Source organism: Streptomyces sp. NPDC030021, assembly GCF_055574035.1.
The window spans coordinates 1-56758 of sequence record NZ_JBVIAH010000025.1 but is presented as its reverse complement, the minus strand read 5'-3'; the positions used below and the strand labels follow the sequence as shown (position 1 = coordinate 56758).

The 56758-nt window shown below is 73.3% G+C and carries 47 protein-coding genes and 1 pseudogene (1 of these 48 cut by a window edge); 13 read left to right on the top strand and 35 right to left on the bottom strand.

What is annotated here, in order from left to right; genetic code table 11:
• From ACZ4YL_RS35255 to ACZ4YL_RS35240, 4 genes are all read left to right on the top strand, one after another.
• Positions 1-1501: the 3' portion of a type I polyketide synthase gene (locus ACZ4YL_RS35255; protein WP_468121988.1), read on the top strand. Its footprint begins 3263 nt before the window's first position; 1501 of the gene's 4764 nt are visible here — the last part of the coding sequence; its start codon lies off the left edge, out of view; the stop codon is at positions 1499-1501.
• On the top strand, positions 1498-2187 hold the full coding sequence (locus ACZ4YL_RS35250) for a 4'-phosphopantetheinyl transferase family protein (protein ID WP_468121986.1): 690 nt from the start codon (positions 1498-1500) through the stop codon (positions 2185-2187). The genes ACZ4YL_RS35255 and ACZ4YL_RS35250 overlap by 4 nt, the downstream gene beginning before the upstream one ends.
• A gap of 129 nt (positions 2188-2316) precedes the next feature.
• Positions 2317-4755 (top strand): SpoIIE family protein phosphatase, encoded by a 2439-nt coding sequence (locus ACZ4YL_RS35245; RefSeq protein WP_468121985.1) that lies wholly within the window; start codon positions 2317-2319, stop codon positions 4753-4755.
• 188 nt (positions 4756-4943) lie between these two features.
• Positions 4944-5174, top strand: coding sequence for a response regulator transcription factor (locus ACZ4YL_RS35240; RefSeq protein WP_030010891.1), 231 nt, complete (start codon positions 4944-4946; stop codon positions 5172-5174).
• 78 nt (positions 5175-5252) lie between these two features.
• On the opposite strand, the gene ACZ4YL_RS35235 is transcribed toward ACZ4YL_RS35240, so the two are convergent.
• The 7 genes from ACZ4YL_RS35235 to ACZ4YL_RS35205 form a co-directional block, all read right to left on the bottom strand.
• Positions 5253-6272, bottom strand: a complete 1020-nt coding sequence (locus tag ACZ4YL_RS35235; protein WP_468121984.1) for a serine/threonine-protein kinase — start codon at positions 6270-6272, stop codon at positions 5253-5255.
• Positions 6273-6474: 202 nt separating this feature from the next.
• Complete coding sequence (locus ACZ4YL_RS35230) at positions 6475-7038, bottom strand: hypothetical protein (protein ID WP_468121983.1); 564 nt, start codon at positions 7036-7038, stop codon at positions 6475-6477.
• 154 nt (positions 7039-7192) lie between these two features.
• Complete coding sequence (locus ACZ4YL_RS35225) at positions 7193-7675, bottom strand: hypothetical protein (RefSeq protein WP_468121981.1); 483 nt, start codon at positions 7673-7675, stop codon at positions 7193-7195.
• 112 nt (positions 7676-7787) lie between these two features.
• Entirely contained in the window at positions 7788-8390 is a 603-nt protein-coding gene (locus ACZ4YL_RS35220) for a hypothetical protein (RefSeq protein ID WP_468121979.1), read from the bottom strand.
• Between the two features lie 205 nt (positions 8391-8595).
• Complete coding sequence (locus ACZ4YL_RS35215) at positions 8596-8853, bottom strand: hypothetical protein (RefSeq protein ID WP_468121977.1); 258 nt, start codon at positions 8851-8853, stop codon at positions 8596-8598.
• Between the two features lie 364 nt (positions 8854-9217).
• Positions 9218-9892 carry a hypothetical protein gene (locus ACZ4YL_RS35210; RefSeq protein WP_390802466.1) on the bottom strand — a complete coding sequence of 225 codons (675 nt, stop codon included), beginning with the start codon at positions 9890-9892 and terminating at the stop codon, positions 9218-9220.
• A gap of 143 nt (positions 9893-10035) precedes the next feature.
• Complete coding sequence (locus ACZ4YL_RS35205) at positions 10036-12354, bottom strand: WD40 repeat domain-containing protein (RefSeq protein WP_468121976.1); 2319 nt, start codon at positions 12352-12354, stop codon at positions 10036-10038.
• Positions 12355-12608: 254 nt separating this feature from the next.
• Between ACZ4YL_RS35205 and ACZ4YL_RS35200 the strand changes: the two genes are divergently transcribed.
• The 3 genes from ACZ4YL_RS35200 (at position 12609) to ACZ4YL_RS35190 (ending at position 17091) form a co-directional block, all read left to right on the top strand.
• The gene (locus ACZ4YL_RS35200; protein WP_266388495.1) at positions 12609-12734 is read left to right on the top strand and encodes a class III lanthipeptide; all 126 of its coding nucleotides are present in this window, start codon (positions 12609-12611) and stop codon (positions 12732-12734) included.
• 113 nt (positions 12735-12847) lie between these two features.
• Positions 12848-15535, top strand: a complete 2688-nt coding sequence (lanKC, locus tag ACZ4YL_RS35195; RefSeq protein WP_468121975.1) for a class III lanthionine synthetase LanKC — start codon at positions 12848-12850, stop codon at positions 15533-15535.
• The gene (locus ACZ4YL_RS35190) at positions 15532-17091 is read left to right on the top strand and encodes an ATP-binding cassette domain-containing protein (protein ID WP_468121974.1); all 1560 of its coding nucleotides are present in this window, start codon (positions 15532-15534) and stop codon (positions 17089-17091) included. Before lanKC ends, ACZ4YL_RS35190 begins: the two co-directional genes overlap by 4 nt.
• Before the next feature lie 14 nt (positions 17092-17105).
• Here the strand turns inward: ACZ4YL_RS35190 and ACZ4YL_RS35185 are convergent, their stop codons facing one another.
• From ACZ4YL_RS35185 to ACZ4YL_RS35170, 4 genes are all read right to left on the bottom strand, one after another.
• A complete protein-coding gene (locus ACZ4YL_RS35185; RefSeq protein WP_468121972.1) occupies positions 17106-20066 on the bottom strand; it encodes a helix-turn-helix transcriptional regulator in 2961 nt (986 codons plus the stop codon).
• Between the two features lie 107 nt (positions 20067-20173).
• Positions 20174-20848, bottom strand: coding sequence for a response regulator (locus ACZ4YL_RS35180; RefSeq protein WP_468121970.1), 675 nt, complete (start codon positions 20846-20848; stop codon positions 20174-20176).
• Entirely contained in the window at positions 20836-21963 is a 1128-nt protein-coding gene (locus ACZ4YL_RS35175; protein ID WP_468121969.1) for a sensor histidine kinase, read from the bottom strand. Before ACZ4YL_RS35175 ends, ACZ4YL_RS35180 begins: the two co-directional genes overlap by 13 nt.
• Before the next feature lie 263 nt (positions 21964-22226).
• Positions 22227-23795 (bottom strand): molybdopterin-dependent oxidoreductase, encoded by a 1569-nt coding sequence (locus ACZ4YL_RS35170; protein WP_468121967.1) that lies wholly within the window; start codon positions 23793-23795, stop codon positions 22227-22229.
• A 289-nt stretch (positions 23796-24084) separates the two neighbouring features.
• Here ACZ4YL_RS35170 and ACZ4YL_RS35165 point away from each other — a divergent pair, with 289 nt between their 5' ends.
• A complete protein-coding gene (locus ACZ4YL_RS35165; RefSeq protein WP_468121966.1) occupies positions 24085-24852 on the top strand; it encodes a hypothetical protein in 768 nt (255 codons plus the stop codon).
• A 37-nt stretch (positions 24853-24889) separates the two neighbouring features.
• Here the strand turns inward: ACZ4YL_RS35165 and ACZ4YL_RS35160 are convergent, their stop codons facing one another.
• The 6 genes and pseudogenes from ACZ4YL_RS35160 to ACZ4YL_RS35135 form a co-directional block, all read right to left on the bottom strand.
• Positions 24890-25549, bottom strand: a complete 660-nt coding sequence (locus ACZ4YL_RS35160; RefSeq protein WP_468121965.1) for an alpha/beta fold hydrolase — start codon at positions 25547-25549, stop codon at positions 24890-24892.
• Positions 25546-26394 carry a DUF1295 domain-containing protein gene (locus ACZ4YL_RS35155; RefSeq protein WP_468121963.1) on the bottom strand — a complete coding sequence of 283 codons (849 nt, stop codon included), beginning with the start codon at positions 26392-26394 and terminating at the stop codon, positions 25546-25548. Before ACZ4YL_RS35155 ends, ACZ4YL_RS35160 begins: the two co-directional genes overlap by 4 nt.
• Positions 26391-27689, bottom strand: a complete 1299-nt coding sequence (locus tag ACZ4YL_RS35150; RefSeq protein WP_468121962.1) for a class I SAM-dependent methyltransferase — start codon at positions 27687-27689, stop codon at positions 26391-26393. Before ACZ4YL_RS35150 ends, ACZ4YL_RS35155 begins: the two co-directional genes overlap by 4 nt.
• Positions 27686-28450: a DUF1365 domain-containing protein gene (locus ACZ4YL_RS35145; protein WP_468121961.1), complete on the bottom strand. Its 765-nt coding sequence runs from the start codon at positions 28448-28450 to the stop codon at positions 27686-27688. The genes ACZ4YL_RS35150 and ACZ4YL_RS35145 overlap by 4 nt, the downstream gene beginning before the upstream one ends.
• Positions 28447-29703, bottom strand: a complete 1257-nt coding sequence (locus tag ACZ4YL_RS35140) for an NAD(P)/FAD-dependent oxidoreductase (RefSeq protein WP_468121959.1) — start codon at positions 29701-29703, stop codon at positions 28447-28449. Before ACZ4YL_RS35140 ends, ACZ4YL_RS35145 begins: the two co-directional genes overlap by 4 nt.
• Positions 29704-29867: 164 nt before the next feature.
• Positions 29868-30449 (bottom strand): annotated as a pseudogene (locus tag ACZ4YL_RS35135) (sigma-70 family RNA polymerase sigma factor); the annotation flags it as partial.
• 261 nt (positions 30450-30710) lie between these two features.
• Here ACZ4YL_RS35135 and ACZ4YL_RS35130 point away from each other — a divergent pair.
• On the top strand, positions 30711-31745 hold the full coding sequence (locus tag ACZ4YL_RS35130; protein ID WP_468121958.1) for a MerR family transcriptional regulator: 1035 nt from the start codon (positions 30711-30713) through the stop codon (positions 31743-31745).
• Here the strand turns inward: ACZ4YL_RS35130 and ACZ4YL_RS35125 are convergent.
• The 4 genes from ACZ4YL_RS35125 to ACZ4YL_RS35110 all read right to left on the bottom strand — a co-directional run bounded on the left by ACZ4YL_RS35125 (position 31733) and on the right by ACZ4YL_RS35110 (position 36529).
• Complete coding sequence (locus ACZ4YL_RS35125) at positions 31733-32671, bottom strand: alpha/beta fold hydrolase (protein ID WP_468121957.1); 939 nt, start codon at positions 32669-32671, stop codon at positions 31733-31735. The two genes, ACZ4YL_RS35130 and ACZ4YL_RS35125, sit on opposite strands and share 13 nt — an antisense overlap.
• A gap of 93 nt (positions 32672-32764) precedes the next feature.
• Positions 32765-34144, bottom strand: coding sequence for a cryptochrome/photolyase family protein (locus tag ACZ4YL_RS35120; RefSeq protein ID WP_468121956.1), 1380 nt, complete (start codon positions 34142-34144; stop codon positions 32765-32767).
• A 76-nt stretch (positions 34145-34220) separates the two neighbouring features.
• Positions 34221-35783 (bottom strand): SDR family oxidoreductase, encoded by a 1563-nt coding sequence (locus tag ACZ4YL_RS35115; protein ID WP_468121955.1) that lies wholly within the window; start codon positions 35781-35783, stop codon positions 34221-34223.
• A 107-nt stretch (positions 35784-35890) separates the two neighbouring features.
• Positions 35891-36529, bottom strand: a complete 639-nt coding sequence (locus ACZ4YL_RS35110; protein WP_468121954.1) for a fasciclin domain-containing protein — start codon at positions 36527-36529, stop codon at positions 35891-35893.
• Positions 36530-36750: 221 nt separating this feature from the next.
• On the opposite strand from ACZ4YL_RS35110, the gene ACZ4YL_RS35105 reads away from it, so the two are divergent.
• Positions 36751-37335 carry a sigma-70 family RNA polymerase sigma factor gene (locus ACZ4YL_RS35105; RefSeq protein ID WP_468121953.1) on the top strand — a complete coding sequence of 195 codons (585 nt, stop codon included), beginning with the start codon at positions 36751-36753 and terminating at the stop codon, positions 37333-37335.
• A complete protein-coding gene (locus tag ACZ4YL_RS35100) occupies positions 37332-38090 on the top strand; it encodes an anti-sigma factor (protein WP_468121952.1) in 759 nt (252 codons plus the stop codon). The genes ACZ4YL_RS35105 and ACZ4YL_RS35100 overlap by 4 nt, the downstream gene beginning before the upstream one ends.
• Before the next feature lie 12 nt (positions 38091-38102).
• Here the strand turns inward: ACZ4YL_RS35100 and ACZ4YL_RS35095 are convergent, their stop codons facing one another.
• Positions 38103-39098: a GlxA family transcriptional regulator gene (locus ACZ4YL_RS35095; protein ID WP_468121951.1), complete on the bottom strand. Its 996-nt coding sequence runs from the start codon at positions 39096-39098 to the stop codon at positions 38103-38105.
• Positions 39099-39264: 166 nt separating this feature from the next.
• Here ACZ4YL_RS35095 and ACZ4YL_RS35090 point away from each other — a divergent pair, with 166 nt between their 5' ends.
• The gene (locus ACZ4YL_RS35090) at positions 39265-39855 is read left to right on the top strand and encodes an isochorismatase family protein (protein ID WP_468121949.1); all 591 of its coding nucleotides are present in this window, start codon (positions 39265-39267) and stop codon (positions 39853-39855) included.
• Positions 39856-39875: 20 nt separating this feature from the next.
• On the opposite strand, the gene ACZ4YL_RS35085 is transcribed toward ACZ4YL_RS35090, so the two are convergent.
• Together ACZ4YL_RS35085 and ACZ4YL_RS35080 are read right to left on the bottom strand one after the other, a co-directional pair.
• A complete protein-coding gene (locus ACZ4YL_RS35085) occupies positions 39876-40793 on the bottom strand; it encodes an aminoglycoside phosphotransferase family protein (protein ID WP_468121947.1) in 918 nt (305 codons plus the stop codon).
• A gap of 41 nt (positions 40794-40834) precedes the next feature.
• A complete protein-coding gene (locus ACZ4YL_RS35080) occupies positions 40835-46705 on the bottom strand; it encodes a WD40 domain-containing protein (protein WP_468121945.1) in 5871 nt (1956 codons plus the stop codon).
• A 156-nt stretch (positions 46706-46861) separates the two neighbouring features.
• Here ACZ4YL_RS35080 and ACZ4YL_RS35075 point away from each other — a divergent pair, with 156 nt between their 5' ends.
• On the top strand, positions 46862-48052 hold the full coding sequence (locus ACZ4YL_RS35075; protein ID WP_468121943.1) for an SLC13 family permease: 1191 nt from the start codon (positions 46862-46864) through the stop codon (positions 48050-48052).
• A 160-nt stretch (positions 48053-48212) separates the two neighbouring features.
• Here ACZ4YL_RS35075 and ACZ4YL_RS35070 read toward each other — a convergent pair whose 3' ends face one another.
• From ACZ4YL_RS35070 to ACZ4YL_RS35020, 11 genes are all read right to left on the bottom strand, one after another.
• The gene (locus ACZ4YL_RS35070; RefSeq protein ID WP_468121942.1) at positions 48213-48563 is read right to left on the bottom strand and encodes a VOC family protein; all 351 of its coding nucleotides are present in this window, start codon (positions 48561-48563) and stop codon (positions 48213-48215) included.
• Between the two features lie 653 nt (positions 48564-49216).
• Entirely contained in the window at positions 49217-50047 is an 831-nt protein-coding gene (locus ACZ4YL_RS35065; protein WP_351159272.1) for an inositol monophosphatase family protein, read from the bottom strand.
• Positions 50028-50516: a hypothetical protein gene (locus tag ACZ4YL_RS35060; protein ID WP_468121941.1), complete on the bottom strand. Its 489-nt coding sequence runs from the start codon at positions 50514-50516 to the stop codon at positions 50028-50030. Before ACZ4YL_RS35060 ends, ACZ4YL_RS35065 begins: the two co-directional genes overlap by 20 nt.
• Before the next feature lie 154 nt (positions 50517-50670).
• The gene (locus tag ACZ4YL_RS35055) at positions 50671-51615 is read right to left on the bottom strand and encodes a hypothetical protein (RefSeq protein WP_030011489.1); all 945 of its coding nucleotides are present in this window, start codon (positions 51613-51615) and stop codon (positions 50671-50673) included.
• A gap of 69 nt (positions 51616-51684) precedes the next feature.
• Entirely contained in the window at positions 51685-52440 is a 756-nt protein-coding gene (locus ACZ4YL_RS35050; RefSeq protein WP_468121940.1) for a tyrosine-protein phosphatase, read from the bottom strand.
• 111 nt (positions 52441-52551) lie between these two features.
• On the bottom strand, positions 52552-52956 hold the full coding sequence (locus tag ACZ4YL_RS35045; RefSeq protein WP_468121939.1) for a peptidoglycan-binding domain-containing protein: 405 nt from the start codon (positions 52954-52956) through the stop codon (positions 52552-52554).
• Between the two features lie 46 nt (positions 52957-53002).
• On the bottom strand, positions 53003-53410 hold the full coding sequence (locus ACZ4YL_RS35040; protein WP_468121938.1) for a peptidoglycan-binding domain-containing protein: 408 nt from the start codon (positions 53408-53410) through the stop codon (positions 53003-53005).
• A gap of 82 nt (positions 53411-53492) precedes the next feature.
• A complete protein-coding gene (locus ACZ4YL_RS35035; protein WP_468121937.1) occupies positions 53493-53888 on the bottom strand; it encodes a peptidoglycan-binding domain-containing protein in 396 nt (131 codons plus the stop codon).
• A 165-nt stretch (positions 53889-54053) separates the two neighbouring features.
• A complete protein-coding gene (locus ACZ4YL_RS35030) occupies positions 54054-54458 on the bottom strand; it encodes a hypothetical protein (protein WP_468121935.1) in 405 nt (134 codons plus the stop codon).
• 49 nt (positions 54459-54507) lie between these two features.
• On the bottom strand, positions 54508-55893 hold the full coding sequence (locus ACZ4YL_RS35025) for a sensor histidine kinase (RefSeq protein ID WP_468121934.1): 1386 nt from the start codon (positions 55891-55893) through the stop codon (positions 54508-54510).
• The gene (locus ACZ4YL_RS35020) at positions 55890-56627 is read right to left on the bottom strand and encodes a response regulator transcription factor (RefSeq protein WP_468121933.1); all 738 of its coding nucleotides are present in this window, start codon (positions 56625-56627) and stop codon (positions 55890-55892) included. The genes ACZ4YL_RS35025 and ACZ4YL_RS35020 overlap by 4 nt, the downstream gene beginning before the upstream one ends.
• Positions 56628-56758: the final 131 nt, after the last annotated feature.

Genomic DNA, 56758 nt, shown 5'->3' with positions numbered 1-56758 from the left:
GATCGACGACCTCGGGTTCGACTCGCTGATGCTGACCGACCTGTTCACCTCCCTCAAGCGGCAGTGGCCGCAGTGGACCCGCGACGACACGGCCACCGACCGGCCGACCGTCGGAGGGATCGCCGCGATGATCGCGAGCGGCTGCGGCGGCGCACCGGTCCCCGTCCCCGAGCAGCGCTCCGCAGCCGGCGAAGCCCCGGCACCGGCGTCCGCCGACCCGCCCGTCCCCCTGGCCTCCGACCCGCCGACGGCCACGGACCCGGCCGCCGCCCCGCTGCCCGAGCAGCACACACGGATCGAGAGCTTCCCGGAGGTCACCGCCCACTCCGAGCGCATCGCCACGCTCTCCGCGCTGGGGCTGGCCAATCCGTACTTCCTCGTCCACGAGGGCGCGCTGACGGACACCACCGTCGTCGACGGCCGGGAACTCCTCTCCTTCTCCAGCTACAACTACCTGGGCATGGCGACCCACCCGCAGGTGAACGAGGCGGCCCACGAGGCGATAGAGCGCTGCGGCACCTCGGTCTCCGCCAGCCGGCTGCTCTCCGGCAGCCGACCGCTCCACCTGGAGCTCGAGAGCGAGATCGCCGGCCTGCTCGGATGCGAAGCGGCGATCACCCTGGCCAACGGCCATGCCACCAACGTCACCGTGATCGGCCACCTCGTCGGACCGGGGGACCTCATCGTCCACGACTCCCTCGCGCACGACAGCATCCTGCAGGGGTGCAGGCTCTCCGGCGCGACCCGGCGGCCCTTCCCCCACAACGACGCCGCCGCCCTGGACGCCCTGCTGACGCAGGTCCGCGACCAGTACCGGCGGGTGCTCGTCGTCGTCGAAGGCGTCTACAGCATGGACGGGGACATCGCCGACCTGCCCGCCCTCGTCGACGTCAAGCGCCGGCACGGCGCGCTGCTGATGATCGACGAGGCGCACAGCATCGGGACGATCGGCCGGACGGGCCGCGGCATCGGCGAGTACTACGGCATCGACCGCCCGGCCGTCGACCTGTGGTCGGGCACGCTGTCGAAGGCGCTGGCGAGCTGCGGCGGCTACGTCGCGGGGAGCCGCCCGGTCGTGGAGTACCTGCGCTACACCGTGCCGGGCTTCGTCTACAGCGCCGGGATGACCCCGGCCGACACCGCGGCCTCGCTGACCGCCCTGCGCATGCTGCGTGCCGAGCCGCAGCGGGTGGCACGGCTCTCGGAGAACGCGGCGCTCTTCGTCCACCTCGCGCGCGAGGCGGGCATCAATACCGGGGACAGCCATGACACGCCGGTCGTACCGTGCATCGTCGGGGACTCGCTGAAGACCCTGCAGCTCGCGGAGGCCCTGTTCCAGCAGGGCATCAGCGTCAACCCCATCCTCCATCCGGCCGTACCGGAGGAGCTGGCCCGGCTGCGGTTCTTCATCACGTACGACCACACGCCCGGCCAGATCCGCCAGGCCGTGGCCGCGCTGGCGCGCGAGCTGCTGCTCCTCGACTCGGCCCCGGTCTCGTGACCGCCGCCGCCGTGACCGCTGCGGTGACCGCCGCCGTGGACGCCGTCTTCCCGCCGATCGTGCCGGGCCGGGTCCACCGATGGGGCGGAGCCCGCCTGATCGTGGCCCGCGCCCGCGAGCTCCGGCAGGTGCCGCCGCTCTCACCGGCCGAGCGGCGCGTGGTCCGCGGGTTGCGGGCCTGGCGGCAGGCCGAGTGGACGGCCGGCCGGCTGCTCGCCAAGCGGCTGGTGGCTGAGGTGGTCTCCGCGCCGGCGGACGGCGTGGAGATCCTCCCGCGGGACGACGGCAGCCCCCGCGTCGTCGTCGGCGGCAGCCCGATGCCCGCCCTGTACGTCTCCATCAGCCACACCGCCGGGCACGTCGCCGCGGCTCTCGCGCCGGAACCGGTCGGGGTGGACCTGTGCGAGATCGACTCGGCCGACGCCGTACGCCGGGTCGCGGACCATTTCCTGTCGCCCGAGGAGCTCTTTCTCGTCGGCAGGGAGCGACCCGACGCCATGACCGGGGCCTGGGCGCTGAAGGAGGCCGCGGTCAAGGCCGACCGGAGCTCGGTCTTCGGCGCCGCTCCGCGCGGCATCCCGATCCTCGGCCTCCGGCCGCCCCTCCTCGGCGGACGGCGCCGCGCGATGGTCTGGCGGGCGGACGACGCGGCGCTCGCCCTCGTCCTCGCGTACCCGGGTGGCTGAGTGCCCCGCGTGACGGTACTGCGTTGGTGCTCCTTGCCCGGCTGGATCATTCTGGTCAGAGGAGCGCCTGGCCGTGCACGTCCCCGTGGGACGGCGGCAGCGGAACGAGCGAGGGCGAGATGAGTGGCGATGGAGCAAGTTCCCACCTCTCCTGGTGAGCGGCCCGAGGAGACGGGCGCCTCCCTCGAGTCGGCCTACACGGCCTCGGCGACGATCAACGAGCAGGGCATCGTCACCGAGTGGAGCGAGGGTGCGACCCGGCTGCTCGGCTATGTGCCGTCCGAGGTCGTGGGGCTGCCCGCCGCCCACAGGCTCGCCGACGTCCTCAGTGACGCGGCGCGGCGGGTGCCCTCCGAGCAGGAGCGGTGGAGCGGCACGGTGGCGCTGCGCCACCGGGACGGTCATCGCATGGAGGTGGCCCTGCTCGCGCACCGCTGGACGTCCAGCGGCGGGACCGTCAAGTGGTTCGTGGTGTCCGCCGTCGGGGGCGCGCGCCGCTCTCCCTGGGACGAACCGATGAAGGAATGGGCGTTCACCCAGTCCCCCTGCTTTCTGGCGGTCTTCGACGCGGACCTGCGCCTGGTGCGGGCGAACGCCGGCATGGAGCGCACGCTCTCCCTCACGGAGGCCGAGATGCGGGGGCTGCGGCTGCCGGAGATCGCGCCGGATCCCGTGAGCGACGAGACCGAGCGCCGGATGCGCGTGGCGTTCGACTCCGGTGAGCCGCAGTACATGGAGGCCTTCGTCCACCCGACGGGCGCCGGCGCGGAGCACGGTTGGGCCACCTCACTGGCGCCGTTGCGGGACCCGGACGGCCGGGTGCGCGCCGTCTGTCTGGCCGCGCACGACCGGAGCGGGGTGGAGAGCGTCCAGCACCAGATGCTCCTGACCGACGAGGTCGACACCGCGCCGATCGGGACCACGCTGGACAGTGTCCGCACCGCGCACGAGCTGGCCGACGCCGCCGTCCCCCGGTTCGCCGATTTCGCGGTCGTCGACCTGCTGGAACCCCTCCCGCGCGGCGACGAGCCGTCCTCGGTCCCGGCTGACGGGCCGGTCACCGTGTGCCGCGCCGCGGCGCGGTCGGTCCTCGACGGAACCCCCGAGTCCGGCGTCGCCGTCGGAGACACGACCAGCTACCCGCCGCTGTCGCCGCCCGCCGAAGCGCTGGTCGCGGGCCACGGAGCCGTGTACGGAGCCGCGGACCCGGACCTCGCCAGGTGGGCGGCCCAGGACCCCGGGGCCGCCTGGATCGGGGAGTACGGGGCCCACTCGATCATGGTGGTGCCGATGCGGGCCGGCGGGGGCACGCTCGGTGTGGCCGTCTTCTCCCGCCACCGGCGCCGGGAGCCCTTCCAGCCGGAGGACCTGCGGGTGGCCGGGGAACTCACGGCCCGGGCGGCGGCCGGGATCCGCAACGCGTACCGGTCCGGCCGGGAGCACACGACGACCATGACCCTGCAGCGCAGCCTGCTCCCGCACACGCTGCCCGATCAGGCCGCGCTGGAGATCGCCTCCCGCTACCTGCCCGCCGCCGGCGAGGCCGGTGTGGGCGGCGACTGGTTCGACGTGATCCCGCTGTCGGGCGCCCGGGTGGCGCTGGTCGTGGGGGACGTCGTCGGCCACGGCATCCGGGCCACCGCCACCATGGGGCGGCTGCGCACGGCCGTACGCACCCTGGCCGATGTCGACCTGGGGCCCGACGAGCTGCTCACCCACCTCGACGACCTCGTCATCCACCTGTCCGCCGACGAGGGCGACCAGGAGTCAGGCGGGGAGACGGCCGGGGGCATCGGCACCACCTGTCTGTACGTGGTCTACGACCCGGTCATCCGCCGCTGCACGGTCGCCCGGGCCGGCCACCCGCCGCCCGCCGTGGTCTCGCCGGAGGGCTCCGTGTACCTCCTGGACGTCCCGGCCGGTCCCCCGCTGGGCCTGGGCGGTCTGCCCTTCGAGACGCTGGAGGTCGAACTGCCCGAGGGCAGCATCCTCGCCCTGTACACCGACGGGCTGCTGCAGGCCCGCGACCACGACATCGACGAGGCGCTGGACAGCATGTTCGCGGCCCTGGTCCGGCCCGCGGACACGCTGGACGCGGTGTGCGACCGCGTTCTGACGGCCATGCTGACGCACCGCCCGGACGACGACGTGGCCCTGCTCGTCGCCCGGACCCGGGGCCTGCACGCCGACCAGGTCGTCGTCTGGGACCTGCCGTCCGACCCCTCCGTGGTCGCCACGGCCCGGCGCCAGACCACCGACCAGCTGACGGCCTGGGGGCTGGAGGAGGCCGCCTTCGTCACCGAGCTCCTGGTCAGTGAGCTGGTCACCAATGCGATCAGGTACGGCCAGCCGCCCATCCAGCTGCGGCTGATCCACGAGAGGAACAGCACCCTGATCTGCGAGGTCTCCGACGCGAGCAGTACCGCCCCGCACATGCGGCGGGCCCGGACCTACGACGAGGGCGGGCGGGGCCTGCTGCTGGTCGCCCAGCTCGCCGAGCGCTGGGGCACCCGGCACGCCGCCATCGGCAAGACCATCTGGGCCGAGCAGTCCCTCACCGAGTACTGAGGACGCGCACGAGGCCGGGCGGTATGCATGGAAATGTCCCCTGTGACGCGCCTGTGACAGTCGACGGACAGCTCCATGAAGTCCCCCCGACAAGCTCTTTATCAGGGACAAACACCGACATTCCGGGAAACGTCCCCTGCTTCCGAGGACGTGAGCAGTGATGACCAGACCGATTCGTCGGAGGAATCATGAGCCTCACCCTCGTCGCCCCGCAGACCGAAGCCACCGCCCCCACCCTCGCCCCGCGCGAGCAGGAGGCACTGCGACACATCGCCGCAGGCTGCACCTACCTGCAGACGGCCCGCCAGATGGGGCTCTCCAAGCACACGGTCGACGCCTACCTGCGCCGCATCCGCGCCAAGCTGAACATCAGCACCACGGCCGAGATGACCCGCCTGGCCATCTCCATGGGGCTGTGACAGCCGCCGGGACCGCGCAGGAATCGCGTAGGAACGACAGCGCAGCAATGCGAAAACGCCCGTGACGGGCGAGGCGGCCTACGGGCCGCCGCCGGGCAGGCCGTAGAAGACCGGCCGGGCCCAGACCGGGGGCTCCCGCGGGGGCACGGAGTCCCCCGGGGCACCGGGGGGACGGGAATCCTCCCGCGACGGCGGATCGGCCTGACGGCCGGTGCCGCCTCCCGTGGCGACGCGCAGAGCGGCCACGAATTCGAGGCAGGACCCGTAACGGTCCTCGGGGAGCTTCGACAGAGCCTTGGTCAGTACGTCGGCGGCGGCGGGAGCGATTCCCGGCCGCCGTTCCGTCAGTGGGGGCGGGGGGTCGTACTGGTGCGCCCACAGCAGCGCCGCGTCCTCCTCGCGCTGGAAGGGCGGCCCGCCGGCGAGGGTTTCGTAGACGACGCACGCCAGGCTGTAGAGATCGCACCTGCCGTCCACCGGCCTGCCGGAGATCTGTTCCGGCGCCATGTAGTCGAGCGTGCCGACGAACTCGCCGTCCGTGGTGAACCCGGTCAGCGCCAGCGACTTCTTCGTCAGCCCGAAGTCCGTGAGGTAGATGTGCTCGGGGTGCTCGCTGTCGGTGCCCGCGGCGACCAGGATGTTGCCGGGCTTGACGTCCCGGTGCACGAGATCGTGGTCATGGGCCGCGTCGAGCGCCGATGCCACCTGGGCGGCGATGCGCAGGGCGGTCGCCACGGGCAGCGGGCCCTCGCGGTCCAGCAGCGCGCGCAGGTCCAGCCCGGAGACGTAGCGCATGGCGATGTAGAGGACGCCGTCGGTCTCACCGGCTTCGAAGATGGGCACGATGTGCGGGTGGTCGATCGACGCGGCCACCCGCGATTCGTGCGTGAAGCGGCGCCGGAAGGTCTCGTCGCGGGCGCGTTCGGGGGCGATCAGTTTGAGTGCGACCGTACGGTCCAGGCGCAGGTCCTTCGCGCAGTAGACGACGGCCATGCCACCGCGGCCGATCATGCGCTCCACCCGGTAGCCCGCGATCTGCTTGCCGATGAGGCCCGAGGCACGGCCCGCGTACACGCTGAGGTTGGATGCCTCGCTCATCGGACGCCCCCCTCACCCGGCCGGGTGACGCCGCCGGACGCGGCAGGCCGCTCTTCCATACCTGGAAGTCTATCGAGCGGCCCCTCCAAGCGCCGCCCCGTCGAGCGGTACGGGCGAGACGGACACGCACACGCACACGGGAACGCACCGTGACCGGTCCCCGAAGGGAACCGGTCACGGTGCGCGCCGCTGTCCTCGGCGATCAGTCGTCGTCGCTGCCGCCGGCGCCGCCGTTACCACCGAAGCCACCGGTGGTCCCGCAGCCGAAGCCGAAGCAGAGGCCGCCGTCCCCGCCGGTGCCGCCCTTGCCGCCGTCACCGCCGGGCAGCGCGACCCCGCCGGTGCCGCCGGTGCCTCCGTTGGCGCTGCCCTTGCAGGTCCCGGCGCAGATTCCGCCCTTGCCGCCGTTCGTACCGTTGCCGCCCGGCACGCCCGTGGTGCCGTTGCCGCCGTTGGCACTCCCGTTGCACAGCCCGGCGCAGATCCCGCCCTTGCCGCCCTTGGTGCCGTTCACCGATCCTTCGCAGTTGCCCGCGCAGACCCGGTCGCCGACCTTGACGCTGCCCTTGTCCACCTTGACTCCGCCGAGCACCGCGCGGCCGTCGAACCGGCCGCCGCCCGGACGCGCGTCGCCGCTGCCGAACGCGGAAACCGTCTGGGCGGACGGCGCCGGGGCCGCCGTGGCGACCGGTGCCATCGCACCCGCGCCGATCAGAGTCGCCGAAATGATGAGGCCGAGTCGAAACTTCGTGGATCGCGTACGCATGAAACTCTCCCTTTCCTGGAAATGGATTTCCGTGGCGCGGTTACGGTGTTCCGCTTTCCCGCGTTCCCGGCGAATGGGCCGGTTCATGTCCGGCCGTTCGTTCCCCGAGGTTTCGCCGGCGTCCCGGCCCGCTGCGGGCCGGGGCGCCGGGGCCTCACGAGCGGACGTCGTCCGCCATCAGGGCGAACCAGTCGCCGTCGACGTAGTACTTCTTCCAGGTGTCGATCTGCTCGTCCGAGATCTTGTACTTTTCGGAGATCTTCTTCGTGGTCTCGTCCGGGTCGTCGGCCGCCAGCACGATGAGCACGATGCGCACCTTGTCGACCACCGTCAGATCCGCCTTCGGCTTGTCGGGCAGGTCCTTGAACGTGAAGCAGCCGACCCCGCCGGGCTGACCGGGCTCACCCGGCTGACCGGGCTCGCCGCCCCGGCCGCCCTTGCCGCCCTCTCCGCCCTTTCCGCCCTTTCCGCCGGCGCCGAATCCGACGCAGTGTTCGGGCTTGTCGGCCGGGGCCGAGGCGCTGATGTTCGTGGGGGTGTGGGACTGCGACGCCTGCGCGGCGCACGCCGTACCGGTGACGAGGGCCAGAGAGGCCGTGACCAGGATGATCGGACGCTGCCAGGACTTCGTGAACATGGGGGGTTTCTCCGTTTCGGCACATACCGATGAGGGGGTGGAACTGTGTGGGGGGTGGGGGGTGGAGGCCCGAAGGCCTCCACCCCGTTGAGCCGGGTACTGCGGTGTGCGGTCAGAAGAGGCTGCCGCCACCGGCGCCGCCGTTGCCGCCGGCGCCACCGATCAGGCCACCGAGGCCGCCGTCTCCGGCCTTGCCGCCGTTGCCTCCGTTGAAGAAGCTGAAGCCGCCGTTGCCGCCGTTGCCGCCCTTGCCGCCCTTGAGGAAGCCGTCGCCGCCCCCGCCGCCGCCACCGGCGTTGCCGCCCTGGAGGACGCCGAAGCCGCCGTCGCCACCGTTACCACCGGCGCCACCGATGCGGCCTTCACCGCCACCGCCGCCACCGCCGCCGGCGCCGCCGAGCAGGAAGCCGTCTCCACCGGTACCACCGTTACCGCCCTTGCCGCCGGTGCCCAGGACACTGCCGCCACCGGAGCCTCCGGCACCACCGGCGCCACCGACGAGACCGCCGGTACCGCCCTTGCCACCGTCACCTCCGGCGCCCCCACCGTTCGGGAGGGCCGTAGCGACGTGGGAAGCGACCGGAGCGGCCGAGGCCATGGACGCCGGAAGCACAACTCCTCCTGTGACCACAGCGGCCGCGGCGACCAGAGTGGCGACGCGGAAACCGCGACGGCTGGAACGGACAACGTTGCTGGTGTGCATCTTGCGGTTCATGACTTTCTCCTACAGATTCAAGAGGGGTATATGACGTGCCCGGATTTCCGGGACGCTGCGGTGATGTCGACGAAAGAAGAGGTATTCCGTTTCTTTCGTCTGCCTCGTTCTGTTTCCGGTGAGGCCCGCACCACAAGTAAGCCCCGGGGGCCACATCCGGGTCATGTTCCGGAAACTCGGGACTTGACACCCTCATGAATGTCGACTAAAAGCCCCCTCGGCCGGGCGGCGGGGTCAGCGCCCGCAGCCGGTCCTCCAGGGCGCCGGCCTCCACGAGGGAGGACGCGTACATCTGCGGGACCTCTGCCTCGAGCGCGCGCATGAGGCCGACCGCCTCCGCGGCGGCCGCCAGGCCCTCGGCGAGGTCGGTACCGGCCTCGGCCCGCACCCGGGCGTGGAACGCCAGTGCCAGGGCGAGGTCGCCCCGCCGGGCCACGGGGTTGATCGCGGCCTGCTCCCGCATCAGCGCCAGGACCCGGGGGTGACCTCGGGCCGGCGCGCGCCGGCTGCCGGTAGAGGGTCCCCTCGGTGTGCAGCCCCAGGCGGGACAGCACCACGCCGAGCAGGCTGAGCGCGTTGCCGAGCTGCGGGCGGTACGCGGTGTCCGCGCGGGCGAGCCTGCGGTACGGGCCGACGGCTCCCGGGCCATCGCGAGGGCCTCCTGCGGGCGGCCGAGTCCCCCACAGGGCGGTGGCGAGGCCCGTCAGGGTGGCGCCCAGCGGCGCGGCGAAGGCCTCCCGGGCCTCCCGGGCCGGGCCGACCCCGAACCGGGTGCGGCCCATGCCGTACCGGCCCCGCCCCGGGGAGCGGGGCGGGGCCGGAACGATTCAGCGGGACTGTACGAACGTGTGGCCCTGGTGGCCCTCGGCGGTGCAGGAGCGCTTCTCCGCGGCCGTCATCTTGCGGCTCTTGACCACCACCGCGTTGCTCTTGCCGTCCGTGCCGTTCTTGGCCGGGCTGGTGATCGTGTCCTGGAAGAACCAGTAGTAGTGGCTCCACTTGGGGCTGTCGTAGTGGGTCTGCCAGGTACCGGAGACCTTCTGCATCACCTGGGCGCGCGAGATCCATCCGACCTCGCCGGGCTTCACCGTCATGTTGAGCGAGCTGCTCTCCGAATGACTGCTCGACCAACTATGGCTGTAACTCGCGGTTACGCTCAGGTCGACGATGCCCGCTATCTTGCCTCCCGCCGTGACGGAGACGCCCAGCGAGTCGGTGGAGCCCACCGTGTCGTCCCAGGTCATCGACTGGGTGGCGTCCGACGTACTGCAGTTGAACAGCGAGTTCGACACCTGGCGGAACCCACCCAGGTACGCCTCCCCGAGCTGGGGCGAGTTGAAGGTGCACTTGCCTTCGCCCGAGGCGCAGTCCGCCATGAGCTGCTGCCTGGTCGGCTGGTCGGCGGCGGATGCCGGAAGGGTGGTCGCCGCAGCGACGGCGCAGGCCGCGACCGCCATGGTCAACGTGCGTGCCGCGTAACGCCTGACGCGGTGTGTGGTCATCGTGGTGCCTCTCACGGTACTGGGGGGATCGGTGAACCGCCGTACGGAAGCGGCGAATTCGCTCGCCCCCGCCCGCACGGCCGATCACCGCCTCTTGCTCCTGAGATTCTCCCGACCCACCGGAGGGGTACGGTCCGATTGAGTCAACCTGCCGCCGGGCGCAGCACCGTGACCTCCGGGCCGAAGGCGACCACGAGCCGTCCGCCCGGTGCGGCCCCGAGCGCGGCCGCCGGGAGCGGCAGCGCGTACTCGGTCCCCGCCTCCCGCCCCGTGGCGAGGTCCCAGAACCGCACGGCCTGGCCCTGGCCGATGGCCACCACCGGCCGGGCGCCCCCGACGGTGACGACCATGGGCCCGTTGGGATCCGTGTGGCCGGTCAGGGGTTCGCCGGTCTCCCGCATCGCGGCCAGGTCCCACAGGCGCACCGTCTTGTCCCGGCTCCTGCTGACCGCGACGGGCCTGCCGTCGACGAGCGTGGTGGCCACCGATGTCACCCAGTCGGTGTGGCCGGTCAGGGGTTCGCCGACCTGCCGGCCGGTGGTGAGGTCCCACAGCCGTACGGTCTTGTCCCAGCTTCCGGTGACCGCGACGGGCCGCCCCGCCAGTTCCGCCGTCGCGACGGCGGTCACCCTGCTGGTGTGGCCGGTGAGCGGTTCGCCGACGAGGCGGCGGGTGGTGAGGTCCCAGATCGCCGCGGTGCGGTCGGCGCCGGCCGTGACCACGACCGGCCGGCCGTCCAGGGTCGCGGCGGCAAGGGCCAGCACCCGGCCGTGGTGGCTGGTGACGGGCTCGCCGACGTGTTCCCCGCCCACCGGATCCAGCAGGTGCAGGATGTCACCGGAGCCTGCGGTCACGACCACCGGCCGCCCGTCCACCACCGATGCGACCATGGCGGTCACCTCGCCCTCCAGGCCGGTCACCGGGGCCGTGACCGGCTGACCGGTGGTCAGGTCCCAGACGTGCAGGGTGCGGTCGGCGGCTGCCGTGACGACCACCGGGCTCCCGTCGAGAACGGCGGTGGTGATCGCCGAGACCGTTCCGGTGTGGCCGGTGCGGGCCGGACCGTCGCCGTCGGCGTGGGCGTCGGCGTGCGCGTGGGCGTCGGCGTGCGCGTGGGTGAGGTCCCACGTCCGGAGCGTGTGGTCGGCGCTCGCCGTGACGGCCACGGGCCGCCCGTCCACGACGGCGGTGGCCACGTCCCAGACCTTGCCGGTGTGGCCGGTCAGCGGCGGGCCCACGGGCTTTCCGGTGGCGCGGTCCCGTACCACCACCGTGTCGTCCTGCTCCACGGTGAGCAGGACCGGATCGCCGCTGCCGGAAGGGCCGGTCCCGCGGCCGGAGAGCCGGCGCCAGAGGTCCGCGTCCTGCTCCGGGCCGGGCGAGAGGGCCGGCGCCGTGCCGCTCGCGCCGACGGCATCGATCACCCGCATGCCGTTCACGCGCTGCCCGTCGTCCGCCAGGTCCCAGATGCGCAAGGTGCCGTCCGCTTCGGCGGTGAGGGCGACGGTACGTCCGTCCAGCACCGCGGTCTCCCGCGCCCGGGTCCGTACCAGGGCGCCGTTCTGGCGGGCGAGGGCCAGGGGGCCGATGAAGCGGGGCTCCTCGCCGTCGAGGCCGACGGCGACGGCACGTCCGTGCACCACCGTCAGGGTCGTCACACCGGGCCGGTCCTCGCCGCCGGACAGGGCTGCGGCGGCCGAGGGCGTCTCCACCGGCTCGCCGGTGGCCAGGTCCCACAGCCGCTGCTCCTCCTGATCCGGCTCCCCGGCGGTGACGGCGAGCACGCGTCCGTCGAGGGCCACGGTCCGCACCACCTCCAGCGACCGGGCCAGTTGATCGCCGGTGCCCAGGTCCCACACGCGCACCGTCCGGTCCACGTCGATGTCGTCGACGGTGAGGACGACACGGCGGCCGTCCAGCATCGCGATGGCGGCCGCCGACGGGAAGGCGGCGACCCGGCGGCCGGTGAGCAGGTCCCCTACGTACAGGGTCCCGTCGGCCCCGAGGGTGAGGAGGACCCGGCGCCCGTCCAGGACGGCGCTCTCCACCAGCCTGACGAACTCCCCGGCCGCGCGGCCGGTGGCCAGGTCCCACACCAGGACCGCGTCGTCGCCGTGCAGGCTGAAGGCCACGGGCCTGCCGTCGGCGAGCGCCGTGGCCACGGACAGCACCTCGGCCGTCATCGAGGACACCGGGTCGGTGCGGCCGGTGACCGGCTCGTGGAGCTGTTCGCCCGTCGCGAGGTCCCAGACGCGCACGGTGTCGTCCCGGCTGCCCGAGACCGCGACCGGCCTGCCGTCGACGGTCGCCGTGGCCACCGCCCGCACCGGGCCGCTGTGGCCGATGAGGGGTCGCAGCCGGCGCTGGTCCGGTACGGGGCCGTCGGCCCACTGCACGGTCCACCGCGGACCGTCGAGCGGGGCATTCACGTCGTCGGGCGCACCCGTGGAGGTCTCAGACATACCCCCGAGGCTAGACACCGCCTCTGACATCGCCCTTCTCTACCACACCGGGTGCCGTCGGCTGGAGCGTGCGGACCACCACCATTCCGCCCCGTGCCGGACGGCATTCCGGTGGGGGGCGCGGGCGGAGATTATGCGGGGCCACCGCCCATGTGCGGGTGGAGCGGATGGCGTTGAGTCGGACCTGCCGATCGGCCGGCCAGGAATCCACATCAGCGCGAACCGCGCACCCGACCTTCGAGGAGGTGATCCGGATGAGCGTCCTCAAGCTTCAGAACATGGAGGCCCGCGTCACGCCCAGTGCTGCCGCCACCATCAGCCTGACGAGCAGCAGCAGCGACTGCTGCAAGTCTCCGCGCGAGCCGCAGAACCCGAACTGACCCACCGGGTCCGTGCGTGGGCTCGGCGCGCCCCCGCACGGACCCACCGTTCCCGACGGCCGCTGCCGCAGCCGCTGCTGCCGGCGGCCCCTCGGACGATCACAGAGGCTGACATGCGCAACGAACGCTGGGTCTACCGCTTCCTCTTCGCGTGGAACGACACACTGTTCTTTGACCCGCTCGACGTCTTCTACGAGCCGAACGCGGACCACTTCCTCGCCGCGTTCGACGAGGGGGTGCGGGCCCGATTCGTCCGCAGCGGTATCTGGTGGAGCTTCCGGCACAACGAGGACCTGCCGGCGCAGGGCTGGAAGATCCACGTCTCGTCGAGCCACCGCCACGTACGGGAGGTCGCCGCTTCGGTGATCGGCCACCTGACGGAACGCGAGATCGATTTCAAGATCGCTCTCGATCTCAACGTCTTCGAGATGCTCAACTCCAAGGCCATCTCCCGGGGCAGCGGCGGCAAGCTCGTCACGGTCTACCCGCGCGACGACGACGAGTTCCGCACGTGCCTGGCGGACCTCGCCCGCCTCCTGAAGGGCGTCGAGGGCGCCTACGTCCTGTCGGACCTGCGGTACCGGGACAACAAGGCCCTCTACTTCCGCTACGGCCAGTTCCTCGACACCCACACCGTCGACGTCCTCGGCCGCAGGCTGCCGCGGATCCTCGGACCGGACGGACCCGTCCCCGACGACCGGCGCCCGGGCCACGCGCACCCCTCCTGGGTGCCCTGGCCGTTCGACGACTGGCGGCCCGCCGACGAGGACGAGGGGGACGACGGCCTGCTCGGGGGCCGCTTCCGGGTGACCGGCGCGATCCAGTTCTCCAACAGCGGCGGCGTGTACACGGCCGAGGACACCGCGGACGGCGACCGCCCGGTGCTGCTCAAGGAGGCCCGCCCGCACACCAACATCAACCCGCGGCAGGACCACGACGCCGTGGACATCCTGGGCCGCGAGTGGATGTTCCTGAACCGGCTGGCCGACGCGGGCTCGTACCCGGCGCCGATCGCGAAGTTCCGGCACTGGGAACACCACTACATCGCGGAGGAGTTCGTCGACAGTTCCGACATCCGCTCGGTACTGCTGGAGCGCAACCCGCTGGCGCGGCCGGGGTTCGATATCGAGCGGTCGCGGGAGTACCTGCGGATCTTCCTCGCCGTCTTCCGCGGGCTGGCCCGCGCGATCCAGGCCGCCCACGACCGCGGCGTGATCCTCACCGACTTCACCGCCGCGAACCTGCTCATCGACCCGGACACCTACGAGGTGACCGTCGTCGACCTGGAGGCCTGCCGGCTGGCCGAGAGCGGTGACGCCGCTCTGGCGAAGCCGGTCGAGCTCTACACCCCGGGGTTCAGCCTCTCCCGCAACCGTTTCAAGGCGTACGGGCCGGAGGGCGACCGGTACGCCCTCGCGTCGACCATGGCGTACTTCATCTTCCCGATCGCCGCCATGTCGTACCTGCGCGAGGACGTCCTCGATCTGTACCGGATCTTCATCACCGAGGGACTGGGCTGGCCGGAGCGGGTGCACCGACTGATCACCGACCTGGCCCGGGACCGGATCGACCTCACCGGCCTGCTGAAGGCCCTGGAGGACGAGGCCGGCCTGCTCGACGCGGTCGAGGCCCTGCCGTCGCGCCCGGTCGTCGAGGAGCGGCTCGCCCTGGCGCAGACGGAGGCCGGGGTGGCCGCGTTCGTCGAAGCGAGCGCCGACACCGGCCGCGACACGCTCTTCCCCGTGGACCCCTTCGCGCACGTCACCAACCCGCTGAGCCTGGGCTTCGGGGCGAGCGGCGTCCTGTGGGCGCTGCACGCCAGCGGTGTCCCGGTCCGGCCCGAGTGGCGTGCCTGGCTGAGCCGCAGGCTGGCGGACATCGATCCGGCCCGCTACCCGGACGGTCTCATGAACGGCCTGTCCGGCATCGCCTGGGCGGCCGACTCCCTCGGGCTCGGCATACCGGCCAGGGAGCTGCTGACCCTGGCCGGCGAGCGGGCGGTGGAGAAGGGCGACCACACCTTCTACTACGGCCTCTCCGGGGTCGGCATGACGAACCTGCGCTTCTTCCTGCGCGGCCACGACCCCCGCGACCTCGCCGCGGCGCAGGAGTGCGCGCAGGCCCTGTACGAGACGGCGCAGCGGGACGGCGGGCAGGCCCACTGGCTCAACGAGTTCACCGCGAAGGAGCCGCTGACCGGCCTGGGCTTCGGGCAGGCCGGCGTCGCGATGTTCCTGCTGCGCATGCACCAGATCACGGGCGAGGCGCGCTGCCTGCGGCTCGGGAGGGAGGCGCTCGCCTGGGAGATGGCCCACGCCAAGCCCATCGACGACGACGGCGGCCCGCTCATGTTCGAGCACGAGGGGACGATGGAGCCGTACGTCGAGGTCGGCTCCGCGGGCGTGCTGAAGGTGCTGCTGCGCTACGGGGACACGGACGCGGCCCGGACCGTCCTGCGCGGGCTGGACGTCCGGTACTCGGTGATGCCGGGCTACGCCTACGGCATGGCCGGGGTCGCCGACGCGCTGCTGGACGCGGCCGAGTTCACCGGCGACCGGTCGTACCGCGACACGGCGCTGCGCCAGCTCGACTTCATCCGGAAGGTCTTCCTCTTCGAGCCCGCGGAACGTTTCGGGCTGCCCCGCGCCGAGGGCCGGCCGCCCCTGCTGGGATTGCCCGGTGAGGGGCTGCTGCGCTGCTCCACCGACTATCTGACCGGATCGGCGGGCCTGCTGCGGGTGCTCCACCGGGTGAACCGGGGCGGCCCGGCCGACTTCCTGCTGGACGAGGTCGGGCGGTGAGGCAGCTCTGGCGCACGCTGCGGGGGCACCGGGCCCCCTTCGTGGTGATCCTCGTCGCCGAGGTCACCACGAGCGGGCTGGAGGCGCTGCTGCACCCGCTGCTGCTCAAGGCCCTGTTCGACGAGGCGATCCTGACCGCCGACCTGCGGCGCTTCCTCTTCCTCGGCCTCACCTACCTCGCGCTCGGGCTGACCCTCAACCTCACGGGGTACTGGATCGCCTGCCGGCGCAAGCGGTTCGAGAACGCGTTCACGCTGGTGCTGGAGACGGAGCTGCTGGCCCGCGCCCTCGGCCTGGACGGCCGGAAGGTGTCGCGGGCGGGCAACGCCTCGTACGTCAGCCGCATCCACAACGACGTGGCCCAGGGGGTGCTGCCCGCCGTCGACGTGTCCCTGCGCATCGCACGGCAGGCGGTCACCTCGGTCGTCTTCCTCGGGGTGCTGCTGTACCTGTCCTGGCAGGCCAGCCTCGTCCTGCTGGTGATCGTGCCGCCGCTGGTGTTCGTGAGCAACCGGCTCGGCAGGCGGATCGAGGAGAACACCGGTCCCGAACGCGAGGCGGAGGCCCGGTACGTCAACACGCTGACCCGGACCCTGGAGGCCTTCCCCGCCCTGCGCGGTCTGCCGTCGCTGCTGCCGGGGACGCGCCGCGCGAACCAGGACGCGCTGCGCGGCTTCCTCGGCATCACCTTCGTCAACTTCCGGCTGGCGCAGCGCCAGCGGACCCTCAGCGACCTGGTGATGAACCTGTCGGACACCGCTTCGATGATCGTCGGGGCCTTCTTCGTCTTCTCCGGCCGGATGTCCTTCGGCAGCTTCCTCGCCTTCGTCAACTCGCTGTGGCGGGCGGTGACCGGGATGTTCGACCTCATCAACATGATTCCGCAGGCCCGCCGGAGCACCGCCGTACTCGAACGGATCGAGTCCCTGCGGGAGGCCCGGGAGACCCCGTACCACGACGAGGGGGCGCTGGTACGGGTCCGCGGAGCCCGTGTCGTGTACGGCGGCGCCGACGGGGACGGGGCCGGGGAGAGCGGCGTGGCCGGGGTCTCGTTCGACGCCTTCGAGCTGCGCGCCGGCGAGCACGTGCTGCTGCGCGGTCCCAACGGCTGCGGGAAGACCACGCTGCTGCACATCATCTCCGGGACGCTCGCCCCCGACGCCGGGTCGGTCACCCTGCCGCCCCGGGTCGCTAGCCTGACCGCGCCGGTGAACCTGCCGCCGCTGCCGGTGCGCGACCTCGTCCCCGACGAGCGGCTGCGCGCCGCGCTGGACCTGGCCGCGGCGGCCGACCAGCTGCCCTCGGAGCTGTCCTCGGGCCAGCGCCAGCGCGCCGGGGTCGCCGCTCTCCTGTGCGAGGACGCGGACGTGTACCTCGCCGACGAACCGTTCGCGAACCTCGACGACCACGGCAGGGAGCTGGTGTTCCGGCTGCTGCGCGAGCGGACCGCCGGGCGCGCGCTGCTGGTGGTGCACCACGGGGACGAGGACCTCGACGGCCGCTTCGACCGCGTGGTGACCCTGACGGCCGGACACCCGCTGGCCCGTCTGTCCTGATCGGCAGGACACCCTCAGGCCACCAGGTCGCGGGTGGCGGTGGCGAAGGCCGTCCGGTTCGGGTGGCCGGTCTTCTGCAGGAGGCTCGCCACGTGTTTCTCGACGGTGCGCAGCGAGATGTGCAGCCGGCCGGCGATGTCCTTGTTGCTGATGCGTTCGGCGACCAGCCGGGCCACCTCGAACTCGCGGACGGTGATCCCGCAGCGGCGCAGGGCCGGCGGCACCCGCTCGGTGCCCGTGCGGCGTTGCCGGACCGACGCTCCCATCCCGCGCAGCAGGGCCCGGCTGGCTCCGGCGACCGCCTGGAGTCCGGCGTCGTGGAAGTACTCCTCCGCCTCGCGGAGCCACTCGACCGGCGTGCCCCAGCCGTTGTCGTACGCCGACTGCGCGACGAGGCGCAGACACAGCCTGCGTGCCATGGGGAAGGGTTCGGCCGCCTCCAGGGCCTTGCCCGCGGCGGCCGTCGCCTCGTCGGGGCGGCCCTCGCGGCCGAGCAGCACGGCGTGCGCCAGGCCGGTGAACTGGTGGTTCCAGCGGGTGGCGCCGGCGCTCGCCCGTGTGACCTCGGCGTGGTGGCGCCGGCCCATGCGGCCGGCCAGTACGCCGAGGAGCAGGATGATGCCGTGCTTGCCGAACTCGCCCATCGCGGGATTCTCCGCGTCGTAGGCGAGGGCCTGCGCGAACTCCTGCCCGGCGGCCTCGTGCCGCTCCTCCAGCAGCGAGCAGAACGCCCGCGCCAGCCCGTAGGACATCGCGCGTACGCCGGGCGCCGCGTCCAGCAGCGGGGCCAGTCGCTCCAGCGCTCCGCGCATCTCGGCGCGGCGCCCCTGGTGGGCGTACCGTACGGCCTCGGCGAGCCGCAGCAGGGCCAGGGGGCGGCCCAGTCCGAGGCGTGAGGCATCGGCGGCGGCCTCCCGGATCCGGTCCCGGGCCTCGTCGAACCGGCCGTGCTGGATCCGGTCCAGCGCGAGGACGAAGCCGGTTTCGTGGGCCAGGGGCAGCAGGCCCATGCTCAGGGCCTCCTGCCGGGCCTGTTCGATCCGGGTGGGCCGGCCGTCGTGGCTCGCGGAGACGACGGCCAGGTGCACGTCGGCGGCCATGCGCGGGACGGGGAGCCGGCGGGCGAGGGCGATGGCGCGCGCCCGCCGGAAGTGGGCCGCGGCCGCCGGCTCGTCCTGTTCCCGGGCCAGCTGCCCGAGCAGCAGCAGGGCCCTGCAGGCCACGTCGGGCAGGTCGACGCGCTGGGCGGCTTCCAGGGCCCGGTGGGCGTACCGGGTGGCGGTGCGCAGCCGGTCGGGGGCGAGCCGGCTCAGTTCCACGTGCACGGCGGAGAGGTCCACGAGGGCGGCGTACTGGTCGGCCGGGTGGCTTCCGAGCAGTGCGCGGGCGATGTCGAGGTGCCACAGGGCTTCCGCGGGGCGGCCCGTCAGGATGGCGATGTCGCTGAGGCGGGCGTGGAGTCCGGCGCGCCGCTGGGCGGGGATGCCGTGCTCGCCGCCGTCGCCGCCGAGGGTGGACAGGACTGCGGCGGGCGCGGGCAGACGGTCGAACCGCGCCGAGCGGGCGACGGCGTCCAGCAGCCGCTCCAGCACCGTGGCGTGCAGTTCGGGCGCGGTACCCGGTTCGACGAGCCGGTGGGCCCGGGTGAGCAGCTCCACCGCCCGGTCCACCGCGCCCTCGCCCGCCGCCCGCCCGGCCGCCTCGGAGTAGAGGCGGATGGCCTCGGGGGTGTCGCCGGCGTGCTCGTGCAGCCGGGCGGCGTGCTCGCACCACGTTCCCGGCAGTCCGGGGTGGAGATCGGTGAGGGCGCGCGCGGCCCGCCGTACGTATCCGGCCCGCTCCCCCGGGCCGAGGTCGTCCCGCAGGGCCTCGGCCGCCAGCGGGTAGCGGAAGGCGTACCACTGGGCGCCCGGCCCGTCCGGCGTGATCAGGTACGAGGCGACCGCGGCACGCAGGGCCGCGGAGAGTTCGGCGTGGTCGCGGCCGATGGCGCGCTCCAGTACGGGCAGTGCGAAGCGCCGGCCGAACAGGGACGCCATTCCGAGGAGTTCCACGCCGAGCGGGCCGAGCCGCCCGGCCTGGCGCCTGACGTTGTCCGCGACGGTGGGCGGGACGGACGGCGTCCCGGGGTCGCGGCGGTCGTGGCGGGCGGGGCGGCCGGTGAGGTCGTGGACGAGCTCCTTGACGACGAAGGGGATTCCGGCGCTGCTGTCGACCGCGCGGTGGACGAGGTCGGGGCAGACCTCGGCCGGGGGGACGCGCAGCTCGGCCGCGATGAGCAGGTGCACGTCGGGGCGGCTGAGGGGGGCGAGGTCGAGCACCGCGGCGGCTCCGCGCTGGCGGGCCCGCGTGGCGAGTTCGGCCGCCGCGACGGGTACGCATCCGGTGACGAGGAGGAGTACGGCCGGCTGGTGCCCGATGTTGTCGAGGAGGTATTCGACGACCGCCAGTGTTCCGGCGTCGGCGTCGTGCAGGTCGTCGAGGACGAGCAGGCAGCCCTGCCGTTCCCCGACGACGGTGAGCAGGCGCAGCATGGTTTCGGCGACCACGAGGTGCGGGGCGGCCTCGGCGTCCGTGTTCCGGGCGCCGGTCAGCAGCCGGGCCAGAACCGGCCCGTAGCGGCCGAGTTCCTCCGGGTCGGGCAGCAGGCCGGCCCGGGACAGCAGGAGCAGCGCCTCGACCAGCGGCCGGTAGGGGACGGGGGAGCCGACCGCGCTGGCCCTCCCCCGTACCGTGACCATGTTCGTCTCGGCGGCCATGGCGAGGGCTTCGGTGGCGAGCCGGGTCTTGCCGACACCGGGCTCGCCGGTGACGAAGAGTGCCGTGCCGCGACCGGACCGGGCGGCCGCCAGCGCGAGCATGATCTGCCCCATCTCGGTTCCGCGGCCGACGAGTTCCCCTCGCCTCGGGTGCGGGCCGCCGCCCGGGCCCGCGGCGGTACAGTCCTCCGGCAGCGCCGGCCAGAAGATGGACACCGGCTCGTCCCCTTTCCGGCGGGCCGTCCGAGGCGCCGCCGGGGATGACGATAGGGACGGTGCGTGTGCCCCCTGTAGCCGTCCGTTTGGGGGGCTTGTGCGGGTGGTCAGCCCGCGTCGAGACTGTCCTCGCGTACCCGTCGGGCCAGGTCGAGTTTGGTGTGGGTGGGGCGGCCCGCCTGCTGGTACTTGGCCTTGACCCGGTCCAGGTAGTCCTTGGCGGTGTGGACGGTGATGCCGGCGCGCCGGGCGGCGGATTTCAGGGTCAGTCCGGAGGCGTAGTCGAGGAGGATCTGTCGTTCCCGGGGCGAGAGGCGGGGGCGTGCCGGGCTGTCGTCGTACGCGCAGGCGAAGGCGAGTTCCGCGGAGAGGGCGCCCTGGCCCGAGGCCAGGTCCTTGATGGCGGCGACCAGGGTGGGCAGGTCGTGGTCCTTGGTCAGGTAGCCGTCGGCGCCGGCCCGGATGGCCTCGATGATCCGGGAGCGGTCGGGCACCGTGCTGATCATCAGGACGCGGCTGCCGGTCCGCAGCAGCCGCCGGATGTTGTCGGCGGGGGCGGAGCCGTCGCGCAGGACGAGATCGAGGAGGACGATGTCGGGCGGGGAGTGGCCCGTCGCCACGAAGCCGTACGGACGTTGCGCGTCCGGTGCGCCGAGGAGCTCCCCGACGGTGGCGGCGGTCGCCACGAGCCGCAGCTCCGGGACGCCGCCGAGCCAGGCCCGCAGGCCGTCGAGGAGCATCCGGTCGTCGTCGACCACGGAAACGGTGATCACCCGGGCCATCTCAGCTCCACCCGTACGCCCTCGCCGGGGGCGGTGTCCACGGTCGCCCGGCCGCCCACCTCCGCCATCCGGCCGTGGACCGAGCCGCGCAGGCCGAGGCCGGGCTCGCACCGCTCGGGGTCGAATCCGGGCCCCCGGTCGACCACGGTGACGACGGCTCCCCCGCGTGCGTCCGGGTCCCTGGTGGCGGTGAGGTAGGCGTGTCCGGTGCCCGCGTGGCGCCGTACGTTGTTCAGGGCCTCGCGGACGGCGTCCCCCAGCGCGGCGGCGACCTCGGGGGGCACCTGCGGCAGGTCGTGGTACTGGGCGGTGACCCGCAGTTGGAGGCTCTCGACGGAGCCGACCGCCTCCTCCAGGGCCGCGCCGATCTCCCGGTGGTGGACCTCCGCGGCGGTCTGCTGGATCAGCCGGCGCAGGTACGCGGCCTCGCGCGCGCAGCGCTGGCGCACCTCGGGGGCGTTGGCGTCGACCGAGCCGGAGGCCAGGGTGGTCAGGGTGGCGAGGACGGTGTCGTGCAGCACCCGGTGGTGTTCCAGCCGCTCGGCGTAGCGCGCCTTGTGGGCCTCGGCGGCCACCGCGCGGGCGTTGGCCTCGTCGAGGAGGCGGCCCTGGCGGAGCAGGTACCAGCGGAAGAGCCAGGTCATCACGGCCGAGGACACGATCGAGTTGAGATGGCCGAGAACGACGGCGGGGCTCGCGCCCACCGCCTGGTAGCCGATGAAGTGGGTGACCATGAGCAGGGCGATGACGGTGAGGGCGTGGAGCCGTTCGAGGGAGATGGCCGCGACGGCGCTCGCGGACCCGCCGAGCAGCATGGCCCACGCGATCGTGGGCGGCTCGCGCACTCCGCCCCAGGTGCAGAGGACCAGGGGCAGTAAGCAGCCGGTGACCAGGACGTCCGCCCAGATGTGCCGCCGGTCGAACCAGCCGCGCCGCAGGGCGGCGCCGTAGGTCAGCACGCTCAGTCCGAGCGCGGCGGCGAATCCCGCGTACTGCAGGGGGAGTTCCGACCGGCGCTGGGCGACGGCGAGGGCGCCCACCGTCAGATGGCTCGCCCGGTACAGGAGGGTGGCCACGATCAGGAAGGCCTGGGCGCGTTGCAGGCCCGATCCCACCCCGCCCTTTCCCCGTAGTGCCCGTATGCGCCGTACCGGTAAGGACAGCAACGCCAAGACCACACCCTCCCGTACCGATTTGCCCGTGACATCTGCCATTTTGCCCTAGCAGGTGCACGTCAAATAGGCGCGTACCGGCCTGCTCACGGCTTGGCCGAGGTGGCACCACAGGTCGGCCGGAAAGGTGTTCCCGACACCCGTGCGGAGCCGGTCCCGCGCCCGTCAGACGGCCGTCAGACGGCCGTCCGGCGCCGGTCCGGCGCCTATCCGGCCATGACGACGACGGAATGCCTGCCACTGGCCCCGTCGGGGACGGTCGGGGTGCGCAGTTCCGTCTGGGTCTCGCCCGTCCGGTCGGTGGCGCGGACGGTGAGGGTGTGCGTACCGGACGTGGCCTGCCAGGAGTAGGACCACTGGCGCCAGGTGTCGCGGGTGTCCTCGGTGGCGAGATCGGTCTCCTGCCACGGTCCGTCGTCGACCTGGATCTCGACGCGGTCGATGCCGCGGTGCTGGGCCCAGGCGACACCGGCCACCATCACCGTGCCGGTGGCGGGGCGCGCGAAGGGCTTGGGGGTGTCGATGCGCGCCTGGGTCTTGACCGGTGCCCGCGCGGCCCACGCGCGCTTGACCCAGTACGGGTCGTAGGCGTCGAAGGTGGTGAGCTCGATGTCCTCGATCCACTTGCAGGCCGACACGTACCCGTACAGGCCGGGGACGACCATCCGCACCGGAAAGCCGTGGGCGAGCGGGAGCGGCTCCCCGTTCATCCCGACCGCGAGCAGGGCGTCCCGGCCGTCCATGACGTCCTCGACCGGAGTGCCCAGTGTCATGCCGTCGACGGAGCGGGCCACCAGCTGGTCGGCGGGTCCGCCCTGCGACGGGGGCCGTACGCCGGCCTCCGCGAGCAGGTCGCCGAGGCGGGCGCCGAGCCACCTGGCGTTGCCCGCGTACGGTCCGCCGACCTCGTTGGAGACGCAGGTCAAGGTGATGTCCCGCTCGATGAGCGGGCGGGCGAGCAGGTCCTCGAAGGAGAGGTTCAGCTCGCGGCGCACGCCCTTCCCGTGGATCCGCAGCCGCCACGCCCCGGCCGGGACCCGGGGGACGACCAGCGCGGTGTCGACGCGGTAGAAGTCCTTGTTCGGCGTCGTGAAGGGGCTGATCCCCGGTACGCGCAGGGCCGCGCCCGGGGGCAGGTCCGGCGCCGGTGACGCGGGGGCCGGCAGGACCACGGCCGCCCGGGAGGCGATCGCGTCGCCGGAGTGCGACGAGGTCAGGGCCCGGCTGGCGGCCGCCGCCCCGCTGCCGAGCGCGGCGGCGGCCCCCGTGAGCAGCAGGAAGCGGCGGCGGCTCCAGCCGGCGCTCTCGCCCCTCGGGGGTGGGGCGGCCACGAGCGGTCCGGTCAGTACGAAGAGCGCGGCGGCCCCGGCCAGGCCGCCGGCGAGGGACGGCAGGGCGTCGGCGAACCCGTCCGAGTCCGGCCGGTTCAGCGCGGCCACGGCTCCCACCAGGCCGAAGAGGAACACGCCGGCCGCCGCGGTCCGCCGCCTGCGCAGGGCGAGCAGGCCGAGGGTCATCGCGAGGAGGGCCGTCACGGCGAGGATCCCGAGCTGCAGGACGAGTTTGTCGTCGGCCCCGAAGGTGCGGATCGCCCAGTCCTTGACCCCGGCCGGTGTGCGGTCGATGGCCGCTCCCCCGATGGCGGTGACCGGACCGGCCTCGGGCCGGATCCCGGCCGCGGCCAGTTCCGCCAGTGCCAGGGCCGCGTAGCCGGACACCAGCCCGGCCAGCGCGGCCGCCGCTCCCCGCTCGATGACTGCCTTGTCGATGCTCACACCGGTGACTTCGCAGCGCTGCCGCCGCCGGATTGGTCGTTCACCCCCCGGGGGCGTCCTGCCGGCCGCCGGAAAGTTCGACGGGTGGGCGGATGAACGGGATGCGGGTCGTGGCCGACCGGGCCGAGTGGCGGGGCGGGTTCGAGGAACGGGTGCTGGCCGGGTACCGGGCTGCGGGGTGCTCGGCGCCGCCGGCCCGGGCCCTGCTGGAGCGGGCAGTGGAGGGTATCGACGGCTGGACGGTCGCCACAATCGCGAGGCCACACGCGGGGCGAGTGGGCGGGCCCGGATGCTTGAGGCCGTCGACGTCGCCGGGCACGCGCTGCGCCTGCGACTCGGGCTGGGCTCCGCGGGGCGCGCCGGGCAGCTACTGGCGGCGGTGGCACCGTTCGCCGTCATCGCGGTCGGGGCGGCCGCGATGAGCTGGGCCAGGATGTGCGCGGCCGTCGTCACGATCAGCGGCGGATTCGGATTCGGTGACGTCTTTCCGCAACTGATGGCGGCCCACCTCGTTTCGGTGCTCGGGGCGTTCCTCGCCCTTGCCGGGCGATGGACGGCAGGTACCTGGACCGCGTTGACGGGCGTCGTCGCGGGTATCGCGATCTATGTGGGCCGGCTGGGCACCGATCTCGTCGCGGCGGCCCTGCAGTTCGGCATTCCGCTGCTCGTCCTGGCGCTGGTGGCGTTGCTGTGCCCGCCCGATCTGCGCCCGGCTCCCCGGACCCGTACGCGGGCCGGGGTCGTCGCAGTGCTGGCGTGGACGGCGGTGATGACCGGCACGTTGCTGATGCTCCCCCTGTCGTACCCGCTCCCTGAATCGAAGTTCGCCGTACCGGTGGCCGGCGGGCTGCTCCTGGCAGGGCGGCAGGCGTTCACGCGGCTGCGCACCGCGCCGGCCGTCCTGCTGGCCGGACTGCCGTTGGTGTTCTTCGGCGCGAACCCCGGCGGGTCGGGTTCGCTCGTCCTCGCCGGCGCGCTGGGGTTGCTGCTGGTCGCAGCGGTGGTGGTGAGCATCCGGCGGCGGCGTAGTGGGCCGAACCCGCTTGTGGGCGGCTAGGCCGTCTCTTTCGGCCCAGGGGATGTCGTGGGGGGCCTCAGTCCCGGGTGACCAGGCTGGTGACGAGCGCCGCGGTGCGCCGGTGCCAGGCGCCCGCGCCGCGGAGCATCGCGTGGCCGCCCGTGGACATCGGGATGGCGGTGGCGTCGGCGCCCGCGAGCCGGGACCGGCGGACGAACTCCCAGGACCCGGCGGCCGAGGTGACCCGGTCCTCCTCGTCGTGCAGCAGGTAGAGCCGGCGGCCCGCGAGGTGGTCCACCGGTTCGCCCGGCGGACACCAGGGGGCGAGGGCCACCACGCCGTGCACCAGGGGCGCGCCGGCCGCCCGCAGCGCGGCCCGGCCGCCCATCGAATGGCCGACCAGGACCACCGGTACGTCCCCGGCGAGTCCCCGCAGCCGCGCGAGGGCCGCCTCCGCGTCCCGGGCGGCGTCGCAGCGGGAGCCGTTCCAGCCGCGGTGCCGGTAGCGCACCTCCGCCACCAGGACGTCGCGCCCGCGCGTCGCGCGGACGACGGCGGCCGCGAAGGGCCGCATCCGCAGCGCGGGCAGGTTGACCCGGGGCGGCGGCTCCGGCCCCTCCTCGCGCCCTCCGTGCAGCAGCAGGACCGCGGCCGCCGGTGTCGCGGGGGACGTACGGAGCACGAGGGCGCGGCCCTCGCCGGTGGCCTCCGTGTCCCGCTCGATCCCGGCCGTCACCCCGCCTCCCGGCCTGTGCGGCGCGGCGGGCGCGGGAAGAACCCGCTGGTGCGGGCGGCATAGGCGGCGTAGCCGGGCCGGTCCGCCATGTGCGCCTCCAACAGTCTCTTGCCGCTGCCCCAGATCAGCAGCGCGCTCATCACCAGCGGTGACACCAGGGTGAGTGCCGCAGTCTGCCAGGTCGCGCAGGCCAGCAGATAAAGACCCCACCAGACGAGGAAGTCACCGAAGTAGTTGGGGTGCCGCGTCCAGCTCCACAGACCGCGGTCCATGATCGTTCCCCGGTGCTCGGGGCGTTCCCTGAAGCGGGCCAGCTGGAGGTCGCCGACCGCCTCGAAGAGCAGGCCGGCCGCCCAGAGCAGCAGGCCGGCGGCGGCAAGCGGCCCGAGCGGAACGGGCACGTACGACGCGGCCTGTACGGGCAGCGAGACGAGCCAGACCAGCGCGCCCTGGAGGAGGTATACCTTGCGCAGGGCGTAGAGCCGGGTGCTGCCCGGCGCCCGGGCGAGCATGCGGGCGTAGCGCGGGTCCTCGCCGTGCCCCCGGCCGCGCCCGGCGATGTGGAGGGCCAGGCGCAGTCCCCACACGATGGTCGCCGCGGCGACCGCGAGACGCCGTCCGCCGTCGCCGTACCCGTTCGACAGCAGCCAGCTGGTGAGCGCCACCGCGGCGAAGGCGACTCCCCAGGCGATGTCGACGATCCGGTGCAGGCCCTTGGCTGCGGCCACGGCGAAGGTGACCAGCATGACGGTGAACGCGACGCCGGCCGCGGCGGCCAGGTTCAGGGACAGCCCGCCCCAGTCGACGCCGGCGGACAGGGCCTGGGCCTGGGTCTCGACGGTCATCGGGGCTCCTGTGGCCCGTGCCGGTCGGCGGTGAGCAGGAGTTGCCGTACGTCCAGGTAGCGCGAGCGGAATCCGGCCTCGGAGTAGGCGAGGTAGAGCTCCCACATGCGGTGGAAGGTGCGGTCGAAGCCGAGGGCGGCGACGGAGTCGGCCCGGCGGTCGAACTCCTCGCGCCACAGCCGCAGCGTTTCCGCGTAGTGGTCGCCGAAGCCGTCGTCCGCCACGGTGCTCAGCCCGGCCGCCGCGCTCGCCCGGGCGATCGCATCACGGGAGGGGATGAGGCCGCCGGGGAAGATGTACTTGCTGATCCAGGTGTGTGTGCGGGCGGTGAGGAGCATGCGCTCGTGCGGCATGGTGATGGCCTGGATGGCGACGCGGCCGCCGGGGGCGAGGAGCCGGCGCAGGGCGGCGAAGTAGGTGGCCCAGTACTCGGCGCCGACCGCTTCGATCATCTCCACGCTGACGACGGCGTCGAAGGTGCCTTCGACGTGCCGGTAGTCGCGCAGTTCGACGGTGACGCGGTCGCCGAGGCCGGCCGCGGCGATGCGTTCCCGGGCCAGGTCGCGCTGCTCGGCGGAGAGCGTCACGGTCAGCACCTCGGCGCCCCGGGAGGCGGCCCTGATCGCCAGCTCTCCCCAGCCGGTGCCGATCTCCAGCACCCGGGTGCCCGGTCCGACGTCCGCGAGGTCGAGGAGCCGGTCGATCTTGCGGTGCTGGGCGGCGGTGAAGGTGGCGGGTGAGGCGGGGAAGGCTGCGAAGACCGCCGAGGAGTAGCTCATGCTCCGGTCGAGGAACAGGGTGAACAGTTCGTTGGACAGGTCGTAGTGGCGGTGGATGTTCTCCCGTGCCCCCTCGGGGGTGTTGCGCTGCTGCTCCGGGCGCCCGCGTACCCAGGCTTCGCGCAGTCGGCGCAGCGGCGCCGGCACCAGGTCGTCGACGTGGGTGGCGAGCACGGTCAGTGCGCCCACCAGGTCGTCGCTGTCCCATTCCCCGGCCATGTACGACTCTCCGAAGCCGATCAGGCCGTCCGCGCCGATCCGGCGGTGGAAGGCCTCGGGGTCGTGGAGCGTGAGGGTGGGCAGCGCTCCCGCCTGCCGGGGGACCTGGTAGGCGGGCGGCTCTCCGCCCCCGTGCCGGACCCGCAGCGGGAGCCGGGCGAGGGCCCGGCCGATGATCCGCTCGGCGACGGCGGTACGCAGGGCCGAGGCGCGGGGCGGCCGGGCCACGTCGGGCCAGCGCGCCGGGTCGACGGGTGCGAGCGCGCTCTCGCGGGCCGGGATGTACGAGACGGTCACAGGGTGCCTTCCTGCGTGGGACGGACGGGACGGGGGCGGACCGGGAGGCCGCGGAGGAAGAGGCGGATGCCGTGGAAGCGGATGCCGGCGGAGACCCGGGCGGTGGACCAGGGGTGGCGCAGGGCGGCGCCGATCAGGGCGCGGGCACCGGCCGGGCGGTGGCGGCCCGTCACGGTCGCGGTGAAGGGGCAGGTCCCGTCGTCTTGGCGCAGCTGCACGGTCAGGTCGAGTCGGTCGCCGGGGACGGGCAGCCGCATCCGGTAGAAGCCCTCGACCGCGAAGAACGGCGAGACGTAGAAGTCCTTGGGGACGTCGGTCAGTCCGTCGGCGCCGGGGCGCAGCAGGTAGCAGTGGCGCTCGCCGTAGGTGTTGTGGACCTCGGCGACGACGCAGACCGGGGTACCGGCGCGGTCGTGGCACCAGTAGAGGGTCAGCGGGTTGAAGACGTGCCCGAGGACCCGGGCGTGGGAGAGCATCAGGACGCGCCCGTCCGCGTTCTTCACCCCGTGGGCGGACAGCTGCGCCTCCAGGCCCGCGCGCAGGGTGGGTGCCCGGCCGCCGAAGTGGTCCCGGGGGTCGAACCGGGCCAGCGGGCGCAGCGCCCGGGGTATGCGGGGCGGCTCGTCGATGTCGATGAGCCACAGGTAGGTGCGCTGCTGGAAGGCGTGGCGGACGGGGGTGGTGCGGGCGTGGGCCACCGTGCACTCGTACAGGGCCGGTACGCGGGGCGGGACGGCCCGCCCCGCGGAGGTGCCGCTCACCACCTCACCCCCAGGGCCTCGGCCGCGGCGACGCCGGACAGGCAGCCGTCCTCGTGGAAGCCCCAGCCGTGGTAGGCGCCGGCGAAGGCGGTCACCGGCGTGTTCAGCCGGGGCAGTTCCTGCTGCGCGGCGACGGACTGCGGGGTGTAGACGGGGTGTTCGTACACCATGCGGGCGATCACGTCGAAGGGGTCGACCCGGCCGCGGGCGTTGAGGGTGACGATGTGCGGCTCGGCGGTCGGCAGCCGCTGGAGCCGGTTCATGTCATAGCTGACCTGGACGGTCTCGGGCCGGGCCGAGCAGGAGGGGAGCCAGTAGTTCCAGGAGGCGCGCGCGTGCGCGGAGCGGGGCAGCAGCGAGGTGTCGCGGTGCAGCACGGTGGGATTGCGGGAGTACGTGAACGCGCCGAGGATCCGGATCTCGTCCTCGGTCGGATCGGCCAGCAGGCGCAGCGCCTGGTCGGGGTGGACGGCGACGACCACGGCCGCGTACGGGGTCGAGTCGCCGTCCGGGGTGAGCACCCGCGCGTGGTCGGCGGCGCGCACGACGGCCCGGACCGGGGTCGAGGTGCGGACGGAGGTCAGGTGCTTGGCGGCCTTGGCCACGTAGCTCGCCGAACCGCCCGTGACCGTACGCCACTGCGGGGATCCCTTGACGGACAGCAGTCCGTGGTGGGCCAGGAAGCGGAAGAGGTACCGGGCGGGGTACTGGAGGGCGGTGTCCGGTGCGCACGACCAGACGGCCGCGACGAGCGGGATGGCGAAGTGGCCGACGAAGTAACGGGAGAAGCCGCGCCGGTCGAGGAACTCCCCCAGGGTCTGACCGCTGTCCGGGGAGGCGAGCAGCTGCCGGGCGGCGCGGTGGAAGCGCGGGACCTCGGTGAGCATGCGCAGGTGGCGGCCGCGCAGCAGGTTGCCTCCGCCGAGCAGTCCGGCCGCGCCCCGGGCGCCCGCGTACTCCAGGCCGCAGCCGTCGCACCGTACGGACATGCTCATCTCGGATTCCTGGGTGGTGACGCCGAGTTCGCGGAACAGCCGCAGCAGGTGCGGGTAGGTGCGCTCGTTGTGCACGATGAATCCGCTGTCCACGTGGACCGTTCCCGCGTCCTCGGTGGGCAGTTCATGGGTGTGGGCGTGGCCTCCGAGGCGGTCGTCCGCCTCGTACAGCACCACGTCGTAAGTGCGTTGCAGGATGTGGGCGGCCGTCAGCCCGGCCACGCCCCCGCCCACCACGGCGACTCTCCTCCGGTCCACGTCACTCAACCCCTCGCGCTCGCCTGCCCCGCACGGCCGGTGCCGGGCGTTTCACGGGTACTTCGGTGCCGGACGGCCGGCGGATGGGATCTTGTTTCGACGGCTGCCGGGGACCGGCCGGCTCCACCACCGCCACCAGCGCTGCCGCCACCGCGCGCCTCGCCGCCGAGGCGGTGGCGCATCCGGTGCAGCCCCCGGCGGGCGTGGCTCTTGACGGTGCCGAGCGGCAGTCCGGTGCGCTCGGCGATCTGGGCCTGGGTGAGGTCCGCGTAGAAGGCCATGGCCAGCACCTCCCGCTGTGCGCGGGGCAGTTTCGCCAGTTCGCCGGTGACGAGCACGCGGTCCAGGACGGTTTCCGGGCCCGCCACCGGCTCGCCCGTGGGCGGCAGGGCGGCGCCGGCCGCGGCGACCAGGACGAACCGGCGGGTACGGGCCGTGAGTGCGTCGGCGATCTTCCGCCGGGTGATGCCGACCAGCCAGCCCGGGAACGTCCCGCGCTCCGGCCGGTAGTTGGCGCGGCCCTGCCAGGCGGCCAGGAAGACCTGCTGGCTGACGTCCTCGGCCTCCCTGGAATCGCCGAGGGTACGGGCCGCCAGGGCGAGGACGAGCCCGCCCCAGCGCCGGTACGCGGCGCTCAGGCACCGCTCGTCGCCGCGTACGAAACCCTCGGCGACCTCGTGGTCGAGGAGCTGCTCCCGGGCCGCGATCGCGGGGGTCGGCCGGACGGTGACGCTCTGTGCGCTCATGGCGACTGCTCCTGGGGGTGTCTTGTCGATCGGGCCGGATCAGCGAGCGGGGTCCGGTGCCGTGTATCGCAAGGCGGACGAGGGAGGCGACGCGGAGCGTCGCCGACCGAGGACAACGCGGCGAGGCGCCGTGCCGGGCGCCGCGAGCCCGGCCTGATCGGCAAGACACCCCCCTAGGGGCCGGGAAAGGTTCCCGTCCAGATTCCGACCCGCCCGCGCATCGATTCCACTCGCATCGATTGTGCGTCGCATGATGGATCCATGAACGAGCCCGCACAGCCCGGCGAGGCTGCCGAGCCCGCCGAGCCCGCGCACGGTGTCACCACCGGAGCCGTGGCACGCCGGCTGGGGGTCGCGCCGACGACACTGCGTTCCTGGGACCGGCGGTACGGCATCGGGCCGGCCGCCCGCGAGGACGGCAGGCACCGGCGGTGGACCGCCGGGGACATCGCCGTCCTGCAGGAGATGTGCCGCCTGACCGCTTCGGGGGTGGCGCCCGCGGAGGCGGCGCGTGCCGCCCGGGCCGGGCCAGCGTCCACCGCGCCCGCTTCCGCCCCCGCCGCACCGGCCCGTCAGCCGGGATCGGGCAACGGCCTGCCGCTCGGCGACGTACGCCAGGAGTGCCGGGGGCTGGGCCGGGCCGCCGTGCGCCTCGATTCACCGACCATGGACGAGATGCTCGGCTCCCTGATCGGCAAGTACGGCCTGGTCACCACCTGGGAGGAGGTGATGGTGCCGACCCTGCACGCCGTGGGGCGCAAGTGGGAGACCTCGGGCGACCAGTACGTCGAGGTCGAGCACCTGCTCTCCTGGCACGTCTCGACCGCGCTGCGCCGCGTGAGCATCGGGGCGCTGTCCGGGCCCCGGGCGAGCGCTCCCCCGATCCTGCTGGCCTGCGTACCCGGCGAGCAGCACACGCTCCCCCTGGAGGCGCTCGCCGCCGGTCTCGCCGAACTGGGCCTGCCCGCCCGGATGTTCGGGGCAGCGGTGCCGCCAGAGGCGCTCGACCAGGCCGTGCGCCGGACGGGGCCGGTCGCGGTCGTGCTGTGGGCCCAGGCCCGCTCCACCGCGCACCACGCCCTGGCCCGGCACGTCGCCGACACCACCTGGGGGGTCAAGGGCGCCCGGGCCCGAACCAGGGTCCTCCTGGCGGGCCCCGGCTGGGCGGGGCCCGTACCCGCCCCGGGCATGCTGCGCCCCGGCGGGCTGCGGGAGGCACTGGGCCTGCTGCGCGGACTGAGCGAGGCGGCTACGACCGCAGCGGGAGCAGGCGGTGCGGCCGCTCAGCGCTCCTGACCGGCACGGGCCTGCTCGACCACGTCGCGGATCGCCCGCACGACGAGTCGCGGCTGCTCGACGGCGATGCCGTGGCCGCTGTCGGTGTCGGTGACGTGCCGGGCCCGCAGGTCCTCGGCCAGGCGCCGCTGGGCGGCCAGCCAGGCCGGCCAGGTCGATCCGCCTCCGACCGAGAGGTCCCACGGGTGGTCGGAGGTGAGCACGACGGCGGGCAGGCCGCGCGGCAGGGCCGGCGCCTCCCGCAGCTCCCGTACGGCGGCGGGGTAGTCGGGCTTTTCGAGGCCCTTCCCGGGGTCCGTGGCCCGGATCTTGTCCATCCACGCCGACCACTGGGCCGGTGTCAGGGTGTCCTTCAGGAACGGGGAGGCGCCGTCGACGGTCACCACCCCGGCGGCCCGCGCCGGTTCGGTCCGCGCGAACAGCGAGGCGATCATCGCTCCCCACGAGGCGCCGACCAGTACGTACGGCGGGTGCTCACCGGCCGCGGCGAGCGCCGCCCGCAGGTCCCTGACGCCCGCTGCCGCCGTGGTGGGCTGGGTGACCGGCGTCGAGCCGTTCGGCGTACCGTCCAGGCGGGTCGTACCGGGACGGTCGTAGGCGCACACCCGCGTGAACCGGGCGGCCTGCGGGAGCACCGCCGACGGACCGGGCTTCAGGCCGGCCTCCGGACGCGCGGCGTCCGCGATGTGCGTCCACTCGTCCGACGCGCCCCCGGCACCGGACACGAGCACGACCGTCGGGGACCCGGATCCGCGGCAGTCCAGCAGCACGCGGCGGCCGCCACCGATGTCCACCGGGCGGGCCGGACCGTCCCCGTCGTCCCGGGCCACCGCGGGCGCCGCCCCCGCGCACAGCGCGAGCGAGACGGCGAGGGTGACAGCGGCGGCGGACACGCGGCGGGCCCGGACCAGGCGTCTTCCGAACACCCGTCCAGTCTGGCACCGGCCGGTGACCGCCGACAGCCGGTGGGGTCACGGGCCGTCCTTGTCACAGGCTGTCCTTGTCACGGGCCGTCCTTGTCACGGGCCGTCCTTGCCGCGGGCCTGCCGGAAGCGGGCGAGCCCCTCCGGGAGCCCGACCACGGGGTCCGGGTAGTCGTACCGGGCCCGTTCCGGGCCGGCCAGCCGCCAGGGCTCGTGGACCGAAGAGCCCGGCAGTCCGGCGAGTTCCGGGACCCAGCGCCGTACGTACGCGCCGTCGGGGTCGTACCGCTTGCCCTGGATCACCGGGTTGAGCACCCGGTTGGGGCGGCTGTCGGTGCCGGTACCGGCCACCCACTGCCAGTTGAGCTGGTTGTTGGCCACGTCACCGTCGACCAACAGGTCGAGGAAGTGGCGGGCTCCGGCGCGCCAGTCGATGTAGAGCGTCTTGGTCAGGAAGGACGCGGCCAGCAGCCGGCCCCGGCCCGGCATCCAGCCCTCGTGGGCGAGTTGCCGCATGGCCGCGTCCACCACGGGGTAGCCGGTGCGGCCCTCCTTCCAGGCCAGCAGGTCGGCCTCGGCCGCCTTGCCGCGCCGCCAGCGGTCGTCCCGGGTGCGGTAGTCCCGGGCGGCGGCGCCGGGGCGGGCGGCGAGGAGCTGGTACTGGAAGTCGCGCCAGCAGAGCTGCCGTACGAAGGCCTCGGCGCCCGCCCCGCCCCGGGACCGCGCCCGGTACACGGCCTCGGCCGCCGAGACCGCGCCGAAGTGGACGTACGGGGAGAGGCGGGAGGTGGCGTCGCCGGGGAGGTCGTCGTGGCCTTCCTCGTACCCGTCGGCGTACTCCCCCAGCCAGTCCGTGAGCCGCTGCCTGCCCTCCCGCTCACCCCCGGTGGCCAGGCCCGCCGAGACGGACGCGACCGCGGCGCGGGACGGGAGCGCCTCGGAGCGGACGGCGCCGGGCACCCGGACCTCCCGCGGCGGCGCGAGCGGCTCGCGCAGCCGTTCGCCCGACCAGCGCCTGAAGTACGGGGTGAAGACGGCGAAGTGATCGGATCCGCTCGGTGTCACGGCGCCGGCGGGCAGGGCGGTGACCACGCCGTCATGGACGTACAGGCGCCGCCCGTCGGCCTCCAGGGCGCTGCGCAGCCGCTGCTCGCGGTGCAGGGCGAAGGCGCTGCACCCGGCCGCCATGTGCACCTCGTCGGCGTCGGCCTGCCGTACGACGGCGCACACCTCGGCGACGGGGTCCCCCGAGCGCACCACGAGCCGGCCGCCGCGCTCGCGCAGTCCGGAGTCGAGTCCGGCCAGGCAGTCCGCGAGGAAGGCGAGCCGGTTGGGCGCCGCGAAGCCGGCGCGGTCCACCGCCGGGTCCCGGACGAAGAGCGGAACGGTCTCGTTCCCCTGGCCCAGCGCGGCGCGCAGCGGCGGATGGTCGTGGACGCGGAGGTCCGAGGTGAACAGGACGACCGAGACGTTCATGGTGGTGCTCCTGGCATCGGGCCACCGGGCGGACGCTGGAGGTGCCGTGCGGTGGTCGCTGGGCTGGCCTTGCCCGTCATTCGGCGCGGGCGGCCGCGGCGGATGCAGCGGATCCGGCGGATGCGGCCGGGCCGCGGTCTTCACCCGCCTCCGCCGTGCGCGCGATGTTGCGGGCCATGCCCCCGAAGACCACGGCGTGGAACGGCGAGACGCTCCACCAGTACAGGTGACCGGCCAGGCCGCGCGGGTGGAAGAGCGCCCGCTGCCGGTACCGGGTGCGGCCGTCCCCGTCCTGCTCGGCGTACATCTCCAGCCAGGCGAGGCCGGGCAGCCGCATCTCGGCGCGGAGCCTGAGCAGCCTGCCGCGCTCGATCTCCTCCACCCGCCAGAAGTCGAGGGAGTCGCCGACCCGCAGGTGTGCGGCGTCCCGGCGGCCCCGGCGCAGTCCGACGCCCCCGACGAGCCGGTCGAACCAGCCGCGGACGGCCCAGGCGAGCGGGAAGGAGTACCAGCCGTTCTCCCCGCCGATCCCCTCCACGACCCGCCACAGGGCCTGCGGCGAGGCTTCGACGGTGCGTTCGCGCACATCGGAGTAGAGGCTGCCGCCGGCCCAGTCGGGGTCGGTGGGCAGCGGGTCGCTCGGCGCGCCGGGCACGGAGGCGGAGGACCAGCGGGTGAGGACCTGGGCGTCGCGGACCTTCTGGAGGGCGTAGGTGAGGGCCGTGTCGAAGTCGAGAGGGGTGCCGGGCGGGTCGGGCACCCAGGTGGCGATGTCGTGCTCGTCGCAGACGACCTCGTACTTGAGGGACTCCGCGAGGGGGCGGGCGATGGCACGGGGCACCGGGGTGACCAGGCCCACCCAGTGGCTGGAGAGCCGCGGGGTGAGGACCGGTACGGGCAGGATGAGCCGCTGGGGCAGCCCGTCGACCCGGGCGTAGCGGCGCATCATGTCGAGGTAGGTCAGGACGTCGGGGCCGCCGATGTCGAAGGCGCGGCTGACGTCGGCGGGCATACCGGCGCTGCCGACCAGGTAGCGCAGGACGTCACGGACGGCGATGGGCTGGATGCGGGTGCGCACCCAGCTGGGGGTGACCATCACGGGCAGCCGCTCGGTCAGGTAGCGGAGCATCTCGAAGGAGGCCGAGCCGGAGCCGATGATGACGGCGGCGCGGAGCACCGTGGTGGGGACCCCGGAGTCCAGGAGGATGCGCCCGACCTCGGCGCGGGAGCGCAGATGGGGCGAGAGGTCCCGGTCGGGAACCCCGCTCGGGGTGAGTCCGCCCAGGTAGACGATGCGGCGGACGCCGGCGGCGCGGGCCTGCTCGGCGAAGTTCCGTGCGGCGAGGCGGTCGGTGTGCTCGAAGTCGCGCCCGGTGCCGAGCGCGTGCACGAGGTAGTAGGCGACGTCCACGTCCCGCAGCGCGGGGGCGAGCGACGCGGCGTCGGTGACGTCGCCGCGGACGATCTCCGCCTGCCCGGCCCAGGGGTGGTCGCGCAGTTTCTCCGGGGTGCGGGCGAGGCAGCGCACCCGGTGGCCCGCGGTGATGAGCTCGGGGACGAGCCGGCCGCCGATGTAGCCGGTGGCTCCGGTGACCAGGCACCGTGTGCCCTGGGCCGAGGGTCCTTGTGCGTCCGTCATGGAGTTGCTCCGATCGGGTGTCGCGGGTGCTCCCCGGAGTTCTTCCGGGGGCACGGTCCGGCTGGATGCACGGACCGCCGCCCACGAGCTGATCGTCCGGAGCGCGCCTACTTCGGCATGAGGACCGTGTCGACGATGTAGACGGTGGCATTGGCGGTGCGGACGTCGCCGCAGACCACCTTGGAGGAGTTGTTCACCTGGTAGGCGCTGCCCGAGCCCTTGGTGGTGATCATTCCCTTCTGGAGGGTCTGGAAGGAACCGCTCCCCAGTTGCTGCGGGGTGAGCTTCTCGCCCACCACGTGGTACGTGAGGATCTTGGTCAGGGTCGCCTTGTCCGCCAGGAGCTTGTCCAGGTCAGCCTTCGGGATCTTCGCGAACGCGTCGTTGGTCGGCGCGAACACCGTGATGTCCTGGGCGTTGTTCAGCGTGTCCACCAGGCCGGCCTTCTTCACGGCCGAGACCAGGGTCGACAGCGCCGGGTTGTTCGAGGCGGCGGTGGCCACCGGATCCTGCGCCATACCGTCGAAGGAGCCCGCGCCGCTCTTGGGCACCGAGGCGCACGCAGGGCCGAACGGACCGCCCGCGCCCGTATCGATCTCGCCGATCGGCTGGGGTGAAGAGACCGCGCCGGGCGCGGCGGCCCCCTGATTGCTCGTACTCTCCTCCGAACAGGCGGACAGTGCCAGCGGAAGCAGCACTGCGGCGGTCACGGCGAGGGCGGCACGGCGGAAGGTGTGAATGCTCATGGTCTCTCCTGCGTCTACGGAACTCACCCATCGGTGAGTCACGCCGCCTATTCGGCACCGGCCCTCATCCGGATGGCCCCATCACCCGAACGAACGGCGACCCGCACAAGCTGTCGAACAACGTTCCGGGGCTGCCGAAGGTCATGTCCGCCGCGACCCATCCACCTGCCCCTCGGCTCCGAATGAGCTGTGCAACCGAGTACTCCTGGAGGACCTCCCCGGTGAGAGAGAACGTGCGCATAGGCCGGCATCCGTCGGCCGCTCCCGACCTGCCGGAACTGATGGGCCGGGTGGCCCGCGGTGATCAGCAGGCGTTCACGGCCGTCTTCGAGGCGGTGTCGGGCCCCGTGCTGGGCCTCGTACGGACCGTGCTGCGGGACCCGGCCCAGTCCGAGGAGGTCGCCCAGGAAGTACTGGTCGAGCTCTGGCGGACCGCCGCCCGCTACCAGCCCTCGCGGGGCTCGGTGATGAACTGGGTGCTGACCCTGGCCCACCGGCGGGCCGTCGACCGGGTGCGTTCCGCGCAGGCGTCGACCAACCGTGAGAAGCGGGCGGCGCTGCTGGACCACACCACGGCCTACGACGAGGTGGTGGAGCAGGTGGAGACCCGGCTGGAGCGCGAGCAGGTACGGCGTTGTCTGCACGGACTCAGCGAGCTGCAGCGCCAGTCGGTCACCCTGGCGTACTACCGCGGCCTGACCCACCGGGAGGTCGCGGAGTTGCTGGCCCTGCCGTTGGGTACGGTGAAGACACGGCTGCGCGACGGGCTCATCCGGCTTCGTGACTGCCTGGGGGTGGGCGTGTGAACACCGCGGATCCGCACACATTGACGGGCGCCTACGTGCTCGACGCCCTGGAACCGGACGAGCGGACCGCCGTCGAGCGGCACCTCGCCGACTGCGTGTCCTGCTCGCAGGAGGTCCGGGAGTTCTCCGAGACCGTCACGCGCCTCGGGCTCGCCGTGGCGGCACCGCCGAGTCCCGCGCTGCGGGACGCGGTGATGCGCCGGATCGCGACGGTACGCCAGGAAGGGCCCTCGACGGTGAAGTCCGGACGCGGCGGCCACGTACGGCCCCGCTGGCGGCCGGTCTCGAACTGGGCCCTGGCGGCCTGCATCGCGGCGGCCGTGGCGCTCGGCGGTGTCGCGGTGTCGCAGTACGAACAGGCCGAGGACGCCCGGCAGCAGGCGCAGCAGGCCCGTCTCACGAACGACGCGGTCGGCGCGGTGCTCGCGGCCGCCGACGCCCGGGTGGCCACGGCGCCGCTGCGGGGCGGAGCGGTGGGCACGGTGGTCGTCTCGGCCTCCCGCAACCAGGCGGTCTTCGCGGCCTCCGGCATGCCGGCGCCGCCCGGCGGCAAGGTGTACCAGCTCTGGTACAACGACGGCGCCGGGAAGATGCGTTCGGCGGGGCTGATGGACACCGGTACCCCGGCGACGGCCACCCTGCTCGACGGCCCGGTCAACGCGGCGTCGGGGATGGGCGTCACCGTCGAACCTGCCGGCGGCTCGCCGCATCCGACTTCGGCTCCGGTGGCCCTGCTGGCCTTCCCCACGGTCTGAGCCCGGCGCGGCTCAGACGGCCGAAGACGCCCGGAAGCGGTTGCGGTACTCCGTCGGCGTCGTGTCGAGCTTGCGGCGGAAGGCACGGACGAGGGTGTCGGTCGTGTTGAAGCCGCAGACGGTCGCGACGCGTTCGAGGGTGTCGTCCGTGGACTCCAGCCGGTTCCGGGCCACTTCGACGCGGGCCGATTCGATGTAGGCGGCCGGGGTCGTCCCCAGTTCCGTCTTGAAGATCCGGGTGAGCTGCCGTTCGCCGACGTGCGCCTGTTCGGCGAGGTCGGCGACGGTGAGCTCCTCGGCGAGGTTCCGCATGATGTAGTGGCGGAGGTCCTCGATGCGCCGGGTCGTCGACACCGGTTCGAGCGGGACGCTGAACTGGCTCTGCCCGCCCGGCCGTTTCAGGTACATCACCAGCTGGCGGGCGACGCGCAGGGCGACGGCCTCGCCGAAGTCGTCGGCGACGAGGGCGAGCGAGAGGTCGAGGCAGGCGCTGATCCCGGCGCCGGTCCACACGTCCTGGTCCCGGATGAAGATCGGATCGGCGTCGACCTCGATCGAGGGGTGCTCGTCGGCGAGTTGGCGGGCGGTCGACCAGTGGGTGGTGGCCCGTCTGCCGTCCAGCAACCCGGCGTCCGCGAGGATGTGCGCGCCCACGCAGACGGATGCGACGCGCCGGGCCGTGGCGGCGAGGGTCCGCACCCGGTCGACCACGGCGGGGTCGGCGAGGGCCCGGACCCGGCCCCGGCCGTCGACCTCCACCGACCCGGGCACCAGCAGGGTGTCGATGGTGCGCCCCGCCACCTCCTGGAAGGTGGTGTCGGGGAGGATCCGGACTCCGGCGGAGGTGGTGACGGGGTCCATGGTCTCGGCGGCCAGGGCCACGCGGTATCCCGATGCCTCGCCCAGCTCCCGCTGCAGCAGGGCGAACACCTCAGGCGGTCCGGTGACGTCCAGCAGGTCGACGCCGTCGAAGAGGACGACGACGATGAACCGTCCGACGGTGCTCAAGGGGGTCTCCGTTCGGTGCGACGACGGCCGTGTCAGGGCCCACCGTATGTCGGTTTCTGCGGGTTGGATGACATTGCCGACATCCGGGGTGGGTCATAGCGTGGAGAGCACGGCCGCCGCTCTGCGGCCGGCACCTCTCGACGTGACACCCCAGGAGGGTATTTCCATGTCCAAGACGACCCTGCGCGATCTGAGCGGCCTCGATCAGAGCCCGGCGTCGCCGGCCGGAGCCACGCTGATCCTGATCGACTGCCAGAACACCTACACCCGGGGCGTGATGGAGCTGACGGGATGGGAGGCCGCCCTCGACGCGGCCGCCGCGCTGCTGGCCCGGGCCCGTGAGGCCGGGGCGAAGGTCATCCATGTGATCAACGACGGCGGCGAGGGAAGCCCCTACGACATCCGGGCCGAGATCGGCCGGATCCACCCCCGGGTGGCTCCCGCCGAAGGCGAACCCGTGGTCGTCAAGACGGTCCCCAACGCCTTCGTCGACACGGACCTCGGCGACCACGTGGACGCCGCCGGCCACAAGGACGTCATCCTCGCCGGGTTCATGACCCACATGTGCGTGACCTTCACCGCGGAAGGCGCGTTCCTGCGGGGCAACCGGCCCACGGTCGTCGCGGACGCCTGCGCGACCCGGCCGCTGCGGACGGCGGTCGCCGAGGTGTCCGCCGAGCAGCTCCACCACGCCGCGCTCGCCACCATCGCCGATCTCTACGGAGTCGTCGTCCCGTCCGTCTCCTCCCTCGGCTGAGCCGGCGGCGGCCGGGCCGGTCAGCCCGCCGTCGCCACGAGGCGACGCAGCGCGGCCTGGGCGGGCGGGCCCCAGGTGGGCTTGCCGCCCGGGCGGCCACGGACTCCGGCCTCGCCGATGAGGATGCCGCCGAGGGCGCGCTGCACGGCCCAGCCGCGGGCGCGGCGCAGGGTCGCCTCGTCCGGGGTCGGCCGGTAGGCGGCGTGGAAGCGGTCGGCGGCGCCGTCCGGCAGCAGGATCCAGGGGGCGGCGAGGTCGCAGGCCGGATCGCCCGCGCAGAGATCACCGAAGTCGATCACACCGCAGAAGGAGCCGTCGGCGGTGAGGACGTTGGCCGGATGGAGGTCTCCGTGGAGCCACAGCGCCGGGCCCGCCCAGACAGGCGCGGCGACGGCGTCCTCCCAGACCGCGCGGACGGCGTCCGGATCGGGGATCAGCCCCAGCCCGGTGGCCGAGGCCAGCCCCTCGGCGAACCCGTCGGCGGTTGCCGCCAACGGCCCCCCGCGGCCGTAGCTGCCGACGGGTGCCCCGTCGGGGGCGGGCCGGTGAAGAGCCGTCAGGAAGGCGGCCAGCCCTTCGGCCGCGTCGGCGGCGTTCGTGGCGGGGGCGCGGTCGGCGGGCTCGCCGGGCACCCAGGTGGTGACGATCCAGGGGCGCGGGAACCTCTCGGAGGGCTCGCCGATGCGCTGCGGGACGGGAACGGGCAGAGGCAGGGCCGGGGCGAGGGCGGGCAGCCAGGCGTGCTCCTTGCGCAGCAGCGCGTCCGCGGACGGCGTCGCCCAGGGCAGCCGGACGGCGAGGTCCTCCCCGAGCCGCCACAGCTGGTTGTCCCAGCCCCGGGCGCCGAACCGCACGGGGCGATCCGCCAGATCGGGGTGCTGGTCGCGTAACAGGTCCCGGACCAGCTCCGCGGTGACCTCTGTTTCGGTGTGCGTCATGCGGACCAACCCTAAGCCGTCCCGTGATCCCCGTCGGGGCGTCAGAGCTCCTCGCCGAGCGGTAGCCGGTGGATGCCCGGCAGGTACTCGTCGAGCTCCCCCGGGGTGAACCGGGACATGCCCACGACGTGCCAGAACTCACCGGCCACATCGCCCTCGTACTTGTAACCGCCGGCCGGTGTCAGCGCCGCCCAGCCGCCCGTCATACCCATCAGCGTCGCGCGCAGGGACGGCGGTTCCCCGTCCGCGGGGACGTTCCAGAGCCGTACGGTGCCGTCCTCGGCGCCGCTCGCCAGGGTCGTGCCGTCCGGGGAGAAGGCGAGCGAGAGCACCCGGCCGGTGTGGCCGACGAGGTCGGTGAGGTGCTCGCCCGTCGCCGCGTCCCACAGGCCGACGGCCCGGTCGTCGCCGCCGGTGGCCAGCAGCGGAAGGCTCGGGTGGGCGGCCACCGCCCACAGCCTGCCGCCGCGTCCGCGCAGGCGCCGATCCGCCTGCCCGTCCCGCCAGACGATGGCCGTACCGTCCCAGCTCGCACTGGCGAGCCAGGCGCTCCCCGGGCCGTACGCGACGCCGTACACCCGGTCGGCGTGCCCGCCGAGCTGCGCCAGGAGGCCTCCGCTCCTGGCGTCCCACACCCGTACGAAACTGTCGTCGCAGCCGGTGGCCAGTACGTCGGCGTCCGGGCGGAAGGCGATCGAGCGGACCCGGCCCCGGTGCTCGGTCAGTGTCGACACGGGAGAACCCGTGGGGCGGAACCAGACGCGGACGGAATCGTCGTCGTTGGCGGTGGCGAGCAGGGTCCCGTCGGCGTTGAAGGCCTCCGCCCAGACGTGCTCGGTCTCGGCGTCGAGCTCTCTCAGGTACTCGCCGCCGACCGGGTCCCAGAGGTACATGTCGCCGTCGTTGCTGGCCGTGGCGAGGATGGGGTCGCGGGGGCTGAAGGCCGCCGAGACCAGCCGGTCGCCGCGCCCGGTGAGCTCTTCCGTACGCCGGCCCGTTCGCGTCTCCCACAGCCGTACGACCCCGTCGTTCCCGGCCGTGGCCAGCTGCGAGCCGTCCGCGCTGAAGGCGACACCGCTGATCCGGCGGCCGTGGCCGCGCAGGATGCGCTTGCCCTGGCCGGTGGCCGCGTCCCAGATCTGCGCGCCGCCGTCGTTGCCGACGGTGAGCAGTTGGCTGTCGCCGGGCCGGAAGGCGCACGCCCAGGCCGTGCCGCGGTGCTCGGTCGGCTGCTGGGGATGGAGGGCGATCGTGTAGCCGTGGGGGCGCCCGGTGACCGTCCACAGCCGGACCGCGCCGTTGCTGTCGCAGGCGGCGAGGAGTTTCCCGTTGTCGCCGAAGAGCACCTGGTAGACGGCTCCGGTGCCCCGTTCGAGGATTCCGGCGGGGGTGCCGACCACCGGGTCCCAGAGCCGCACCTGGCCGTCGGTGTCGCCGCTGGCGAGGAGGCTGCCCTCGGGGTGGAAGTCGAGGACGTACACCCGGCCGGTGTGTCCGGTGAACTCGTGCAGCAGCCGCGCGTCGGCCGTCCGCCAGATCCGCACCGTGCCGCCCTGCCCGGGCGCGCCCCGGTCGGCGGTGGCGAAGAGGGTCCCGTCGGGGCTGAACCGGGCGCGGTAGACGGCCCCTTGGTGGCCGTCGATCTCCCGGACGCAGTGCCCGGTGTTCAGGTCCCAGAGCCGTACCCTCGCGCTCGCGTCCCCGGTGAGCAGCAGGCCGTCCGGTCCGTAGACCGCGGTGTAGACGGGCGCGGTGTGACCCGGCATCCGGTGCACGGGCTCGCCGGTGGCCGTGTCCCAGACCGTGACCAGGCCCTCGCGGTCGCCGGTCGCGAGCAGGGTGCCGGCCGCGTCGAAGGAGACCGGCCACACGCCGTCGGGGTGGACCCGCAGGTGGTGCCGGCACGCCCCGGTCACCGGGTCCCAGAGCCGCACGGCGCCGTCGGAGCCGCCGGTGGCGATGATGTCCGGCCGGAACTTCACGGCGTACACGCGCCCTTCGTGCCCCTGGAGGGTGCGCACGGCCCGGCCGTCGTCGGCGCCGCAGACCAGGATGGAGCCGTCCTCGCTGCCGACCGCGAGGAGTTCGCCGTCGCTGCTGTACGCGATGGGTTCGGGGAGGCGGCTGGTGCGCATGCCGAAGCCGTACGGGACCCCGACGGCGGAGGGCCGGAACCCGGCGTCCACGGGCATCCCGGGGGCGATCGCGGCGGTCCCGAGCTCGGGGGCCGACCGCACCGCGTCGTCCATCGTCACGTCGATGAGCGCGGCCCGGTGCCAGCGGCTGCCGGTCAGCAGGGCGCCCCGCAGATCGGTCCGGGTCAGCCGGGCCCGGCTGAGGTTCGCGCCGGTCAGGTCGGCCTGGCTCAGGTCGGCCCGGTCGAGGCGGGCGCCGGTCAGCCGGGTGCCCCGCAGCCGCGCGCCGGAGAGGTTGGCACCGATCAGCCGGGCGTCCGTCAGATCGGCGTCGGTGAGGTCGACCCCGGAGAAGTCGCGGTGCGAGAGGTCCTCGCCGGCCAGCCGGGCGCCGCGCAGGTCGGCATTGGCCGGTACCCGGAGCCGGTCGGAGATCCGGACGGCGTTGGCGCGGGCGGCCTCGCTGACGGCGCGCCCCGGGGAGTCGAGGACGTCGCGCACCCAGCGGGCGCACTGCTCGTGGTCGGCGAGGTCGCAGAAGAACTCGACGGCGAGCTGGCTGAGCGGGCGCGCGAGGAGCAGGGTGTGCTGTCCGCGGGCGAGCTGGCGGGCGGCCTCCCGCGCCACCAGCCATTCGATGACGGAGCCGTGGATGAACTGGAAGACCCCGTCGTCGCTGCGGACCAGCAGGCTGCCCGCGCCGACCGCCTGGGCGCGCTCGGAGGGGGTGAGCGGGGACGACTCGGTGAGTCCGCTGAGGGTGTCGGCCACGGTCTCGGTGAGCTCGTCGAGCCGCAGGGCGCTGCGGCCGCTCTCCCACAGCCGCCAGGCCAGCGCGGTGACCGCGGCCCACAGCTGGTCGATGGTGAGCCCGGGCGGCGCGCCGGGCCCGCCCTGGCCGCGCCGTTCCTCGTGGTCGAGCCAGGAGGTGAACACGTCCTCGTACAGCCGGGCGGGGCTGAGCGCCCGGCCCGCTCCGGCGACCGCGCGCAGCTGGTCCTGGCTCAGATCGGCGACGAAGGAGAGCAGCCGGGGGTTGCGGCAGAGCATCAGCAGGTCGGGGATGTTGCGCAGGAGCTGATAACGGCGGTCGGCGGCGCGCTCGTCGCCGTAGCTGCGTACGAGGTAGGAGCGGATCTGGGCGGGGGTGAAGCCCTCGACGGCCAGGATCCTGCGCTGCGGGAGCAGGCCGACGCGCTCGCCGAGCGCGGTGAGCACCTGGGCGTGCGACTTGAAGTGCTGGGTGCGGCTGCTGACGACTATCTTGGCGTGGTCGACGGCCGCGTCGAGGAGGACCTGGAGGTGGTCGGCGGCCCGGTCGTAGCTGACCCGGTTGACCAGTTCGTCGAAGCCGTCGAAGAGCAGGACGACGCGGCCCTGGGCGAGCATGTAGCGCAGGGCCCGCAGGTCGATGGTGTCGACGTCGTGGCCGGCCAGGTGGGCGGCGACCAGGCCTTCGAGGCTGTGCGCCCGGTCGAGGGAATTGAGCGGGATCAGCAGCGGGGTCAGGTGCGGGAGCTGTTCGGAGATGCGCCGGGCGAGCTCGCGCAGGGCGAAGGTCTTGCCGTGTCCGAAGTCGCCGAGGAGCAAGACGAACCGGCCGTGATCGGATTCCAGGAGTTCCAGCAGCTCCTCGACGAGTCCGTCACGTTCTTGGCCGGCACTGTCTTGGCCGTCCGGGCGGTCGGCGTCGCGGTAGCGCTGGGGGAGGTAGAGGCCGGGGGCGTACTGCTCGCTGCTGCTGAGCCGGGCCGTCTGCGCGGCGACGTAGCCGCGGAGGTCGAGCAGGCCCTGGAACTCGATGAAGCTGCGGACCCGGACCCGGACGCCGTGGGCGGCGGCCCGCCCGCGCAGCCCGCCGGCCGGGGCGTCGCCCGCGTACACGAGGACGGCCTCGGAGCCGGTGTCGGTCGCGTGCACCTGGGCGATGAAGCGGTCGAGTTCCTCCTCGGTGGGGCTCCCGGGGTGGACGGCTATGCGCTGCTGCTGGACGACGCCGTCCTCCTGCTCCTGCCAGGTGGCCATGATCTGCACCATGTCGCCCGGTTCGCGGCGCGGGACGTCGCGCAGCCGTACGCCCTCCCGGCGCACGCGGCAGATCTCCTTCACCCGTTCGGCGAGCGAGGCGGCCGGGTCGTCCAGAGGGGCCCGGCCGCCGGCCCGCTCGACCTCGATGACGGCGGGCAGTTCCGGTACGGGGAAGACCCGGCGGGTCTGCCGCCACGCGGCGGGGAAGGTCTCGGACGCGGAGGTGATCCGGTCGTCCCAGCGGGTCACGCCCTCGGCTCCGACCTGGAGCAGCTGGAACCGGGCGGGGGCCGCGGAGCCGAACAGGGGCAGCTCACCGGCGCCCCCGGAGGCCGCGGAAGCCCCGGAAGTCCCGGCCAGCTGGGTGCGGCTGGGCGCGGAGGTGGTGGTGCGCGGGCCGCCGGTCGGCCCGTGCAGCAGCAGGTGCAGCCGCGGGGCGGCCAGCCGGGCGAAGGTGTCGGCGTCCCGCAGCCCGCCGGGGCCGCCGACCGCGTCACCGGGGCGGCGGCCGTCGGTGAGCGGGTGGCGGAGCGCGCCGATGCGCAGCCAGCCCTCCTCCTCGTACCGGCGCATGGCCTCGGCGAACCAGGCGGCCTGATCGCGGCCGATGAAGCCGTACTGCTCCTCGGGACGGTGGCTGTAGGCCATGGAGGAGTTGAATCCGGCGACGACCGTGCTCAGTTCGGGCACCGGGAAGAGGGTCCAGGGCTGATCGCTGTCGAAGACGGTGTCCAGGCCCTGGTAGAGGCCGCGGAACAGCCGGGTGTAGTGGCGCCATTTGGGCCAGTACGGCGGCTGCGGCGCCACCTCGTCCGCCTCGCAGGTGTGGAAGTAGGCCTGGGACGCGGCCTGGTTCACGTCCTGCGCGCCCGGTACCACCATCACCCGCTGGGGGGACAGGTCGAGCTGGGACCGCAGGGCGGTGAGGAAGCTGAGGGCCTGGTCGCATTCGCGCGGGCTGCCGGACGCGGTGAGGTCACCGGTGACCACCATCAGATCGGGGGCGGGTGCCCCCGCGTCCCTGAGCATGATGAGGTCGCCGCGGATCTGCCGGCTGAGCGAGTCGGGTTCGCGGCCGCGCCCGAAGTCGGGCCCGGCCAGGTGCAGGACGGTCACGGTGTCCTGGGCGCTCTGGCCGGCCGCGCCTGCCTGCGGGTAGAGCGGCGCCCGGGCCGGCCGCCGGCGCCCCGGCCAGCCGGGGCCGGCGAGCGCGCTCGGCTGCGGCCGGCCCGGATTGGGCTGCTCCGGGTGGCGGACGGGTCCCGGTCCGCTCCCCGGATAGCCGGGACGGCGGCCCGGCCGGGCATGGCCGTCGACGGCCTGCCCGACCCGGTTCAGCAGCAGGGAGCGGGCCGCGTCGATGTCCGCCACGCCGACGAGGTCGACGTAGGTGATGGTGGCGAGGAGTCCCTCGATCGGGATCTCGTCCACCCGGACGGTCAGCAGCCTCCGTTCGGGCGACTCGGGCGAGGCCCGGAGCGCGGCCTGCCATTCCATGCGACCGTAGGTGGAACGCTCGTAGTGGCGGGACAGTACGGCGATGACCGCCAGGGACTCGCTGACCCCCCGGTCCATGAAGTCTATGAAGTTGGTTCCCGGTACGAAGTCCCAGGCCTGCACCACCGTGCGGTAGCCGGCTTCCTCCAGGGTCCAGGCGATCCATGCGGCCCATTGTTCGTCTGCCGGGGAATAACTGATGAAGAAGTCGAACTCTCTTGCGGGAGCGCCGAATTGCCCGTCCGTCATCATGACTCCATCGTAGGGCCGTGCCCCCGGCGGCGGGTTCGTCCCGTCAAGGACGGGGCGATCCCGGGCGGGCCGCCGGACACCCCGCCCGGGCGGGCCTGTCCGGTTCCTTCCGCCCCGTCTGATGCCGGGGCGTGTGTATGTGCGAACCTGTTCGCCGTGTCTCTCCTCAGGCGTCTGCATCCCCTGGACTGGCTGGCCGGCGGCCTGCTCGCACTCGGTGCGCTGTGCGTCGCCACGGGTCTGCTGCCCACCGGGCCCGCCGCGGACGTGCTGGAGCGCATCGGTCCGCTGGTGGTGTTCCTGGCCACCGTCATCGTCCTCGCCGAACTGACCGGCAAGGCGGAGGTCTTCGACGTCGTCGCCACCTGGGTGGCCCGGGCGGGGCGCGGCCGGTATCCCCTCCTCTTCTGTCTCTGCGTGCTGTTCGCGTCCGTCACCACCATCACCCTCAACCTGGACACGACGGCGGTCCTGCTGACCCCGGTGATGCTGGCGCTGGCGACCCGGGTCGGTATCGCGCCCGTACCGCTGGCGATGACCACGGTGTGGCTGGCGAACACGGCCAGCCTGCTGCTTCCCGTGTCGAACCTGACGAACCTGCTGGCCGCGGACCGGATCGCGCTGACCCCGTCGGAGATGGCCGCCTCCATGTGGGCGCCGCAGCTGGCCGCCATCGCGGTCACGATGGCCTGCCTGTGGGGGTTCTACTGGCGCCCGGGGCGCCGCGGCGAGACCCGCTACACCCCGCCGCCCCTGCCACGCCCCGCGGACCGGGTGCTGTTCCGGGTGAGCGCGGTGGCGTGCGCCGGATTCCTGCTGGCGATCCTGCTCGCCGACGTGCCGCTGTGGTCGGCGTCGATGGCGGCCGCACTGATCGTGGTCGTGGCCTTCTGGGTGCGCAGCCGGGAGACGCTGCGCCTCTCCCTGATCCCCTGGCGGCTCCTCGTCCTGGTCCCGGGGATGTTCCTGGTCGTGGAGACGGTCAACGCCCACGGGCTGCATGAGATCCTCGCGGCGGCGATGGGCTCCGACAACGGCGTCGTCGGCATGCTGAGGTCGGCGGCGGTCGGGGCGGGCTTCTCGAACGTGCTGAACAACCTCCCGGCCTATCTGGCGGGCGAGGCGGCCATTCCGGTGGCCAATCACGAGCAGTTGCTCGCCCAGCTGATCGGCGTCAACGTGGGGCCGGTCATCACGCCGTGGGCCTCGCTGGCCACCCTCCTGTGGTTCGAGCGGTGCCGCTGGCACGGCACCCGGATCGACCTGGGCCGCTTCTTCGGTACGGGCTTCGTGCTGGCGGTGGCGGGCACGCTGGCGGCGACCCTGGCGCTGGCGGCCACCACGTAGGACTTGTCCGGGCGATCATGCGCGGACCGGGATGACCGCGATCGCTGCGGTTGCGGTGTTCCGCGGAACGCGGCCGCAGCCGCAGCCGTCCCCACTCGGCATCCGTCAGATCACCCCGCCCCATGTCCACGTGAACGACTCGGTGAACTTCTACGTGGGGTCACAGGCTGTGGGCGATGGGGTGCAGCGGTTCGTACAGCGGGAGTTCGGCTCCGCTGGGGAGGCGGATCGCAGTCAGTTTGCCCCAGCGCTGTTCGCTGATCGGGCGGGTGATCTCGACGCCCTGCGCGTGGAACTCGCCGAGCTGGGAATCGAGGTCGTCGCACATCAGGAAGAACTCGTGCCGGGGCGGGCCGTCGGTCGGGTGCACGGCCATCTCGGTCGGGGGCAGCTTGAAGATGAGCCAGCCGCCGCCCGCGTCGACGCCGGGAAAGTCGAGGACGTCACGGATGAAGGCGCGGTCCGCCTCGGCGTCCTGGCTGCAGAGGATGACATGTGCGCCGCTGATCATGGCTGGCTCCTGCCCGTCGACGTGCTGGCGGTCGTGTCCCCGGCATCCTGGCACGCTCACGTCCAAGAAGACCTTCGGTTGCATCCGACGACACGACGAAGCCGAGCTGCACGGCAGGCGACAGCGGCGGCGGTTGCCTCGCACCGATCCTGCTTGCCCTCTTCTCCGTGGTCGCCGCCTTTGGCGGCACCTGGCCCGGATCCGAGATCCAGGCGCGCGGTGGCCTTGCCCACGCCAAGGCGGCCGTCGCCGCGATCCGGCTGTGACTCCAGCCGTAGTGCGGACCCAGGCCGCTGCGGATTGCCGTGGATCACCGCATGATCGGACGATTGGGGGACGTGTACTCGTCCGAACCCCGCGATCGCGCCGGCACAGTCCGCCCGCAGATCATCGCAGCCGTGCGGCCCGGCCGCCCGCTCCGTCGGACAGCTTTCTACGTGCCGAAGGCGCGAACCGAGTGAAACGAGGTCAGCCCCGGCCTGATGCCCCCTAAGGGCTGTCCCGCAATCCCCGGCGGGCGCACGACGTCAGCTACGGCACCTCGCCGCGTTGTCGGAACGCCCGAATACGCCCAGCATGAGGACGCCCCTCCGCCTTGCGATGCACCGCATCTGACGCCGTGCGCTGATCCACCGGGGATTACGGGACAGCCCTTAGACGCTCGGGGTGATGGACCCCACCTCGTCCAGGAGGTAGGCGAGGGTCTCGCCGCGCGCCGCCACGAAGCTGCGCCCGGTGTCGGCGCCGGCGAAGCCGGGTCTGAACGCCGCCCCGGACAGCGTGCGCAGCTCCACGCCCGCCTCGGCCGCGAGCAGCGCCCCGGTCGGCAGGTCCACGCCCTCGGCGCGGTAGCCGACGAAGGCGTCGATGGTGCCGCGCGCCAGCAGGCTCCAGCCGAGCAGCGGCGCCCACAGCTGCAGGACGCGCCGGCAGCGCAGCTCCAGCACCGCGCGCAGGGCCACCGCCGTCACGTCGCCCCGTTCCACGGCGTACCCCTGTGTCCAGGCCACGACGGGGCCGGGGCGCGGCAGGGTGGGGCCGGGGCCGGGCAGCGCGCCGGACGGCCCGTGGGCTCCGTACCCCCGGACCGCGTGCCAGGTCTCCCCGGTGACCGGCTCGTGCACCACTCCCATCACAGGCGTACCGCCCAGGCACAGCCCGATCCCCACCGCATAGGTGGGCAGCCCGATGACGACGTTGTTGCTGCCGTCCAGCGGGTCGACCAGCCAGGTCCGTTCGCCCGCCGCGTCCAGGAGCCCGGCCTCCTCGGACAGGATCCGGTCGTGGGGGAAGTGGCGCTGTATCCGGCTGAGCACGAGCTTCTCGGCGGCGAGGTCGAGGTCCACCTGCACGTCCCCGGACCCGCCCTTCGTCCGCACGCACCGCGCCGTGCCGAAACGCCTGCGCAGCAGGCCGCCCGCCTCCTCCGCCGCGGCGACGGCGACCTGCCTCTCGTGGTCGAAATCAGGCCCGCTGCTCGGCATCGATCCTCCTGAGGACGGTGTGGACGCTGCGCACGGTCTGGGCGGTGTCGCACAGCCGGCGGGTCGTGCGGCGCGGTCGGCCGTCGAGCGGGCCGAGCGAGAGGTCGAGCTGGCCCGGGATCGACATGCCGTGCACCAGGGTGGCCGCGGGTTCCACCCCCTCCAGTGCGGTGGCGTGGAACTCGCCGGCCGGCAGGGTGTACGTCTCCCCGCCCGCGCTGATGTGGGCGGGTCCGGGCTCGCTGCGTACCAGGAGCGGGGTCGGCCGGATCTCGTCCACGCCGTCGCTCCCGCTGAACACCTCGAAGACCCGGTGGGTGGCGCCCTCCTCGCCGTCCCGCACCACGCTCGTCCGTACGGGCACGTTGGCCACCCGCCCGTACAGCACGCGGCTGCGCAGTTCCCAGCTGTGGGCGTGCATCGGTGACGCGTCCGGATCGGCGCGGTTGCCGGTCTCGAAGAGATGCACGCAGATTCCGCGCGGACCCTCTCTCAGCAGTGGCAGGCAGAGGAATCCGAGCGGATGACGGACAGCATGTAACTCCCTGGTCCCGGAGGCGATGGCCTCCAGGGTGACGAGAGTGCTTTCGAGCTCGGGGTCCATGGGCACGCGCCGGAGCGCATCACCTCCTGTAGGGGTCCTCCGCGTGCAGGGCCTTTTCGATGATCTTGCCGATGTCGCTGTCGGTGAAGACGCGCGGCAAGGGCAGCCGCAGGTCGTCGAAGAGCGTCCGCACCTCGTCCACGGTGGGCTCCTGCCCGAGCGGGGAGGCGACGCGCAGATCGAGCACGGTCGCCTGCTCGCGGCTCTGGTGCAACTCGGTCACGTAGTAGTCGTAGAGCGGTTGCCCGCGCTCCACCAGCAGGTTCACCCGGGACTGGTCGTCCTGGGTGATGATGAGGCAGGTCTCCGACAGGTCGAAACGCAGGGTAGGGACGGCGGCCGACAGGTGCACGCTGATCTCCAGCGTGGTCAGCTGCCGCTGGTACCAGCAGGCGGCGAGGACGGTCGCGTACGACTCCCGGCGGACCCGGTCGGTGGTCCACACGTCGTCTCCCCGACGCTGACCGCCGAACATCTGCCGGAACCGGGCGTACGCGGCGCAGGCCCGCTCGTCGGCCGGATTGACGATGTCGATCTTCACGTTGAGCTGGGAGCGCTGTTCCTTGGCGGCGGCCACGCACAGGGGCAGGGTGACCGCCCGCAGGTAGGTGCCCGTACCGCCCTTGAAGTACCAGAGGTTGGTGTGCTGGCGGGCCTTGCGCAGCGCCTCGCCGACCTCGTTGCCCGAGAGCGAACGCACCATCGCGAGGTCTTCCAGGGCCTGCCGGGTCCCGCTCATCGCCTCCTGGATGCTCGCGGGCCGGCGCACCCGCTCCACGATCGACCCCGTCGCGAGGAGGCCGAGCACGACGAGGGTGGCACCCGAGGAGACGTCGTCACTGATGACGTCTCCGAAGATGTCGAGGAGTCCGACCGCCATTGCGATGCCCAGGGCGACCACGACGTCGGCGTTCCGCAGCACCCAGGCAACGAAGCGTTCCAGCCGCCCTACGTGCGCTGCCATGAACGCACCCCCCTCCCCCACCCGTGTTCCGATGGTAGGAGACGCGCCGGTGGCACCACCAGAGCGACTTCACGTCGCGCGGCCGCCGTTGCCGCGGTCGCCGGTCAGCAGGCGGGAGCGCAACCGCTCCGCGGTCCGCTCCGCCAGGCCGGCCCGGTCCGTGAGGTAGCCGTGCACGGATCCGTACCGGGCCTCCAGGTCCGCGAGCACCAACTCCATGATCACGGCGGGGGCGCGGCCGTAACTCGGCCACTTCATGACCCGGCCCGGGTGAGCGGCCCGCCAGTCGGCGGCGAGCCGCTCGGTGGCCAGCTCGGTGAGCGCGAAGTCGGCGAGGACGTCGGCCCGGTCCACCCCGAGCAAGGTCAGCAGGAAGACTCCGATGAGCCCGGTCCGGTCCTTGCCCGAGGTGCAGTGGAAGACCAGGGGGCCGGGTGCGTGCGCCAGTTCCTCCAGGACCTGCCGGATCTCCTCGGCCCCGTCCTCGGTGACCTCGCCGAACCGGTCCGCGAGGTAGCGCCAGGGGTCGATGTCCGGGTCGATCTCGGCCTGGTCGTAGGGCCGGTGCTCGATGCTCAGGTTGACGTAGCGGAACCGCTCCGCCTCGGGCACCCGCCCCTTGGCCTCGATCTCCCACGGATACCGCAGGTCGATCACGGTCCCGATCCCGAGCTCCAGGAACCGCTCCCAGTCGCCGCCCGCCAGCTTGCCGAGCGAGTCGGCCCGGTACACCGTCCCCCACCGGACGGTCCGGCCGTCGGCGGACCGATAGCCGCCCAGGTCACGGAAGTTGTGCAGACGCTCGAACTCGACGTGCCGCTTCATCGGATCTCTCCCCCGTCTTCGGACTCCTTACCGCACACCCTGCCGCAGGACGGCCGCCCGACGGGGTGCCCGCAGGAGAACTGGGCCGAAGATCACGTCCGGGAAGCGGACTCAGCCCTCCGCGGCGGGGATGAGGTATCCCCAGGTCTTGATGCCGACGATGCCGTCCGGGCCGCCGGTCTCCCGCGGGTACGCCGACTGGAACCGCAGCACGGCGGCCTCGGTCTTGGGGCCGAAGGAGCCGTCGATGAAGGTCGGGGCATCCGCAGAGTTGACGAACCCCGTGCGGACCAGCGCCCACTGGAGTGCCCGGACGCAGTCGCCCGTGGAGCCCCTGGCGAGGTTCACGGCCGGGACGGGCCAGCCGTTGGACGCCCAGCGTGTGCCGACCTGGTTCGTGCACGCCTCCAGGTAGCCGGCCTGGGCCGAGGCCTGCGGGGCGGCGAATCCGGCGGCCATGAGCAGCGTCGCGCCCAGGATTCCGACGCGGGCGGCCGTACGCCTGATGGTGTTCATGCCAGGAGCTTCCTTTCGGTGAGGGTGGGCATGCCGGCCACCCGGACTACTCGAAGTAGACGGTGGCGATCAGGTGGTGCCAGGTGTAGCGCCCGACGACGCCGTCCGGGCCGCCCGGGGTCGAGCCACTGCGCTGGAAGTTCACCACCGCGTTGTACGTCTTGGGGCCGAACTTTCCGTCGACGAAGCCGGGCTGGTCCTCGCTCCGGACGGCGCCGGCCTCCAGCAGCTCCTCCTGGAGCTCCCGGACGCACACGCCGGACGAGCCCTTGGCGAGCACCACCGTAGGGATCTCCCAGCCGTTGTAGTACTCGGAGCCGTACGCGTTCTTGCACGCCTGCAGCTCATTGCCCCAACTGGCCTGGGCGGTGGGGGCGGTGATCAGCAGCGTGCCGACGGCGGACGCGGCGAGCGCGAGGGCCGCCAGGGGGCGGATGCGGCGCAACGAGGACATGGAAAAGCGTCTCCTGTCGATGAGGAAAGGAAGCGGAAGGAAAGGGGGAAGGAAGAAGAGAATCGCGGGAAGCGGGCGGTGCTCAGCCCGTCAGGAGCTTCTCCCAGGTCCGCGGACCCACGATGCCGTCGGCGTCGAGGTTGTGGGTGCTCTGGAACCTGCGGACGGCCGAGTTGGTACGAGCGCCGAAGGCGCCGTCGACGAAGTTGCCGCCGCTCTGCTCCCACGAGGTCAGGCCGAACTGGGCTACCAGCTCCTGGAGTCCGGCGACGCAGACGTCGGAGTCGCCCTGGGAGTAGTTGTACCGCGGGATGTTGTAGCGCCCGCTCGGGGAGAGGCGCGTGCCGAACGTGTCCTTGCAGATCTTGTACGAGGAGTCGTCCGCATGAGCGGCCGGCGCGGAGACGAGCAGGGCGCCGGCCGAGACAGCCACGAGGAAGAGCGAGGTGACGCCCTTCGCGGGGCGGGGGATGCGCATGTCGAAAGAACCTTTCGCTGTGACCGGGTGACATCGAAAAGCTGCCACACGGAGCGCGCACGCCTCCCGCGTCCCACCCGCCCGGGACACGAGGGACGAACATCCGCCCAGCTCAGAGTCACTTTCCAGGGCTCGTCCCAGGGACGTCCCGCGGCTCACGGCCGCTCAGTCGGCCTGATCACGTACGTAGGACTCGGTGAGGACATCGCAGGTGCACCAGTCGCCGGTGCACGGGGTGCCGTACTCCGCGCCGTAGGGGCCGAGTACGGCCATGAGGCCGAGGACCTCGGCGCGTTCGGGCGCGGCGAGAACGGGGGCGGAGGCATCCGCCGGCCGCTCCCAGTCGGACGGGACGTCGTCCACGTCGGCGACGCGCCGGCCGTCGACGAAGAGGGTGAGGAGCGGGTGCTCGGGGAAGTCGTTGAGCCGCAGCACCCACCAGCGCCCTTCGACCCGCGCGGCGTAGGGAAAGACGCCCGAGCCCGTAGCGTGCCAGCTGGTTCCCGGAGGGAGCGGGAGCGGGATCCCGTCCGCCCCTGCAGGGCCGGTCACGGCCGGTTGGTTCGTCATGGGGACCATCGTGCGGGCTCCCGTCGCACGGAGCACCAGCCGGGGGCGGTCAGAACGCCAGCCGGAACAGTGCACCCCCGCCCGGGGCGGGCTCCGCCGTCAGCTCGGCGGAGTGCGCCCGCGCGATCTGCCGGGCCATGGCCAGGCCGAGCCCCGACCCCGGCAGGGCGCGGGCCGCCCCGGCCCGGTAGAACCGGTCGAAGATGTGCGGCAGGTCGTCCGGCGAGATCCCCGGGCCGTGGTCACGGACCGTCAGCTCCGGCCCCCGGCCCGGGACGCCCGCCACCAGCTCCACCTCGACGGGCAGCCCGTCCCGGCTGAACTTGGCCGCATTGTCGAGCAGGTTCCCCAGCAGCCGGCTGAGTCGCGCAGGTACCCCCGGCACCACGACTGGCTCGGCCGGCACGCGTACGTGGAAGGGCACGGCCGGCCAGTGCGTCCGCGCCGCCTGCGCGCAGTGCTCCACCAGCGCGCCCAGCCGGACCTGTTCCACCAGCGGCTGCGGCTCTTCGTCGCGTGCCAGCTCGATCAGGTCGTTGACGAGCCCCGTCACCTCCCGCAGCTGCCGCCCCAGCGCGGCCGAGGCGCGCTCGCGCTGGTCGGGGGTGAGCCGGTCGGCCCGGGCCAGCAGTTCGGCGTTGGTCCGCAGTGCCGTCAGCGGGGTGCGCAGCTCGTGGGAGGCGTCCGCGACCAGCTGGCGCTGTGCGGCGACCGACTGTTCGAGCTCCCCCAGCATGGTGTTGAAGCTGGCGGCCAGCCGGGTGATCTCGTCCTCCCGCCCCGGTGGCGGCAGTTCGATCCGGTGCCGTGCGTCGCGGGTGGCGGCGATCCGCTCGGCGGTCGCGGTGAGCCGAGCGACCGGGGCCAGGCCGGTCCGTGAGACCCAGTAGCCGAGGAGGGCGGCCAGCAGGACACCGGCGGCGGCTGTCAGGACAAGCCAGCCTGCGGCTTCCTCGATGCCGTCCTCGACGGTGTCGGCCCGCAGGGCGACCTGGAGCGCGCGGCCCTTGGCGTAGTCGGTGGTGAGCATCCGGGCGGGGTGTCCGGCGACCGTGATGTTCGTGTAGTAGGGGGACTTCGTGCCTCCGGCGACCTTGCGTGCGGCGGGGGCGACGGGGAGTTGTCCCGGCGGGCGGGGGTCGTCGGCGGGGTCGGCGGGGACGACCTCCGCGCATGCGGGTGCGGCCAGGAAGCGGCACTCCCCCGCCAGGACGCCCGGCCCGGCCCCCGGGTTGCGCTGGGCGGCGAGCCGCGCGGACTGGGTGAGGCTGAGGTCGAGCTGCTCGTAGAGTGCGGACCGGACCACCAGGAACGCCGCCGCGCACACCCCGACGGCCACGAGAGCCACGGCGGCGGTGACCGACAGCGCCAGCCGGGTGCGCAGGGGCCCGCGCCTGCGCCAGACCCGGCCGAGCCGCCGGCGGCCGCCGCTCACGCGGCGTCCAGCCGGTAGCCGACCCCGTGGACGGTGTGCACCAGCCGGGGCTCGCCCGCGGCCTCCAGTTTCCGGCGCAGGTAGCCGACGTAGACGGCGAGGGAGTTGGAATCCGGCCCGAAGTCCCGTCCCCACACCAGTTCAAGGATCAGCTCGCGCGGGAGTACTTGGCCGGGGTGGCGCAGGAGCAGTTCGAGCAGGGCCGCTTCGGTCCGGCTGAATTCCAGCGGACGGCTCCCCCTGCGCCCGGTCCGGGTCGCGGGGTCCAGGACGAGGTCGGCGAAGCCGAGCGGGGCGGCAGCGGTGCCGGCGGGTCCGGGCGCGGCCCGTCGCAGGAGCGCGCGGACCCGGGCGACCAGCTCGTCCAGGGCGAAGGGTTTGACGAGGTAGTCGTCGGCGCCCGCCTCCAGTCCGTCGACGCGCTCGCTGACGGAGTCGAGCGCGGTCAGGACGAGGACGGGCGTACGGTCGCCCAGCGCCCGCAGCTGCCGGCAGACGGCGAGGCCGTCGAGTACGGGCATCATCACGTCGAGGACGACCGCGTCGGGCTCCCAGGCCGCGACCTGGGAGAGCGCCGCGAGGCCGTCCGGGGCACCCCGTACCTCGTACCCCTCGACCGCGAGTCCGTCCTCGACGGCTGCCCGCACCTCGGGCTCGTCGTCGACGACGAGGATGCGCTGCCTGCCTGTGCCGCGTGTGTTGCCTGTGTTGCCTGTGCTGTCCGTGGAGCTCATGGGGCAAAGCCTGCCAAAGGCTTCTGAGAGAACCTCTTAGAGGTCGTTTTCATCTTGGGTGTCACTTTCTGGGGCTGTTTGTCCTCCCCGTCGCTGTGTTGCCGGTGGGGCTGCAGTGGCGACTCTGCCTG

What these genes read in the sequence shown, in the direction of transcription:
- ACZ4YL_RS35245 (WP_468121985.1), top strand. Translation starts at nt 2,317, where the DNA reads ATGGAGCAAGTTCCCACCTCTCCTGGTGAGCGGCCCGAGGAGACGGGC.
- ACZ4YL_RS35240 (WP_030010891.1), top strand. Translation starts at nt 4,944, where the DNA reads ATGAGCCTCACCCTCGTCGCCCCGCAGACCGAAGCCACCGCCCCCACC.
- ACZ4YL_RS35235 (WP_468121984.1), bottom strand. Translation starts at nt 6,272, where the DNA reads ATGAGCGAGGCATCCAACCTCAGCGTGTACGCGGGCCGTGCCTCGGGC.
- ACZ4YL_RS35230 (WP_468121983.1), bottom strand. Translation starts at nt 7,038, where the DNA reads ATGCGTACGCGATCCACGAAGTTTCGACTCGGCCTCATCATTTCGGCG.
- ACZ4YL_RS35225 (WP_468121981.1), bottom strand. Translation starts at nt 7,675, where the DNA reads ATGTTCACGAAGTCCTGGCAGCGTCCGATCATCCTGGTCACGGCCTCT.
- ACZ4YL_RS35220 (WP_468121979.1), bottom strand. Translation starts at nt 8,390, where the DNA reads ATGAACCGCAAGATGCACACCAGCAACGTTGTCCGTTCCAGCCGTCGC.
- ACZ4YL_RS35215 (WP_468121977.1), bottom strand. Translation starts at nt 8,853, where the DNA reads ATGCGGGAGCAGGCCGCGATCAACCCCGTGGCCCGGCGGGGCGACCTC.
- ACZ4YL_RS35210 (WP_390802466.1), bottom strand. Translation starts at nt 9,892, where the DNA reads ATGACCACACACCGCGTCAGGCGTTACGCGGCACGCACGTTGACCATG.
- ACZ4YL_RS35205 (WP_468121976.1), bottom strand. Translation starts at nt 12,354, where the DNA reads ATGTCTGAGACCTCCACGGGTGCGCCCGACGACGTGAATGCCCCGCTC.
- ACZ4YL_RS35200 (WP_266388495.1), top strand. Translation starts at nt 12,609, where the DNA reads ATGAGCGTCCTCAAGCTTCAGAACATGGAGGCCCGCGTCACGCCCAGT.
- lanKC (WP_468121975.1), top strand. Translation starts at nt 12,848, where the DNA reads ATGCGCAACGAACGCTGGGTCTACCGCTTCCTCTTCGCGTGGAACGAC.
- ACZ4YL_RS35180 (WP_468121970.1), bottom strand. Translation starts at nt 20,848, where the DNA reads ATGGCCCGGGTGATCACCGTTTCCGTGGTCGACGACGACCGGATGCTC.
- ACZ4YL_RS35165 (WP_468121966.1), top strand. Translation starts at nt 24,085, where the DNA reads ATGCTTGAGGCCGTCGACGTCGCCGGGCACGCGCTGCGCCTGCGACTC.
- ACZ4YL_RS35155 (WP_468121963.1), bottom strand. Translation starts at nt 26,394, where the DNA reads ATGACCGTCGAGACCCAGGCCCAGGCCCTGTCCGCCGGCGTCGACTGG.
- ACZ4YL_RS35130 (WP_468121958.1), top strand. Translation starts at nt 30,711, where the DNA reads ATGAACGAGCCCGCACAGCCCGGCGAGGCTGCCGAGCCCGCCGAGCCC.
- ACZ4YL_RS35120 (WP_468121956.1), bottom strand. Translation starts at nt 34,144, where the DNA reads ATGAACGTCTCGGTCGTCCTGTTCACCTCGGACCTCCGCGTCCACGAC.
- ACZ4YL_RS35115 (WP_468121955.1), bottom strand. Translation starts at nt 35,783, where the DNA reads ATGACGGACGCACAAGGACCCTCGGCCCAGGGCACACGGTGCCTGGTC.
- ACZ4YL_RS35110 (WP_468121954.1), bottom strand. Translation starts at nt 36,529, where the DNA reads ATGAGCATTCACACCTTCCGCCGTGCCGCCCTCGCCGTGACCGCCGCA.
- ACZ4YL_RS35090 (WP_468121949.1), top strand. Translation starts at nt 39,265, where the DNA reads ATGTCCAAGACGACCCTGCGCGATCTGAGCGGCCTCGATCAGAGCCCG.
- ACZ4YL_RS35085 (WP_468121947.1), bottom strand. Translation starts at nt 40,793, where the DNA reads ATGACGCACACCGAAACAGAGGTCACCGCGGAGCTGGTCCGGGACCTG.
- ACZ4YL_RS35080 (WP_468121945.1), bottom strand. Translation starts at nt 46,705, where the DNA reads ATGATGACGGACGGGCAATTCGGCGCTCCCGCAAGAGAGTTCGACTTC.
- ACZ4YL_RS35070 (WP_468121942.1), bottom strand. Translation starts at nt 48,563, where the DNA reads ATGATCAGCGGCGCACATGTCATCCTCTGCAGCCAGGACGCCGAGGCG.
- ACZ4YL_RS35065 (WP_351159272.1), bottom strand. Translation starts at nt 50,047, where the DNA reads ATGCCGAGCAGCGGGCCTGATTTCGACCACGAGAGGCAGGTCGCCGTC.
- ACZ4YL_RS35055 (WP_030011489.1), bottom strand. Translation starts at nt 51,615, where the DNA reads ATGGCAGCGCACGTAGGGCGGCTGGAACGCTTCGTTGCCTGGGTGCTG.
- ACZ4YL_RS35050 (WP_468121940.1), bottom strand. Translation starts at nt 52,440, where the DNA reads ATGAAGCGGCACGTCGAGTTCGAGCGTCTGCACAACTTCCGTGACCTG.
- ACZ4YL_RS35045 (WP_468121939.1), bottom strand. Translation starts at nt 52,956, where the DNA reads ATGAACACCATCAGGCGTACGGCCGCCCGCGTCGGAATCCTGGGCGCG.
- ACZ4YL_RS35040 (WP_468121938.1), bottom strand. Translation starts at nt 53,410, where the DNA reads ATGTCCTCGTTGCGCCGCATCCGCCCCCTGGCGGCCCTCGCGCTCGCC.
- ACZ4YL_RS35035 (WP_468121937.1), bottom strand. Translation starts at nt 53,888, where the DNA reads ATGCGCATCCCCCGCCCCGCGAAGGGCGTCACCTCGCTCTTCCTCGTG.
- ACZ4YL_RS35030 (WP_468121935.1), bottom strand. Translation starts at nt 54,458, where the DNA reads ATGACGAACCAACCGGCCGTGACCGGCCCTGCAGGGGCGGACGGGATC.
- ACZ4YL_RS35020 (WP_468121933.1), bottom strand. Translation starts at nt 56,627, where the DNA reads ATGAGCTCCACGGACAGCACAGGCAACACAGGCAACACACGCGGCACA.